Raw genomic sequence first — 57,671 nt, forward strand, 5'->3', positions numbered from 1 at the left:
GCGCAGCAACCAGATCGAGAATCTTATCCAACGCATCCAGAAAAGGCCGGGTTTCGGTCAGTTGCGAGCCGATATGGCAATCTATGCCGACCACGCTGACATTGGGCATGGCTGCCGCACGGCGATATTCAGTCAAAGCCTGTTGAATGTCTATGCCAAACTTATTTTCCTTTAAGCCGGTGGAAATATAAGGGTGGGTTTTGGCATCGACATCGGGGTTTACCCGAAAAGACACCGGCGCGATAACGCCCAACTGTCCGGCCAATCGGTTAATCCGGTCCAGTTCGCCGCTGACTTCAATATTAAAACAGCGTATGCCGATTTTTAATGCTGCCAGAATTTCATCTTCGCGTTTGCCGACACCGGAAAACACAATTTTTTCAGGGTCGCCGCCCGCTGTAATTACCCGTTCCAATTCGCCAAGAGAGACAATGTCGAAACCCGAACCTAAACGGGCCAGCAGATTGAGTATCGCAATATTGGAATTAGCTTTTACCGCATAACAGATTAAATGCGCCTGTTCGCCAAAAGCCTGGTCAAAAGCGTTCCAATGCCGCTCCAGCGTAGCTCTTGAATAGATATAGCAAGGACTGCCGTATTTATAGACGATGTCGGAAACAGAAATATCTTCAGCGAAAAGTTCGTCGTTTCGGTAATTAAAATAATCCATGGTTATTTATTTTTTTCATGCATGGCTATCCTGCCATGCCCCCTTCGGGTAAATGCAAATCTGCTCCCTGCAGATTAGTCGGGCTTGGGTTTCGGTTTTGGCGCGTGTTCCGGTTCTACATGAATCGGCGCCGCTTGCCCCGGTAAATAAAGTGGGCCGGATTGTCCGCAGCCTGCGAGGAGCGGATTTAGCAGCAAAAACAGTAATAATTTATAAGGTTTCATGGCGCATTATCATAAATCATTGTTGGTAAGCATGAGCAAGCTGAAGCCTCATGGCAAGAATGGCCGATATAATAAGCCCAATTGCAAGAAAAGGCATCAGAAATGCTGACAGTTGTGCTTTTGGGGATATGAACTTAAACGGATTGGTGACCGGATTCCTGTTAATTAATAGTATCGGGTTCTTCTATGGTGAATATGAAGTTGGGAGCCGTAGATCAATCCGACTGCGAACTGGCGAAAACCTGTATTTATGAGCCGATAGCATATTTACCTAAAGCCCGTATATTTTTACAAAATTTGCAGGGCTTAAATGCTATCATTTTGTAAGAGTATAACCGCACACACCACGTCATTATGATTGAATCCAAAGTTCCAAAGTTAATAACCATTGAAAGTACAATAGAATCGAACGCACAAATATTAGATGCTTCACATTGGGGAGAGGATTTTTCATGGGAGCAATTGCAATCCATCAGCTATTATTTTAAGCCTTATGCCGCACCAAAAGGCACGGTGATTTATAAGGAAGGCGAGGTAGGCTCTTCTATGGGAATTATTGTCAAAGGGTCGATTGGCATTTACAAAAATAATAAGCTGATTTCAACCTTGCGAGTCGGACGTACTTTCGGTGAAATGTCAGTTATTGATACACAGCCCCGATCAGCGACTGCCCGTGCAGAAAGGGAGACGGTTTTCTTATCGTTAGACAAATCGAGTATGCTGATCCTGGCTGACAAGCATCCTACCCTGGCGTTTAAAATTATCTGGAATATTTCCCGAGCTCTGAGCCAGCGACTCAGACTTACCAGCGCCCAATTGGCGGAATTTCTGGAATCCAATGTTATCTGACATCCAGGTCGCGCGCAGGCATGGCTGATCTTAACCAATAATACGAATTAAGAGCTAAATCCGGCAATGAAAAATCAGATACTTACCCCGCGTAATGGTCCAAATTAAAAATGTTTTGTTTGTAACGCCTTGAAATTACATGTCTGGATATTTTTAGCTCTTAATTCATATAATAATGTTGATTTAATCCGTTTGGGCGAACTGCTTCATCACTAGCTCAAGCAGACAACGTTTTTTGCCCCCTACCCATCAAGTTAAAGCACGAAGTTTTTACTTCGGCTTTTCTTCGCATTCTTTCCCCCCAACGCATCACTGTTATTTAATTAAGAGATTACAGGGTTGACTAAGATCAACCCAAATATCTTTTAATTAGATATGCGCATCTAATAATGTCGTTTTATTAAATATTAAATCCTCATTAAACTTCCCTCAACGTAAACGGCAGGCTTTCCTTCACCAGTAAGGATTTTTCAGAGGCATTTTTATGGCGCTTAAATTGGAAAAAACACATAAAGAACCGCAAGCGGCTGAAATTGCAAATCAGATTGCCGCTATTTTGCAAGAGATCAGGTTCGGTTCGATTGAAATCATCATTCACGAAGGCAAAGTTGTGCAAATCGAACGTAAAGAAAAATTGCGCTTTGATAATAAAAAATAATTATAAATTTCTACCGTAAAAAAAACGGCTAAAACATTACTACAACAAGAAAACGAACCGACCGGATCACCGGAAGTTGCTGAGACCAACAAAAATTTCAAATCAAGGTGAACATAATGAAGCATAACTTCATGAATACCGTGTCGGCGACCGGCGCTCTGGGCCTGCTGCTGGCGCTGCCCGGCCTGGCAAGCGCCGAGGACTATTACCAGAAAACCAAAGGCTATCGCGTCGAGCCGGACACCGATCCGCCGGCTTATGTACGCAATTTGAGCAAAACCCAATTCGAGCAGTTCCGCGATGTGGAATGGCTGGATGTGGGGCTGGATTTCCGTACCCGTTATGAGTACCGGGAAAACGATTATCGGCGCAGAAACGATCCTACAACCGGTGCTACGCTATCAACTTATCGCAACGATCCTGATAATCTATGGCTGCTGAGAACCCGCGGCTATATCGGCGTCAAAGATATTCTCGACCCCTTGCGCTTTGCGGTGGAGTTTGAAGACGCCCGCAGTTACAACGGCCTGTACGAAAGAACCGATGCCGATATCAACGAATTTGAATTGATCCAGGGCTACGCCGAGTTGTATTTCGATAATGCGCTAGGCCATAACCGTCCGTTAAGCATCCGCGCCGGTCGTCAGGCTTTGGAATTGCTGGATCGGCGTCTGATAGGTAACAACCAGTTCCGCAACACTACCAACAACTTCGAGGGTTTCCGTGTCCAATTCGGCAAAAAGCAAAACAACTGGCATTTGGATACCTTCGCCTTGCAACCAGTTGAACGGAGGAAATATAATTTCGACCGGCCCGATGAGGATACCTGGATTTATGGCGGCGTACTGAATCTGCGGCAGTGGTCGGATTTTATCACCATCCAGCCGTATTTTATCGGTCGCAAGACCAATGGCGACCCTTATAACAGAGTCGCAGCCAACCGTAAGAACGATATGGATATTTATGCGCCGGGCTTGCGGGTTTACGGTTTGTTCGGCAGCAGCGGTTTTGATTTCGATGCCGACATCAACAAACAGTTTGGCCGGTTTGGCTATACCAGAACCGGCGTGGCCCAGCAGCTTAACCTTCGACATGATGCCCTGGCTTACTCGCTGGAATCCGGTTATACCTTTGACCATGACTGGAAGCCACGCGCCAGCCTGTATTACGGCTTCGGTACCGGTGATAAGGATCCCAACAGAAATGCTTCCAGCGGATCAAACGAAAAATTCGATGCGTTTTACGGTTTCAACCAGCCGTGGTCGCGCAACGATTATTTCTCCTGGGATAACGTACATGCGCCCAAGGCCCGTCTGGAGTTCACCCCGTATAACGAAGTCCGCCTCGATGTCGGTTATGGCGCGTTCTGGCTGGAAAGCGAAACCGAGGCCTGGAACAGGGCTAACCTGAGGGATACCACGGGCAGGAGCGGCAGCTTCCTGGGACATGAGCTCGACCTCCGTATGCGCCACAAGATCAATCCTTATGTGGATTGGAGCTTGAGTTATGCGCGCTTTGAGCCAGGCAGCTTTACCAAGTCACAGGCAAGATCGGCCGGTCCTTTCACCAGCGAAGCCAGCAACTTCTTCTACTTCGAAGTGAACCTGAATGCGTTTGGCGATGGTAAGCCTAAGTACAACTAACCCGCAGAGCAAGCTAAAACGCCTACCTTGGGTGATCCGCCCTGCCGGATTTTTCTGTCCTCCCCCCCTTGCTCCGGTATGGGGAGGATACGGCGACGACTCTGGATAATGAACAATAAGGCCGGCGATAGGTTTTGTTGCTGACATATATCTAATTATTAGATAGTCGTATCTAAATATATCGTTTTTATTGGTCGGTCAATTTGATTAACATGATTGCCACACGGGTCGGTATGACGCTTATTTAAATGATGCGGCAACACCAATAAAACATCTTCCATCAAGGAGAAACCATGAAATTCAATCAAGCATTAAAACACCTGTTGTTCGCCCTAACCCTGCTGTCAAGCGGTACGGCTTTGGCGGACAGAACCCTTCTCAACGTGTCCTACGACCCGACCAGAGAGCTGTATCAGGACTTCAACAAAGCCTTCATCAGCTACTGGAAAGAAAAAACCGGCGAAGACGTCAAAGTGCAGCAATCCCACGGCGGCGCAGGCAAGCAGACCCGTGCGGTGATCGACGGCCTGGAGGCCGATGTGCTGACCTTGGCGCTGTCTTACGACATCGATCAAATCGCCCAAAAAGCGCGCATATTGCCAGAAAATTGGCAAAGCCGTTTGCCCAATAACAGCCTGCCTTACACGTCCACCATTGTATTTTTGGTGCGCAAAGACAATCCCAAAGCCATTAAAAATTGGGATGATTTGGCCAAAGAAGGCGTTTCGGTGATTACGCCGAACCCTAAAACCTCAGGCGGCGCGCGTTACAACTATCTGGCCGCCTGGGCGTTTGGCGAAAAGAATTACGGCAGCAAAGAGGCCGCCAAGGATTTTGTGCAAAAAATTTACAAGAATGTACCGGTGCTGGATTCCGGTGCGCGCGGCTCGACCACCACGTTTATCCAGCGCGGTATCGGCGACGTGCTGATCACTTGGGAAAATGAAGCCTTTTTGGCGCTTAAGGAACAAGGCGCGGGTGAGTTTGAAATCATCGTGCCGCCGGTCAGCATCAAGGCCGAAACCCCGGTAACTTTGGTGGACAAGGTTGCCAAGAAGACCGGCAACCTGGATTTGGCCGAAGCCTATCTGCAATACCTGTATTCACCGGTTGGGCAAAAATTGGCGGCGAAGCATTTTTATCGTCCAGCTCAACCTGAACATGCCAATCCTGAAGATTTGAAACGTTTCCCGAAACTGGAGCTGTTTACCGTCGATGAAGGCTTTGGTGGTTGGGCGAAAGCGCAAAAAGACCATTTCGATGACGGCGGCTATTTTGATCAAATCTACGCGCCTTAAAAAAATAGTGTTCCTCGTTCCCACGCTGGAGCGCTCGTCTTTATACACATTTCAATGTAGGCCGGAATAAGCCGATCCGCGCCTTAGCGCAGGGTCGGCGTTTCCGGCACTCCGAGGCTCAGGAGCGCCGGAAACGCTCACTCAGGCTATCGCCGGGCGAGCTTATTCCGGCCTACATCCTGTCTCGAACAGACTTATGTATAACGATGAGCGCACGAGAAAACATCCTATTTCAGTCTACCTAACAAAAGATTACTGACATGGCACAAAGTAACATCATGCCGGGATTTCGCCCGGCCATCAGTTTTACGCTGGTTTATCTGGTCTTGATCGTGCTGATTCCGCTTAGCGCGATGCTGCTGAAAACCTTTCAGCTCAGCCTGGACGAATACTGGGCGATACTGACCAACCCGCGTGTGCAGGCCTCCTTCCGCATCAGTTTTGGCGCGGCGCTGATTGCCGCCGTTGTCGCGGGTGTGTTCGGTTTTATCATCGCTTGGTCGCTGGTGCGCTATTCCTTTCCCGGCAAGCGCGTGTTCGACGCGTTGATTGATTTGCCGTTCGCGCTGCCGACCGCCGTGGCCGGTATCGTGCTGGCCACGATTTACGAACCGCGCGGTTGGATTGGCAAGCTGGTGATGGATAGCACCGGCATACAAATTGCCTACAAGCCGCTGGGCATCACTTTCGCGCTGATCTTCATCGGCCTGCCGTTTGTGGTGCGCACCATTGAGCCGGTGTTGCAGGAATTCGACACCGCCATGGAAGAAGCCGCCGCCAGCCTTGGCGCCACCCGTTTGCAAACATTTATCAAAGTGATACTGCCCAATATTTTGCCCGCGACCATTACCGGCATTGCGCTGGCTTTTGCGCGCGGCGTCGGCGAATACGGCTCGGTCATTTTCATTGCCGGCAACATGCCGTATATCTCGGAAATCGTGCCGCTGTTGATTATCACCAAGCTGGAACAATACGATTACGCCGGAGCTACCGCGATTGGCTTGACCATGCTGATCCTGTCGTTTCTGCTGCTGTTGCTGATTAACGGACTGCAATGGTGGGTGCGCCGCCGTTCGGGACAACTGTGAGGTTTCAATCCACATTCGACCTCATCTGTCGAATGACAAAGCCATCGACAGATGAGGTCGATGGCTTGCCTCCCCGTGAACAAGGAGGTTACCCAGAGGATAATGATGCTAATACATCGTTGTCAAATCTAACGATTCCCCTAAAGGGGATGTTTCAAACCAGTAAGGGAATTTGATGAATGCCATTTCCGCCACCTCTTTTCTTGCCTCAAAAAAACTCACACTGTCCGACCCCGACTGGGTCCGCTATGCCCTGATCATAGCCACCCTGGGCGTTATCGGCCTGTTTTTGGTGTTGCCGTTGCTGACCGTGCTTATTGAAGCCTTTGCCAAAGGCTGGAGCGCCTACAGCGCCAGCCTGACCCATCCCGATGCACTGGCGGCGATGCGGCTGACGCTGTTGGTTGCCGTCGTCACCGTGCCATTGACCACGGTATTTGGCGTGTCTGCCGCCTGGGCGATAGCGCGCTTCGATTTTCGCGGCAAAAGCCTGCTGATTACCCTGATCGACCTGCCGTTTTCGGTGTCGCCGGTGATTGCCGGTCTGATTTATGTGCTGATTTTCGGTGCTCAAGGCTGGCTGGGGCCTTGGGTTTCCGAGCATGACATTAAAATTCTTTTTGCCGTGCCGGGCATCATTCTGGCGACTTTGTTCGTGACCTTCCCGTTTGTGGCGCGCGAGTTGATTCCGCTGATGCAGGAAATCGGCCATGAAGAAGAGGAAGCCGCGCTGTCGCTAGGCGCCAGCGGCTGGCAAACCTTTTTCAAGGTGACCATGCCGAACGTCAAATGGGGGCTGCTGAACGGCGTACTGTTGTGCAACGCCAGAGCGATGGGCGAGTTCGGCGCGGTCTCGGTGGTGTCCGGCCATATTCGCGGACTGACCAACACCCTGCCGCTGCATATCGAAGTCAGTTACAACGAATACGATTTCGTCGGCTCTTTCGCCGGTGCGTCAATACTCGCCGCTTTGGCCGTGGTCACACTGGTATTTAAGACCGTGCTGGAATGGAAGCAAAATCAAGATAAAAGGCTAAAGGCTAAAGGCTAAAGGCTAAAGGCTAAAGGCTAAAGGGGTGAGCGGGACAGAGAAGGTTTTCCTTTTTCGCCTTGCGCCTTTCATCGTTCAACTGAATTTAAAATATTTAGAGAAATCCCATGAGCATCAGCGTAAACAACATCAGCAAACATTTCGGCGCGTTTACCGCACTGGACAATATCAGCCTCGATATTCCCGAAGGCGAATTGGTGGCCTTGCTGGGGCCGTCCGGTTGCGGCAAAACCACGTTGCTGCGTATCATTGCCGGTCTGGAACAGGCCGATCAGGGCGACGTGTTTTTGAAAGGCGACAAGGTCACCGATCAGCCGGTCAAAAACCGCCAAATCGGTTTTGTGTTCCAGCACTATGCCCTGTTCCGGCACATGACCGTTTTTGAGAACGTGGCCTTCGGCTTAAGGGTCAAGCCGCGCCGCGAGCGCCTCGGCGAAGCGATTATCCGCAAGAAGGTGCATGATTTATTGAGCCTGGTGCAACTCGACTGGCTGCATGACCGCTACCCCGACCAACTCTCCGGCGGTCAACGCCAGCGTATCGCGCTGGCTCGCGCGTTGGCCGTGGAACCGTCGGTGTTGCTGCTGGATGAACCGTTCGGCGCGCTGGACGCCAGTGTGCGCAAGGACTTGCGGCAATGGCTGCGTAACCTGCATCACGACCTGAATGTCACCAGCATTTTTGTCACCCATGATCAGGAAGAAGCCATGGAAGTCGCCAGCCAGGTTGTGGTGCTCAATCACGGGCGCATCGAACAACAAGGCTCGCCCAGCGATATTTATGATCATCCGGCCAATGCTTTCGTGTCCCGCTTTATCGGGCAGACCAATGTTTTCGACCTGGATGAGCAAGATAACGATTGGCTGCAAACAGCCGGATTATCAACTGCGCATCAGAAAGGCAAGATTGTGCATGTACGTCCTCATGATATTGTTATTGAAAAATCGTCAGCCAATAGCGATGCCTTTGTAACCTTGAAAGACTGGCAGCATCTGGGTTCTCTGATCCGTGTTGAGCTGGTCAAGAACGGCTCGGCTGCAAGTGTTTATGCGGAAATGCCCAATGACCAGTTCAAACGCTTGCACCTGAATAAAGGCGACAAGGTCGATTTGCGGATACGCCATGCGCATTGGTTTCATTAGCCGAGGTTAGCGGGTTTCATATCGCCTCGTTCCCACGCGTTGCTTCACTGCCCGTAGGAGCGGGCGGCGCCCGCGACATTTGTGCGACGATTGCAGAGTTGCAGCTCCTTCATCGCGGGCATGGCCCGCTCCTGCAACGCTTCGTGTCTTCGTGGTTTTATGCTTTAATTCGATGTAATGGAGAGTCTCGCTCCGCTGATCTTTTAAACAAGGAAACATCCCAATAAATGAATTTAAGCCAAATTGAACTGCTTCGCGTTCTTCAGGAAAATGATTTCAGCCTTTCAAAAGCGGCGGAAAAAATGCACATCGTGCAATCGGCGGTCAGTCGGCAATTGCAGCTTTTTGAGGCCGAGTTGGGTTCCCCGATATACGAACGGCAGGGCAAAAAACTGATAGGCTTGACCTCGTTGGGACGGCGCATCATGGAGGAAGTCGCAACCATTAACCTGGCCAAAAACAATATCCAGACCATCGCCGCCGATTATATCGACAGCAATCAGGGCGTTCTGCATATCGCAACCACGCATACCCAGGCCAAGTATTTTCTGCCGAAACCTATCCTGCGTTTCAGGGAAAAATATCCCGGCGTCAGGATTTACATGATTGAAGCGTCGCCTGAGCAGCTGATTAACAAACTGCACACCCGAAAAGCCGATATCGCGATTTGCACGGAAAAAGTCGGCGAAGATACCGACCTGATCGTCAAACCCTGCTATGAATGGCACCATGCGGTGGTGGTGCCAAAAAGTCATCCGCTGAGCGAGGGTGAAATTTCTCTTAAACGGCTCGCATCTTATCCGATACTCACCTACAGCTTCGGTTTTACCGGGCGCTCAAATATCGAGACCGCGTTTAAAAACACCGATATGGAACTGGATATTATCCTGGCCGCCGCCGATACCGACGTGATCAAGACTTATGTCCGCCTGGGGATGGGCGTCGGCATTATTGCCGGTATGGCCTATGATCCGGCGATGGATCATGATCTGGTGGCGCGGGATTTATCGCATCTTATTCCCAGTTCAAGAACCAAGATCGCCTATTTAAAAAACAATTACCTGCCGTTGTACACGCAGCACTTTATCGACGAGCTGCTGGCTGCGGCTAAGGAGCTTAATCTCCATTGAGGAGTGCGATTTGCGGGATCCCAAGCTCCAGATTGGGATACCTGATTGTCTCATTCCCACGCGTTGCGCTCGTCGTTAGTTATACACATCTCGAGGTAGGCCGGAATAAGCCTGTCCGCGCGTTAAGCGCAGGACTGGTGTTTCCGGCGCTCCGATTGCCGGAAACATCCGCCCTTGCTGACGCCGGGCGGACTTATTCCGGCCTACATCCTGCTGGCTGCGGTTAAGGAGCTTAATCTCCACTAAGGAGCGAATTACGCTGATTCCCAAGCTCCAGATTGGGATCCCTGATTGTCTCATTCCCACGCGTTGCGTGGGAACGCGGTTTGGGACGCGCCGCGGCCTATGTTGATATACTTTGTATTTCGGCGCGTTGGTGGCGACTCGCGGCGCAGCGCGCCTTGACTGCATTCCCACGCAGCGCGCGGGAATGAGTTAAAATCCAACCTGCCATCTGATCAAGGAGAACCCCATGGAACGCCCGCAACCCGTAAGCTTCGGTGAAGCTTTCCGCTTCTGGCTCAAACTCGGCTTTATCAGCTTCGGTGGACCTGCCGGGCAAATCGCCATCATGCATCAGGAATTGGTCGAGCGGCGGCGCTGGATTTCGGAAAGGCGTTTTCTGCATGCGCTGAATTACTGCATGCTATTGCCGGGCCCTGAAGCGCAGCAACTTGCGGTATATCTCGGCTGGCTGATGCACCGCACCTGGGGCGGCGTGGTCGCAGGGCTGTTGTTTATCCTGCCGTCGCTGTTCCTGTTGATGCTGCTAAGCTGGATTTACCTGAGCTTCGGCCAAGTCCCTGCGGTGGCCGGCGTGCTTTACGGCATCAAACCCGCCGTCACCGCTATCGTGCTGTTCGCGGCGTACCGCATCGGCTCGCGGGCTTTAAAAAACGGCCTACTGTGGGTTTTAGCGGCGCTGGCCTTTGTCGCCATTTTCGCACTACATGCGCCGTTCCCGTTGATCGTGTTGATCGCAGCCTGTCTCGGAGCCGTTGGCGGACGCATCGCCCCTGACAAGTTTACGGTTGGCGGCGGTCATGGCGCAGCCAAACAAAGCTACGGCCCCGCCCTGATCGATGATGACACGCCTATTCCTGATCATGTCCGGTTCCATTGGCCGCACCTGCTTAAACTCGTCGCGGCAGGATTGATTTTGTGGGGCGGCGTGATGGGGTTTTTATGTGGACACTACGGCTGGAACGGTGCGCTGACGCAAATGGGCTGGTTTTTCACCAAGGCGGCGTTGCTGACTTTCGGCGGCGCTTATGCGGTATTGCCTTATGTCTATCAGGGCGCGGTGGAGCATTATCACTGGCTGAACGCCACGCAAATGATCGACGGCCTGGCGTTGGGCGAGACCACGCCCGGCCCGCTGATCATGATCGTCACCTTCGTCGGCTTTCTGGGCGGCTGGAGCCAGTTGCCGCTCGGCCCGGATGCGTTGTTAATGGCTGGCGTTGTCGCGGCGGTCGTAGTGACGTATTTTACTTTTCTGCCCAGTTTTTTGTTTATCCTGGCAGGCGGTCCGCTGGTTGAATCCACGCACGGCAATTTAAAATTCACCGCGCCGCTGTCGGCAATTACCGCTGCGGTGGTGGGCGTGATCCTCAACCTCGCGGTATTTTTTGCCTGGCATGTGTTCTGGCCGCAAGGTTTTGAAGGACAGTTCGACGGTATTGCCGTACTGATCGGTGCGAGCGCCTTGCTGGCATTGTTCCGTTACAAGGCAGGCGTTATTCCGGTCATAGTCGCTTGCGGCGCGGCGGGACTATTGCTGTTGTTTGTCAAGCCCTGGCTGATCTTATTGTGAAAGTGCTGCGTTGCCTTAAAAGCGGGTTAGCGGTAGCGTAGCCAACATTAAACCCCCTATGTTTCTCGTGCGCCTTGGCCGCTGCCTACAGTTGATCCGGCCGTGGAGTCATGGCCAAAATCAACACGCTATAGTGTTGGGATGACGGCCATTGTGATGAAATAGCGATTCAATTTGAAACCCTTTAAATACCGCAGCCAATGGCTGGTGTGACGGGGTCATCCAGTAAAGCGCGAGTGTGCAGATCGCCATCAAAACGGAAGAGGCTACGCTGTTGCCGCTAAATAACTTCAAAGCGGTGCCAAAAGATTTTTTCATTTTTGTGTTCGACAAATCAACGCTATATACCTCATCCAGCAGCAAATGAACAATGAAACCCACGGCAATAAAAATACCGTTCGCCCACGCATGCAAAACATCCTGATGCATAAAGCGATAACTAATGCAGGTCGCCAGTAAGGCAAAAAACAGGGCGGCCAGTATCGAATGAAATACGCCGCGATGAATGGTAAGCCGATTAAACAAGGCAAGCATTACGTAGCGAATAAACAGGTAAGTGCCCGCTATAATGAACAATAGAGGGTAGGGCGGATAGCTGTTTTTAAAGGTATCTATTGCCGTCGCCGTGCCCATTAACGCCAATATGAAAAACAATATTTTTGCCGGTCTTGAGTTGGTTGAATCAATATCCGGCAATAGTCCGCCCAATGTGCCCAGGAATATAAGCCGTGCCATATCGGCAGTATTAATCAGACTGACATTAACGGCTGCTATAGCGGCTCCGGTACTGACCACCAAGGCTATGGATAAGTGGGTGTTAAAGTTAGCCATAGGGGGTGATAATTGGGTAAATTATAATAGTCTAACCCATTACAATTAAGCGGGACTCACTAAAATAAGCCTTGCAGGGCACGCGGTGCAAGAACACCTCAAGCCGGCGCCAATCAATATGGCAGCGGATTTCCCCATCAGCGCATGCCAAAATGTTGGGTAACGAAAAACTGTCGCCTAACCTACCCGATTTTTTTAAGATTATTCTTTAATATGAGGAGGTTTAAGGTATGACGAATAAGCTCATCATCGACGGTTCCCACGGCGAAGGCGGTGGGCAAATTCTGCGCAGCACGCTGACCCTGTCTGCCATTACCGGGCGTCCGGTGCGTATCGAGAAGCTCCGCGCGAACAGGAAAAAGCCGGGGCTGGCGGCGCAGCACCTCACTTCGGTTAGGGCGGCGGCAATGCTCTGCGACGCCGAAATGAAAGGCGCGGAACTCGACTCGCAAACGCTGCAATTCATCCCTCGCAAGCCGGTTCGCGCCGGCGATTACTTCCTGGACGTGGCCGAGGCGCGGGAAGGGGGCAGCGCCGGCGCGGTCATGCTGGTGCTGCAAACCCTGCTGCTACCGCTGGCCCTGGCTGAGGGCACATCTACCGTGGTTTTGCGCGGAGGCACGCACGTTGACATGAGCCCTTCATACGATTATGTGCACGATGTCTGGCTGCCCATGCTGGCCCGCATGGGAGTGAATGCCGAGCTTTCCCTCGTGCGCTCCGGCTGGTACCCGGTGGGACGGGGAGAAGTGAGGCTGCGAATTGCAGGAGCCGCGGAATTGTGTCCCCTGCGCCTGGAGCATCGAGGACCGTTGCAGACGATTACGGGACGCGCCTTGGCCGCCAAACTGCCCGTCCATGTTTGCGAACGCATGGCTATCCATGCGCGCGATCTTCTGGAGCAGGCCGGGATGGCGGCGGAAATCGAGGCGGTTGTTATGAAAGCAGCCTGCCCCGGAGCCGGCTTGTATTTGACGGCGCATTACGAAAACAGCCTGGCCGGTTTCGGCGCCCAAGGGAAACGCGGAAAGCCCGCCGAGCAAGTCGCCGAGGAAGCCGGTTCCGCGCTCTTGCTCCACTATCGTTCGGGCGCGGCCCTGGAACAGCATCTTGCCGATCAGTTGATTTTGCCTGCCGCCTTGTGCCGGGCCGAATCGATCTTCGGCGTCGAGCGCATCAGTCCGCATCTCGTCACCAACGCCTGGGTGGTTGAGCGTTTCGGGCTGGCGCGGATAGACATCATTCCTGCCGCCGACGGAACCGGTTTGGTCAAAATCCTTGCAAGCGGGTAACGCAACCATGACCCCCATTCAAGATCTTCTCCATCGCATTCGCTGGGATCCGGAATTCAGCCACGGCGAATTCGTTATCGGTTATTACGACCGGATCGAGCACGAAATCATTCTTGTGCCATTTCTTGAAATTACATTGCCAAAGGAGGCCCCCGGCGTTTTCGAACTGATCGATCGCGAGGGTCAGACGCATACCATTCCCTTGCATCGGGTCAGGTCGGTTTACAAGAACGGCGAATTGATCTGGCATCGGGAGTGAGCGGGGATGCAAAATTGCCATACCGGGCTATCCCCGCAAATTATCGATCTCTGCGCACTATGATTAACAGAGCGTAAAAGGCCCCTGCATTGAGTGACAGTCGGCATCGTTTGCTTGCTGTCTGATATATTTATCGCCATAGACCATCCGGATAATTTCCCTTTTCGCTTCCAGCCAGTCACGCAGCTCATTCCCCGGCGTAAAAGCGCGTTTTTCGGCTTTGTAATAGGCCGCTTCGGCGATCATCGACGTAAGACTCAGGTCAAGCTCGTAGACAGGAACGGGATTCTCCGGGGTGAATCCGAATTTTACAAGGCCGAAAACGGTTTGCGGCGAGCTGTTTTTAATGCCGATTTCCGCAGGTTCCAGATCTGCCAACGTGCCGAAAAGACGATCCCATATCGAAAAAACCGCACCGTAGTTATTGTCGTGCTCGTTACGCTCGGTCGAATGGTGCGCACGGTGCAAATAGGGTGCGATAATGACTCGCCCCAACTGTTTCTCACCGCGAAATGAAATATTGGTGTGATGAAACATGATGAACAAGGTCAATAGCGTTTCATTAGTGAGTACCATCGTTTGGTTTACGCCCAGGATGATAATGTAGGCCAATTTCAGCACGGTGATGATTAACAGCTCCACAATGTGTATCCGAAAGGCGGTTGAAACATTTAGATACGGATCGTTGTGATGCACTTTGTGAAACATCCACAGGCAATCAAAACTGTGACTGGCTTTGTGCCAGCCATAGAGCATTAAATCAAGCAACACAAACGACAGCAGGGCTTTCCATGCAGGATTGGCGATATAACCCAGCAGCCCCCGATCTGAATAGTGCTCGGCCACTATCAACAAGGGTGTTGCCGACAGCAACGAGATAACGATACTGTTGAAAATAAACAGGCTGACATTGGTTTGATAAGACTGACGCGCTTGTTTCATGGATAGTCTGCGCTTGGGATAGTTAAGCTCAAGAGCCGACAGCACGACAAATGCAATAAGCAGGATCAATGCCGCCACTTCTCCCGACATGCTTGAGAGCCATGTTAAATAGGATTCAACAAAGGTGATTAATGAGGTAATTTCACTGGACATTGACTTATCCTCGATAAACTTAAGTGAACTTAATGCAACGATATCTTAAGTAAAAGCGGTGACAATTTGATGAAAAGGCTTGGCGATAATTCCGATGTGCTCGGGTTCTTTACTTAAGAAAACGCTTTGATTAAATACCAGCAAAATCCACGCCACAAACCGCTTTTTAGCTGGGGAAGGCCGTAAGGCGCAGTCAATGCCTCCCTGCAAGCCATGATTGTCAAAGGTTTGAGGTTTATGAAGAAGAAAAGGGATTGCAAATAGCGTTGGAAGAAAGTTTATTGGTTAGCCGCTGGATTGCATCAGTCCGGTGCAATTGTTCTTTTTTACGCACCTTCGCAACACCAAACCACCAAGCGTCGTTATCATTGCAATCGGGATGCCGCGGGTGGGCCGGATTTTTTGCCCACCCGTACAAATACCAAACTTTCCCGGTTCTTATGGCTACCTCACCTATTAAATGCACCATTAAATTTCATCCTCATTGCTTGGGTTTAAGCTGATTTGGATACCAAAAAGTTGTATGACATTGTTCGCAAGTTTCATCGACTCGGCCTCCGACTTCACGCAAAGCCGTTGGATTCTTTGCATCTATCGCGGCCAGCGTTTCTTCGGCTGTCGCCTGAAGTTGCTGCGCATACCTGAAAAAAATCTCCGGCTTCGCATCAATTAATTGCCGAATTTCTTCAGGACTTTTTTTGACGCCGGGGATTTCAAATTTCGAGTCCTTTATCGCTACGAGACGGCCGCCTTCGCTCAACCGTATGGCCGCGTCAAGCAGCGTGGTGGCGTGTTGCCTGGCCGCCGCCCATTCTTGGTCCGTATGCGGCTGTTTTTCTCCTATGCCGGACTTGCTGACTGAGTTCCAAACCCCGTCAGAGGCGGGAGCAATCAACGAAAGCATCAGTTCCTGAATCGTGGCTGACGATTTAAGACTTTCCTTCTGGTCGCGGATGACCGATTTCTGCGAACACGCTGAAAATGCCGATAGCGCTATTACGATGAGGGCGAACTTTAATGTTAAGAGCATCTGAACCTTGGGTTATTGATAAAAACGTCAGTTGTTTCCGGCGCATCGGTTAATTCCGAGCAGGTCGGCAAATGATGAACATTAATTGATCGCAAAGCAATAGAACAGACCTGCTCCGCCGGTTTTAACCGGGTTTTCCCGGCCGCAGCCTTTACTGGCATGCGCTGGATTCCAGGAAGTTGTAAAACGTTGCACGTCAGGCCTTCCAGGTTTTAAAAACCTGGAAGGCCTGTCTATCGCATGTTTCTCGCCTAACAACAGCCCGCAGGCACTTGTGTATAACGATGAGCGCTGCGTGTGGGAACGAAGTAATCATAATTTTGTTTTTTGAAACCTATGGAACACTTGTCGACTTAGGTGCGATACCGAACAGACTCGGCATACCGATCCGGTTACAGTAAGTTGCGTGGCCTTGCCACGTAATTTATCCATAAGGAATCATTAGGAAATATTCAATCCCCCTCAATTATGTTGTTTTAGTGCTCGGACTTAGTGCCTGTACCGGCCCAATGGGGCAGCCGCAGTATTTGCGGTCGGGTGGTTTTTGTCGCTTGTTGGGTGGGGATGCCGATAAAAGCTTTCGAAAAATAGCGCCCCCGGGGTATTGATACAAGGTATTATGCTTTCATTATGAATGCACAAAGCAGGCGTAAATGGCAACGCCGCCGGACAAATCAACATCTACACACCTCATACTATTCAGCTTTCACCTCTTTTAGATCATGCCATGACCATAAAAAAAATACAGGTAACACAAGTCGCCCCTCAAGCGACCCATAGCGGCTTCCCCGTTGTCGGCATCGGCGCTTCGGCTGGGGGACTGGCGGCCTTCGAGGCATTCTTCTCCGGAATGCCTCGAAACACCAATCCCGGCATGGCTTTTGTGCTGGTGCAGCATTTGGCTCCCGATCACAAGAGTATGCTCACAGAAATTATCCAACGCTACACTCCTATGCCGGTTTTCCAAGTTGAGGACGGCATGATCGTGCAGCCCAACTGCATCTACATTATCCCACCCAGCTTCGATATGGCGTTTCAGAACGGCGCTTTACACTTGCTGGACATCTCCAAGACAGATAATCAGCGTCTGCCCATTGACTTCTTTTTCCGTTCGCTGGCGCAGGATCAGCACGAACGGGCCATCGGCATCATACTCTCCGGCGCAGGCAGTGACGGCAGCCAGGGCATTCGGCTCATCAAGAGCGAATGCGGCATGGTCATGGCGCAATCCCCGGAATCCATTGAATTCGACAGCATGCCAAGCAGCGCCATCGCAACAGGATTAGTAGACTATGTGCTCCCGGCGGCAGCAATGCCCGCCAAACTGATCGACTATGTCACCCACGCCTTCGGTAAACTCAGCCAGTTAGGCGCCAGCCTTACGCTCCGGAACCAGACCTCGATGAAGAAGATATTCATTCTGTTGCGTAACCAGACCGGGCACGATTTTTCCCAATACAAGCCCAACACTATCAACCGCCGCATCGAGCGGCGCATGGCCGTCCACCAGATTGAAGCCATTGACGATTACATCAAATATTTACAGCAGACACCGATCGAGGTGGAGGCGCTGTTTCTCGATATGTTGATCGGCGTGACCAATTTCTTCCGCGATCCGGCGGCATTTCAGGCGCTTGCGGAACAGATCAGTGCCAAGCTTTTTGTCAACAAGCTCTTAGGCACCGTAATCCGCGTGTGGGTTCCGGGATGTTCGACCGGAGAGGAGGCCTATTCCATCGCCATTCTCCTGGTGGAAGCCATGGAGGCGCAAAAACTCAGTTACACGGTGCAAATATTCGCCACCGACATTAACAGCCGGGCGATTGTCGCGGCCCGAGCCGGGCTTTATCCTGCGAGCATCTCCGACGACATCTCGCCGGAGCGGCTGGCTCGCTTTTTTACCGCCGAGCGGGACGGCAGCAACTACCGTATCCACAAAGGAATCCGCGATATGATGGTCTTTTCCGAGCATGACTTGATCAAAGACCCCCCTTTTTCAAAACTCGATCTCATTAGTTGCCGCAACCTCATGATTTACCTGGACGCTTATTTGCAAAAGAAAATCATCCCCCTATTCCACTATTCGCTCAATCAAGGGGGCCTGCTGTTCTTGGGCACATCCGAAAGCGTAGGCGAGTATGACGACCTTTTTTCCGTACTGGACCGCAAGTCGAAACTCTATCTGCGTAAAGAAAATATTTACGGCCGCCCTTACGGCACCCAAAAACTGTTTATTCTGCCCATGACGGCGATAAACGCCTCGGTTCGACAAAACATTACCCAGAATGCATTTCCTGTGAAACCTCCTTTGCGCGAACTGACCGAACAAATGCTCTTGCAGCATATCGCCCCTTCTGCCTCACTGGTCAACAGCAAAGGCGACATCTTCTACCTGCACGGACGCACGGGTATGTACCTGGAGCCTGCTGAGGGTGAAGTTGGCATCATCAATATCCTGAAGATGGCCAGGGCAGGATTGCGGTCCCGCTTGACTATTGCCCTGCACAAAGCGGCAACGACCGGGGAGATCGTGCACGATAATGCCCTGCGCGTTAAAACCAACGGCCACTTTACCTTGGTCAACCTGAGTATCCGACCGGTGACCTCAAAATTGGTTGGTACACTTGAGACGCCTCTCTACTTGGTCATCCTGGAGGAGGCGCCGGTTATTAACACTGAACAAATGCAGCTGGCGCTTGCCGACAATGATACAAGCCACAGCTCCGACGAAAATTTGCATCTGATTGCCGAGCTTAGACGGGAACTACAGGCCAAGGAGGACTACCTTCTGTCTACCCATGCAGAGCTGGAGTCGTCCAACGAAGAACTTAAATCCGCCAACGAAGAGATGCAATCGGTCAACGAAGAATTGCAATCCACCAACGAGGAACTTGAAACCTCCAAGGAAGAATTGCAATCGGTCAACGAAGAGCTGTCTACGGTCAACGCTGAATTACAAGCCAAGGTGGATGTTGCGGCACAGCTCTCCAGCGACATGACCAACCTGCTGGACGGCTCCGGCATCGCTACCCTTTTTGTCGACAATAACCTGCGCATCTTGCGCTTCAACCCCCTGGTTACCCAGATCATCAACCTGCTCCAGCACGATACAAACCGCCCCGTAAACCACATCGTCACCAATCTGGTCAACTACGACCGCCTGGGGGCGGATATTAAGTCCGTCCTGAAAACGCTGATCCCCATAGAAAGCCGTGTGCAAGCCAGCGATGACAAGTGGTACACCATGCGCATCCAACCTTACCGCACGCTGGACAACACGATTGAGGGCGCAGTGATCACCTTTGTCGACATCACCGGGACAAAGCGGATTGAAGATGAGCTGGAGAAAGCCAACAGGCTGCTCCGTTTAGCCGTGGTCGTGCGCGATGCCTACGATGCCATTACCGTACAGGACCTGAACGGCCGGATTATCGCCTGGAACCCTGGAGCGGTAAGAATGTACGGCTGGAGCGAAGACGAGGCATTGCTGATGAACGTCAGCGACAGAATCCCCGATGCCCTGCGCAAGAAAGAGTTGGCCAAGATAGTTAACCTTGGCAAAGGTAAAATTATGAAGCCGTATCGTACACAACGGCTCACTGAAAATGAGACTGTCGTGGAAGTATGGATAATGGCCACCGCTTTAGTCAATGAGACAGGGCAGATGTATGCAGTTGCGACAACGGAACGGGTAAACGAAGCACAGACTCATCAACGGCTTCCCAGTTAAGCCGGGACAGTTTCGGGTTAAGCCGTTCGTGGAGAGAGTTTGTCGAACCATGATCGACTTAAGTGAGGAAAACCCTCATCAACCAGTTAGTCCGCGAAACACATCAGTATGCTCTGTTGATTTAACCTGTCACCTTTTGGGTAACCGCCTATAGATTGGTATTTCTTCGAAATTTTTATGCTTTTTGTTGTTTTCGCGGGCAAAACGCCTTTTCCATGATCAACTATTTTATGACCCCAAATGAACAGACGAACTGATAAACATCCCACCCCTGCCGGCCTTTCGTCAGATATGCGCGGTTTATTGCAAGAAAGTTCGGAAACCAGACTACACCGACATGCCGAAGCGCTTCTCCAGGAAAAAACGGCGTATTCACCGGAACGGCTCAAGTCCCTGTCGCCCGAGGAACAAAAAGAACTCTTTCACGAGCTGCGTGTGCATCAGATCGAATTGGAGCTACAGAACGAGGAGCTGCGTCAGGCACAGCAGGAGCTGGAAGTTGAAAAGGCACGCTATTTCGATCTCTATGACTTGGCGCCGGTGAGTTATTTCACCGTCAGCAAAAAAGATTTGATTACGCAAGCCAACCTCATAGCAGCCACCTTATTGGGCTTGCCTCGGCGTACATTGCTTACCAGGCTGTTCTCATACTTCGTCCTCAATGAGGACCTAAGCCTTTACTATGCGTTCTGCAAACAACTCTTTGAATCCAATAAACAGCAGGAGATCGAGTTGCGGATGTTGAATAATGAAGGCGCTCAATTCTGGGCGCATCTGGATGCTATCACCGCGCAGGATGAGGACGGCGCGCCGTCCCTCCGTATTACGCTTAGCAATATCACCGAGCGCATTCGCCTTGAACAGCAAGACAAGGAACATCTGAGCGAACTCGCCCATGTTACCCGTCTTGGCTTGATGGGTGAAATGGCCTCGGGCATCGCCCATGAAGTCAACCAGCCTCTGGCTGCGATTTCCGGCTATACCCAAGCCAGTTTAAACCTTATTAATGCTGAAAGTCCCGATCTGGCAAAGCTCGCCGATATTCTAGCCAAAACTCAGCAACAGGCGTTAAGGATGGGAAAAGTCATTCATCGGATGAGGAAATTTATCAAATCTTACCCGGAACACCGTTCACCCGCCGATGCTAATGCATTAATCCGTAACTGTATTGATCTATGCGTTGCTGAACTTAAACCGAACAATATAGACCTGCAACTTGAGCTGGAAAACAATCTGCCGTCTTTCTGTGTTGATTCCATACAAATCGAACAAGTCCTGATAAATCTGATCAAAAACGGTGTAGATGTTTTACGATCCCTACCTGCTGAACAGCCGCGCCGGTTAACCATCCGCAGCCGGTTAACTCGCAATAACAACATCCAGGTCGAGGTGGAGGACAATGGCTCCGGAATAAACGAAGACCAAAAACAAAAAATATTAACGCCGTTTTACACCACCAAGGCAGAGGGCATGGGCATGGGATTATCCATCAGCCGCTCATTGATCGAAGCCCATGGAGGCACTTTTGATTTCCATAGCGCCTATGGGAAAGGCGCCACTTTTTATTTCACACTGCCAATAGGGAAAAAGGAAATATCAACATAGGATTGTTGCTGATTCAGCAGCGGTTGATTCATTGCTGTCGATATATCGACAGACACAGGGATTTCCCTGCCGTGTTTTTTTTCCGCATTCCCACGCGCTACGCCGCGAGTCAACTCGGCGATGTACTGGACATTATCGGCGGCCCTTACATCCGTAACAAACTGTTGGCTGATAGGCAGCGCTTACGCAACTGCAGCTGATTTTCGAGCACCTGAGGAAGCGTCTTGAATAGAATCCAAATAAAATCAACACCGTAAAGCTTGGTACAAAGCTTGCTAAATAAAATATATATTTGGAATGCCATGAAACTGATATATGATTTTTAAATAATCAAATGCGCATTTGAATTTATGATTTCAATTGCCAAATGTAATCCTGTTTTCAACTTTCCTAGATGACGAACCTTAAAACCACCAAGTCGGAACAAACTCGCAACCGACTATTAACCGCAGCCAGCCGAATCTTTGCCGAGAAAGGTTTTCAGGACGCGACGATAGCTGAAATCTGCGAGCAGGCGAAAGCCAATATTGCCTCGGTTAATTATCATTTCCGGGACAAGGAAACTCTCTATCTGGAATCCTGGCGTTTTGCTTTTAACCAGGAACTTGACTTGTATCCGCCCGACGGCGGGCTGATGGACGACGCATCGGCGGAACAACGGCTGGCCGTGCGGATTAAATCCCTGGTCAGGCGCATGGGCGATGAAAACTCCTATTCGTTTGCGATTATTCATAAGGAAATGGCTCAGCCCACCCGGTTGCTGGCCGATATTCTGGAAAAGGAAATCAATCCGCAACGCCTGCAAATGTTCGCCTTGCTGAAAGAGTGCCTGGGACAGGCGGCCAGCGAGCAACAAATCCAATATTGTCATGCCAGCATCATGGGCCAATGTTTTCAGCTGTTGCGCTTAAAGCACATGCAAGGTGCCCGGCCGTTTCGCAGCCATCCCAGCGATTTGAGCGACATCAAGGTCTTTGCCGAACACGTCGTGCAATTCTCGCTGGCCGGTATTCACGCTATCCGCTCTCAAACCCTTAATTAACACTGTTCGTATGAGTCAAGACAATCGCCACGAATTATCTCCGTTCGCCAACCGCCGCCGGGCTTTTTTATTGCCCGGTTTGCTGATCGTTCTGGCGCTCATCGCCGCAGGCTTTTATTTCCAGTATTCCCACTCTTCCGATGCAAAATCCGATTCCAAGGGCGGCAAACGCGGCCGCGACGATGACGCACCGGCGGCGGTAGCGATAGAAACCGCAGGCAAAGCCGATTTTCCGGTGTATCTGAACGGCTTGGGCACGGTAACCCCATTGCGCACCGTGACCGTAAAGCCGAGGGTTGACGGCGAACTGATACGGGTGGTGTTCAATGAAGGCCAGATGATCAAGGAAGGCGAGTTACTGGCGGAAATCGACCCGCGCCCGTTTCAGGTGCAGTTGCAGCAGGTCGAAGGCCAGCTGATGCGCGATGAAGCTTTGCTGAAAAATGCCCAAATAGATCATGACCGTTACCTGACTTTGTTGGAACAGGATTCGATTTCCGCCCAGCAAACCATGACTCAGGAAGCTCAGGTCAAACAGTATCGCGGCATTGTGGAAATGGATAAAGCCCAGGTCAATAATGCCAAACTCCAGCTTAGCTATGCGCGACTGACCGCGCCGATTTCGGGACGGGTCGGATTGCGCCAGATCGATCAGGGCAATATCGTCAAAGCTAATGATACTAACGGCCTGGTGGTTATTACCCAGCTCCAGCCGATCAGCGTGGTGTTTACCCTGCCTGAAGACAAGGTGCCGTCAGTGGTGCAGCGCCGCAGCGCCAACGAACCGATCCATATCGAGGCCTATGACCGGGCCGGTAAAATCAAGCTGGCCGATGGCAAATTGCTGGCGCTCGATAACCAGATCGATTCCACCACCGGCACGCTGAAACTGAAGGCGCAATTCGAGAATAAAGAGGGCACGCTGTTTGCCAATCAGTTCGTCAACATCAAAATGCACCTGGATACCTTGCCCGGCGTGACGGTGGTTTCCAGTGCCGCGATTCAGCACGATACCCAAGGCCCGTTTGTCTACGTGGTCGGCCAGGAAAAAACCGTACAGGTACGCCGAATTACTTTGGGGCCGACCGAAGGGGACAAGGTTGCGGTGCTCAGTAATCTTGCCGCCAATGAAACAGTCGTGGTGGAGGGCGTCGACAGGCTGCGCGAAGGCAGCCAGGTCGACGTTGCCCAAAAAGACGGACTGGCCGTGGCGGCGGACCCGAATATACAGGCCAAGCCCGAAGGCAGGTCGCGTAAAAAAGATCGGCGTCCTTGATTATGAACTCAGCAAACTATACCTGCTCTCGTTCCCACGGGCTCCGTGGGAATGCAGTCAAGGCGCGCTGCGCCGCGAATCACGGTCAGCGTCTGGCGTTACGGGACGCAGCGCGTCCTGCACTGCATTCCCACGCGGCGCGTGGGAACGAGGAAGTCTGCAATCGCTGTACGAATGTCGCGGGCACGGCCCGCTCCTACGGAGTATCGATGTGCTTAACCTAATGACAGTGATGCAATGCGTGGTAACGAGACAAATATGACCTCATCAAACCATAGCCTGCCGAAGTTCAATCCGTCCCGGCTGTTCATTCTGCGCCCGGTGGCGACTTCGCTGCTGATGGTGGCGATGTTGCTGGTCGGTATCCTGGCTTACCGGTTGTTGCCTGTTTCCGCTTTGCCGCAAGTCGATTATCCGACCATACAGGTGGTCACTTTGTATCCGGGCGCCAGCCCTGAAGTTATGACGTCGGTGATCACCTCGCCGCTGGAACGCCAGTTCGGACAGATGCCCGGACTCACCCAGATGTCGTCGACCAGTTCCGGCGGTGCGTCGGTGATTACCCTGCAATTCAACCTGAACCTGGATTTGGATATTGCCGAACAAAGCGTGCAGGCGGCGATAAATGCCGCCGCCAACTTCCTGCCGAACGACTTGCCGCAAGCGCCGATTTACAGCAAGGTTAATCCGGCCGACACGCCGATCATGACGCTGGCAATCAGCTCCAAGGCCCTACCGTTGTTCAAGGTTCAAGATTTGGTCGATACCCGGCTGGCGCAAAAAATAGCCCAGTTGCCCGGCGTCGGCATGGTCAGCATTAGCGGCGGCCAGCGGCCTGCGGTGCGGATTCAGGCCAATCATAAAGCGCTGGCCGCTTACGGCATCAGTCTCGAAGACGTGCGTAGCGCCATTGCCGCCGCCAACGTCAATCAACCCAAAGGCATGTTCAACGGGCCGATGCGCTCGGCGATTATCGACAGCAACGACCAGTTGCGCTCGGCGTCGGAATATCGCGATTTGGTGGTGGCTTACCGCAACGCTGCGCCGGTGCGGCTGTCCGAAGTCGCCGACGTGGTCGACGGCGCGGAAAATGTCAGGCTGGCGGCCTGGGCGAACAAAGAGGCGGCGGTGATCGTCAACATCCAGCGTCAGCCCGGTGCGAACGTCATCGAAGTGGTCGACCGCATCAAGGAACTGCTGCCGAAATTACAGGCGTCGTTGCCGCTCAGCGTCGAAGTGCTGCCGTTGACCGATCGCACCGTGACCATCCGCGCCTCGGTGCATGATGTGCAGTTCGAGTTGCTGCTGGCGGTGGCGCTGGTGGTGATGGTGATTTTCCTGTTCCTGCGCAACGTCCCCGCTACCATCATTCCGGGCGTTGCGGTGCCGCTGTCCTTGGTCGGCACGTTCGCGGTGATGTATCTGGCCGAGTTCAGCATCAACAATTTAACGCTGATGGCGCTGACCATAGCGACCGGCTTTGTCGTCGACGACGCGATCGTGGTCATCGAGAACATAAGCCGCTATATCGAGCGTGGGGAATCGCCGTTAAAAGCGGCTTTGAAAGGCTCCGAACAAATCGGCTTTACGATCATCTCGCTGACTTTTTCGCTGGTCGCGGTGCTGATTCCGCTGCTGTTTATGGGCGACGTGGTCGGCCGCTTGTTTCGGGAATTTGCGATCACGCTGGCGGTGGCGATCCTGATTTCCGCAGTCGTGTCGCTGACGCTGACGCCGATGATGTGCGCCAAGCTGCTACGCCCCAAACAGGAACATACCGACGTTGAAAAGCCCGCCGACTGGTTCGACAAACTGATTGCCGGGTACGGCCGCAGTCTGGAATGGGTCATGCTGCGGCAAGTCCTGACCATGTCGGTGTTTTTCGCCACCGCTGCATTGACCGTGGCGCTGTATATTTTCATTCCCAAAGGCTTTTTCCCGATCCAGGATACCGGCATCATTCAGGGTTTTTCCGAAGCGCCGCAAAACGTGTCCTTTTCGGCGATGGCCGAACATCAGCAAAAACTGGCCGCCCTGCTGCTTGATGACCCGGCCGTGGACAGCCTGTCGTCGTTCATCGGCGTCGACGGCATCAATACCACGCCCAACGCCGGCCGTTTCCTGATCAACCTGAAGCCGCAAGCCGAACGCAAACTGAGCGCAACCGAAGTCATCGCCCGGCTGAAACCCAAACTGGCCGCGTTGACCGGGGTTACCCTGTATTTGCAGCCGGTACAGGATTTGACCATGGAGAACCGGGTCAGCCGCACCCAGTATCAGTTCACATTGGAGACACCCGACATTGATGAATTGAACCGCTGGACGCATAAGCTGGTTGAAGAGCTAGGCGGCCAGCCGGAACTTGCCGATGTGACCAGCGATGTGCAGGATCAGGGCCAACAAGTCTACGTCAACATCGACCGCAGCACCGCCAGCCGTCTCGGCGTTACTACTGCGGCAGTCGATAATGCGCTGTACAGCGCTTACGGACAACGGCTGGTATCGACAATTTTCACCCAGTCCAACCAGTATCGGGTGGTGCTTGAAGTCGATGCGGCCGCGCAAAGTTCGCCGGAAGCTCTGAACGATTTACGGATTCCTTCAAGCAACGGCACGCAGGTGCCGCTGTCGGCGATAGCTGAAATCTCGGAACGGCCGACGCCGCTGTCGATCAACCATCTCGACCAGTTCCCGGTGGCGACATTATCGTTTAACCTGGCTCCGGGTGCGGCGCTGGGCGATGCGGTAACAGCCATCGACCGCATCAAACAGGAGATCGGCTTGCCGTTGAGCATCCGCACCAGTTATCAGGGCGCGGCGCTCGCCTTCAAAGCTTCGCTGGGCAATACCCTGTGGCTGATCCTGGCCGCGATCATCACTGTTTATATCGTGCTCGGTGTGCTGTACGAAAGCTATATCCACCCGATCACCATCCTGTCCACGTTGCCTTCCGCCGGGGTCGGCGCGCTACTGGCATTAATGCTTTCGGGCGGCGATTTGGGCATTATCGGCATTATCGGCATTATTTTGTTGATCGGTATCGTCAAGAAGAACGCGATCATGATGATCGATTTTGCGTTGGAAGCCGAGCGCAAGCAAGGCATGTCACCGGAAGACGCGATTTTCCAAGCCTGTCTGCTGCGCTTTCGGCCGATCCTGATGACCACGCTGGCCGCATTGCTCGGCGCTTTGCCGCTGATGCTGGGCAGCGGCGTCGGCTCGGAGTTGCGTCATCCGCTGGGCATCACCATGGTCGGCGGCTTGTTGCTCAGCCAGTTATTGACCTTGTACACCACGCCGGTGATTTATTTGTGGATGGATAGCCTGGCGCGGCGCGTGAACGGCTGGCTGAACCTGAATCCGGCTGAAAGCGACGGAAATTTGCGATGAATTTAAGAACCGCAATTTGTCCACGAAAAGCACGAAAGACACGAAAATTTATTGGGCGAGATTTTCGTGTTCAATGCCGGTCGGGGTTTTTAACCAACAGGCATAAATTAATTTACGCAATTACCATGAAGAGCATGAAGGACAAGAAGACTTCAATCCTTCATGCCTTTCATGTTCTTCATGGTTTAAAAATAAAACTTGCTCAAGTTATTTCATGCACATTCCTAAGTGAAATTTTTGCGCTGGTTCCCAAGCTCCTGCTTGGGAACCCAGTTAGCGAAGCTCCAGCTTCGCGAGTCGGGAAGCTGGAGCTTCCAAGACTGCATTCCCAAGCTGGAGCTTGGGAACGAGCGAAAAAAGCACGAAAGACACGAAAAGTCATTGGGCGAAATTTTCGTGCTCAATGCCGGTCGGGGTTTGCAACCCCGACCGAAACGTTTCAAGGACTCAATAGATTACGAAACGTGAATGACGGGGTTGCAAACCCCGTCACGCTCAGTGAGTCTTTCGTGGACAAAAAACTATGAATTTGTCGGCACTGTTTATTTACCGTCCGGTCGCCACCAGTCTGCTGACGCTGGCGATCATCCTGGTCGGCATTCTGGCTTACCTGAACTTGCCGGTAGCGTCGTTGCCGCAGGTGGATTTTCCGACCATCAATGTGCAGGCCCAGTTGCCGGGAGCTAGCGCAGAGACTATGGCGGCCACGGTTGCCACGCCGCTGGAGAGGGCCTTGGGGCGCATCGCCGGTATTACCGAAATGACTTCCAGCAGTTCGCAGGGATCTACCCAGATTACCCTGCAATTCGATTTGGATCGCGATATCAACGGCGCCGCCCGCGATGTCCAGGCGGCGATCAATGCCGCCGCCAGTCTGCTGCCTACCAGCATGCCCAATCTCCCCAGTTACCGCCGGAACAATCCGTCCGACTCGCCTATCCTGATACTGGCGCTGACTTCGGACACTCTCGGCCGAGGGCAGATGTACGATGCCGCCTCGACCATCCTGGCGCAGAAAATAGCGCAGATTCCCGGCATCGGCCAAGTCCAGGTCGGCGGCTCTGCGTTACCGGCGGTGCGGGTCGAACTGAACCCCAATGCACTGACAAAATACGGCATCGGCCTGGAGGATGTCAGAAGCACCATCACCCAAACCAATATCAGCCGCCCGAAAGGCGTGCTGGAAAACGCTGAACAACGCTGGCAGATTCAGGCCAATGACCAAGTCCGCAAAGCCGCCGATTACCTGCCGCTGATCGTCAACTACCGCAACGGCGCGCCGGTCAGAATCTCCGATCTCGGCGAGGTCGTGGATTCGGTTGAAGATCTTCGCAATACCGGACTGAACAACGGTAAGCAGTCGGTGCTGATAATTCTCAGAAAGCAACCGCTGGCTAACGTGATTGAAACCGTCGACCAGGTTCAGGCCCTATTGCCGCAACTGCGCGCTTCCATTCCCAGCGCCATCGATCTGTCGGTGGTTATCGACCGTTCGCAGACCATCCGGGCTTCGATTGTCGAAGTCGAGCGCAGTTTATTGATCGCCATCGTGCTGGTGATTCTGGTGGTGCTGTTGTTCTTGCGGGACTTGCGTTCCACGCTGGTGCCGATTATTGCGGTGCCGGCATCCTTGCTCGGCGCTTGTGCGGCCATGTGTTTTTTCAACTACAGTCTGAACAACCTGACCCTGATGGCGCTGACCATTGCCACCGGCTTTGTGGTCGACGACGCGATCGTGGTGCTGGAAAACACCAGCCGCCATATCGAAAAAGGCGTAGCGCCGTTCAAAGCTGCGTTGTTGGCCGCCAAGGAAGTCGGCTTTACGGTGATGGCGATGAGCGTGTCGCTGGTGGCGGTGTTTCTGCCGATTTTGTTGATGGGCGGCGTGGTCGGCCGCTTGTTCAGGGAGTTTGCGGTGACGCTATCGGCGGCGGTGCTGGTCTCGTTGCTGGTGTCGCTGACTGTCACGCCGATGCTGTGCGCGCGTTGGGTGGGCAGGGAAAGTCCGCAGCATGGCCGTCTCTATCAAGGCATAGGCCGGGCGTTCGACCGGGTGCAGACAGCTTACGAAAGCTCGCTGCGCTGGGCGTTGCGCCATAGCCGCATCATGATGCTGATTTTACTCGGCACCATAGGTCTTAATATTTACCTGTACACCGTGATCGACAAAGGTTTTTTCCCGACCCAGGACGGCGGCAGGCTGCATGGTGAGATTCAAACCGATCAAGGTACTTCTTTTGAGGCCTTGCAGAGAAAATTTTTCCAATTTTCCGAGCTGTTGCGACAGGATCCGGCAGTCACTACGGTGGCCGGGTATGCCGGCAGCCAGCAGAGCGGCAATAGCGCAAGGGTCTTCGTGGTGCTGAAGCCGCACGAGGAACGGGAGCCCATTGAAGAAGTCATGGGCCGTTTGCGCGATAAGGTCAAACGCATTCCCGGCGCCGAGCTGCATCTGTCGCCTGCACAAGAACTGCGTATCGGCGGCCGGCCTTCGTTAGGCTCGTTCGACTACGCCCTGCAATCCGACGATCTGGGCCTGCTCCGGGAGTGGATGCCGAAAGTGGTCGCCGCGCTGTCCAAGCTGCCGGAGCTTAGCGACGTCAGCACCAGCCAGCAAGACAAAGGCCGGCAGATCGGTTTGGTGGTCAACCGGGATATGGCGTCGCGCTACGGCGTCAGCCAAGCCATGATCGATGCCAGTCTTAACGATGCTTTCGGTCAGCGTCAGGTTTCGGTGATTTACAATCCGCTCAACCAGTACCGGGTGGTGATGGAACTGGCTCCAGAATATTGGCAAAGCCCGGAAGCCTTAAAGCAGGTTTATATCAGCGTGCCCGCCAAGCGCCTGCCGTCCGGCGAGCAGCCGGGCTCACTCCAGGTGCCGTTGTCGGCGCTGGCCAGCTTTGCGCCGACCAACACGCCGTTGTCGGTCAATCATCAAGGTCAGTTCGCCGCCGCCACGCTGTCGTTTAATCTTAAGCCCGGCACCTCGTTGTCCACCGCCACCGGACTGATCGAAAAAACCATGCGCGACATCGGCGTGCCGAATGCGGTTCAAGGCAGCTTTCAGGGTTCGGCCAAAGCCTTTAAGGAGTCGTTAAGCAACCAGCCTTTTTTGATTCTGGCCGCTTTGGTCAGCATTTACATTGTGCTCGGCGTACTCTACGAAAGCTACATCCATCCGCTAACCATCCTGTCCACGCTGCCTTCGGCGGGGGTCGGCGCGCTGCTGGCGCTGATGGCTTGCGATACCGAATTCAGCATCATTGCGCTGATCGGCGTGATTTTGCTGATCGGCATCGTCAAGAAAAATGCGATCATGATGATCGACTTTGCGCTGTATGCAGAACGCGAGCTCGGCCTGGATTCCCGCGAGGCGATTTTTCAAGCCTGCCTGCTGCGTTTCCGGCCGATCATGATGACTACGCTGGCCGCTCTGTTCGGTGCGTTGCCGCTGGCGCTGGGCAGCGGTTACGGCGCGGAACTGCGCCAGCCGTTGGGTATTTCCATCGTCGGCGGCCTGATTTTCAGCCAGATGTTGACTCTGTACACGACGCCGGTGGTTTATCTTTACCTGGATCGTTTCCGGCTGTGGTTTGGTCGGCGTTTCCGAAGCAGACAAAATCTTTCAATACAATGAACTCCCAAATTTCTTATTCACCACGAAGACACGAAGGACACGAAGAAAAAACATAACTACACAAGCCGGACGGGGCATGTTGCCCCGTCCGAAACGTTTTTCGTTGGCTAAGTACGCTCACTATACTCAGTCATCACAGAAACATTAGGAGCGGGGTTGCAACCCCCGCCCCGCTTGAGAAACAAAACTTCGTGTCTTCGTGGTGAATTTTAAGTTTTTTTTGTTAGCTACTTATCCTTGAGACTTACATGACAGTTCGCATTAGCCAATCCCTGATTTATTCACTATTAGCCGCACAACTGGCCGGTTGCACGGTCGGTCCCGACTATGTCCGCCCCGAAGCAAAGATTTCCAATGAGTTCAAGGAAAGCAAAGGCTGGAAACAGGCCCAGCCTCGCGACAACGTGCTGTCCGGCAAATGGTGGGAAATTTTTAACGATCCCCGGCTTAATGGACTGGAAGAACAGGTCGCCGCCGCTAACCAGTCGATCATCCAGGCCGAGGCGCAATACCGCCAAGCCCAGCATCTGGTGCAATCGGCGCAATCGGCTTTTTTCCCGATACTCAATCTTACCGGCATGACCAACCGCTTCCGCGCCGCCAGCGGCCAAAACGTGGCGGTGTCGGGAGTCAGGAGCCTGTTCGGCGTCGCCGGGGCAATTGCCTGGGAGCCGGACTTATGGGGCAGCGTTCGCCGCCAAGTTGAAGCCAACACCGGCAGCGCCCAAGCCAGCGCGGCCACCTTGCAGGCCTTGCGGCTGTCCAGCGAAGCGGCATTGGCCGATAATTACTTTCAGCTAAAGGCCTTGGATGCGCAAAAAGCGCTGCTCGATGAAACCGTGGCTGCCTACAGCAGAACCCTGCAAATCATCAAAAACCGTTATGCGGTCGGCATGGTCGCCAAGAGCGATGTGATGCAGGCCGAAACCCAACTGGAATCGGCGCGCGCCCAAGCCATCGATCTCGGCGTACAACGGGCGAAACTGGAACATGCGATTGCAGTATTGATCGGCAAGGCCCCGGCCGAACTGTCCCTGGCTCCTGCGCCGCTGGACGTACAGCCGCCGCCGATTCCGGTCAGCCTGCCTTCGGAGCTGCTGGAGCGGCGTCCGGACATTGCCGCCGCCGAACGAAAAATCGCCGCCGCCAATGCCCAGATCGGCGTAGCCAAAGCGGCTTATTACCCGAGCTTGAATCTGGCCGCCACCAATGGTTTTCAAGCGTCCACTTTGGATAATCTGTTCAAGGCGGCTAGCCGCTATTGGGCGCTGGGTCCGGCCGGTGCGGCATTGACGGTATTCGACGGCGGCGCTAAAAACGCCCAGTACAAACAGGCGATCGACGGTTTCGACGCCAGCGTCGCCGCCTACCGGCAAACGGTGCTGACCGGATTTCAGGAAGTGGAGGACAATCTGGCCGCCTTACGGATACTGGAGGAAGAGAAGCAGGTGCGGGATAAAGCCGTCGCCGCCGCCAACCAGGCGCTGGCGCTGATCATCAATCAATATAAGGCCGGAACCGTCAGTTATTTGGATGTGATAATCGCGCAAACCGTGGCCTTATCCAACCGGCAGACCGCCGTGCAGTTGCATAGCGACCGGATGTCAGCCTCGGTGCAGCTGGTCAAGGCCTTGGGCGGCGGCTGGAATGTGGCAATGCTGCCGAGCGAAGACCAAGCGGGCGGCGAGGTTAAATGGACGGATTATTTGATATTTCCGGTGGATTGATAATCCCCGCGCTGTTCGTCATGGATTGACGCTGAAATACTGAACAGGTGCTGATTTCAAAAAATGTCATTTATTTTTACCATGAAGAGTATGAAGAGTATGAAGAGCATGAAGGACTTGAAGATATTACTGTATTGACTTCATGTGTGATTGAGACGGTTTATAAAACACGGGTCTTTGATACGCACCTAATCACCTTATTCGACAAATTATCCCCTTCATTATCTTCATGTCCTTCATGGTAATAAAAACAAGTTATAAACATTGTGCTGCATCAGCACTCTACTGAACAAAACCTTAAAATAGCATTCCCGGCATTATTGAGCATGGTATTTTTATGGGCTGGCAACGATGGTTTTAGTTGGAATTAATGGGCAGTTTCAAGAACGGCGGTCAGGCAATTTTTAATAATAGGCAGTGAATCGCATCTATGGCATTACGCGCACAGAGTAACCAGTTCGACCTAGATGAGAAGGTGAAGGTAAACTATGGCAAATTCGGCGATTTGTCGACAGAGTCGAAGGTTGTCAGTGGATGATCTGAAGAATAAAGTAGGCATTTAAGATGATAAAGAGAATTGGAGTCAAGAATTTCAAATCCTTAGCGGATTTCGATTTTAAATTGAGTAAATTTAATTGCTTGATTGGCATGAATGGCGCCGGAAAAAGTACTGTGCTCCAAGCAATCGATTTTATCGCCCAACTCATGGAGGGCGATGTTGATAAATGGCTGGAGCGAAGAAAATGGACTGCTCAGGAGTTAAATTGCAAACTCCTATCAAGAAGTAATATTGGACTTGGTATTGAATACCAAACGAAGAACGGCAATCAGATAACCTGGAGATGCTTATTTAACAGGCACGAGCTGTTGTGTTCAACAGAAGAGATTACGGTGGATGGGGTTGAGCAGCTCAGGGTAAAAAGCAAGCAATATCGTATAGGCGAAAATAGTGGTGAAAATCGTTATATTGATATTGCTTTTAACTACCAAGGATCAATTCTTTCCCTACTGAGTGATTCTGTATTAACAGACTCGATACAAGAATTTCGTGACGGGATGCGTAGGATTCTATCTTTGGAATTGTTATCCCCCGAACTATTACGTCAGCGCGCTCGAAGTTCTGATGTGGATATAGGGTCAGGAGGAGAAAAGCTGTCCGCATTCCTACATGGCATCAAAGGCGAAAAGCGTGAGTCATTAATTAAGTTATTGCAAAGTTTTTACCCTAATCTTCAAGATTACAAGGTGTCCAGCCAACAATCAGGCTGGAAAAAACTTACTATAATCGAAAAATTTGAACATCAGAAAATCGAAACAGAGGCGCGGCATATTAATGATGGCTTATTAAGAATATTAGCCATTCTGGCCCAATCATCTTCGAATCATTCGCTTATTCTCCTGGATGAAATTGAAAACGGCATTAACCCGGAAATCGTTGAAAAGCTGGTCGATAGTCTAGTTAACTCAACACAACAAATTCTGGTGACCACGCATAGTCCGATGATTTTGAATTATCTGGAAGATGCAACTGCTCGTGATTCGGTTCAGTTCATCTACAAAAATGATAAGGGCGAAACTCGCGCAAGGCCGTTTTTCAGCATTCCTAGAATTGGCGAAAAACTCGACTACATGGGGCCAGGTGAGGCGTTTGTTGATACAGATTTGTTTGCTTTAACTCAGGAATGTGTGGCCTTGGACGAAAAGGAGTCAGAAGAAAAGGTAAACGCCAAATGATCGTGATTTTGAGCGGTGAAGGTCCCACAGACCTTGGCCAATGTAACAACGCACAGAGTATCTGTTCGGATAAACAATTTCAGGTTGGGCCTATGGCGGTGTTGGTAGACCAGATGCTTCAACCACGGTTGTATTATTCGCCTAGAACCATTCCGGGGGTATTTCAATATGTCAGTGAATTGGCTTTAAAAGACCGCCGAAAATCAACCCAAAGCAGCAAAGTGTCATTGGTCGGTAAGAAGCGTGACCAGGAGACTGGATATTTCTATATAAACGCATGGATGCTTGGGGATATTGCTCTTGAAAGGGAAAGCACAGGCAAGGATAAAGCTATAGCGATTTTATTTCGCGACTGCGACGGTACCCGCTTGACCCAGGCTGGGCTTTGGGCTGCAAAGTGGAAGTCCATGGTTGATGGCTTCAAGAGATCTGGATTTACCAGGGGAGTTCCGATGTTGCCGAAACCAAAATCGGAAGCATGGTTACTTTGTGCAGCCAAAAACCATGCTTACCAAGGATGTGACAAGCTTGAAGACTTACCTGGAAACGACGATTCCCCAAATTCAGCCAAGAATAAGCTTGATGCCGCATTTGGCGGACACAAATCTACTGTTGAGCTGTGCGAGTGGTTAGGAAACAATCCTTTTGATGTAGACAGCGCTTCTGCTATGCCTAGTTTTAAGGCATTTCAGGATGAGCTGGGTCGAGCTCTGAATGAGGTTTTAGCTGGGTAAGGTAGATTAAAAATATTGTCTTGCTGTCGATTTAATGCGGACTGATAGGGACGTGATGACATGAGTGTTGTCTGGGAAGTTGATGGAGAATGTGCATATGATTAAGATATTAGGGCTGGCAATACTTTCACAGTCTTTGGACCTTGGGAGCTAGCGGTAGATCTAACCGTCACAGGGGGTCATAAGGACTTTTAACGATAAAGGAATCATCTGTCATTTTTAGGGGGCTTCAGGTCAAGTTCCTGCTTTAAAAAGAGTATCTCAGCGTTACCAAGGCACGAAGGACACGAAGTTTATGCTTTTTCTTCGAGCTCTTCGCGTCTTCGTGGTGAATAATAGAAAGCTCATAACTTATAACCTGCCGCTACACACAGCCCCCGAATATTCGTCATAATTTATCTGTACAACGGTACGAATACAACTCCAGAAAAATGAATACTTTCACCGTCTCAATCATTTAAGAGACAATGCGTTATGCTGACTACCCCGGATAAGATTAACTATGTCGCCAACTATATTAAAAACTGAATCTAACGCTACGATAACCATTCCTAGAGGCTATCGGGAAATTCCGTTTAACTATACCTCGGCAGACGATTGGCAGGTCGTGTCTTTCCTGCTGGGGTCGGATATCGCCCTGATTCTGGAGGAATTGCGCGACCGCCGCGTCACCGGGCGCTCCGCCCGGTTGCTGATGCGTTTTTTCGGCGAGATCCTGATTTACCGCCGTAATCCTTACCTGTTCCAGGAACTGGTAACCTCGGCCAGCAGGCGCAAGCGTATGTTTGAAAATGCCGAAAAGCATCTTGGCATCATCGAACAGAATATCGGCGACGAAGCCAGGGTGCATAAGGTATTGGTCGCTTCCCGCCAACTGCTGGACGACTTTCGTAAGGATGTCGAAAAAGTGCCGGGCTTGCGTCGCCGGATGAAAAGAGAGCTGGGCGCTGTTACCGGCGTCAATAACGTATTGTTTGACCCGTTTACTCTGGTCTCTCATGCCACCGATGCGACCGACTGGCGTTTGTATCTGCCGGTAGCGGTGGTGATGCCCGATAAAGAAGAGCAGCTGGCGCCGCTGTTGGCCGCCATTGCCAAAATGGGCCTGAAAGCGGTGCCGCGCGGCGGCGGTACCGGGCTGACCGGCGGCGCGATTCCGCTACGTTCGGATTGCGTAGTCATTAACACCGAAAAGCTTGACCGCATTCGCGGCACGCGCGATATGGAATTTAAGCTTTGGGATGGACAGATGGCCGTGGCTCAGGTGCTTGAGCTTGAAGTCGGCGTTATTACCGAAAAAGCCCATCAATACGCCAGTAACCGGGGCCTGGTATTTGCAACTGACCCCACCAGCGCCTGGGCATCTTCTATAGGCGGCAATATTTCCGAAAACGCCGGCGGTAAGTGCGCGGTGCGTTGGGGTACCTGCATCGACAACCTGATTTCCTGGCGGATGGCGATGCCCGGCGGCAAACGTTGGGTGGTGCGAAGAATCGACCATCAGTTACGAAAAATATTGCCGGAAGATCAAGTGACTTTCGAAGTGTCTGACGAAAAGAGCGGCGAGTCGATCAAGGTCATTGTTTTAAAGGGCAGCGAGATCAGGAAGAAAGGCCTGTGGAAAGACATCACCAACAAGGCGTTGGGCGGCGTTCCGGGCCTGCAAAAGGAAGGCACCGATGGCATTATCACCTCGGCGGAATTCATCCTTTATCCGAAATTTGAAGCCACGCGCACGATTTGCCTGGAGTTTTTCGGGCAGGATATGGAAGAAGCCAGTCGCGTGATTGTCGAGCTGTCCAAGGCGTTTCCGTTTCCCGATCAAGGCGAAGATACACTGGTGGCGCTGGAACATTTCGACGACGAGTATGTGCGCGCAATCGACTATCAGGTCAAATCGAGCCGGTTCAAAACGCCGAAAGCGGTACTGCTGATTGATGTTGCCGGACATTCTTTAGATCAGGCGCAACGCGGTATCGACAAGATACGCGCGATTCTGGATCAGTATCCGAACAGCGAGCTTTTTGAAGCGCACGATTCCGCCGAGGCGGAGCGCTACTGGGCCGATCGTAAAAAATTCGGTGCGATTGCCCGGCGCACTAATGCTTTTAAGCTGAATGAAGACGTCGTGATCCCATTGGAAACGCTGGCCGAATTTGCCCGTTTTATCGAAGAGGTCAACGTAGAAGAAGAACGTTATGCGCAGATGAAATTTCTGGATCGGGCGGCCGCTTTATTTCGCGAACCGCCGGTTGAAGACAACGCCGATTCATTTACGACCCGGTCCAGCGTTGCGCTGTATCTTTATACGACCGCCAAAAACGCACTACCTATAGCCGATGATAAAACCTTGCGCAGCTTGGCTATCATCAACGATTTCAGGCAGGAATTCGCCGAGCTGGCGCGCGGGTTTCCTAAAATTATTGCCGCCGTAGACCTTGCCTATCAGGAAGTGCGCGACCGGCGCATCGTGCTGGCGACCCACATGCACGCCGGAGACGGCAACGTGCATGTGAACTTGCCGGTGCTGTCCAACGACAGGGACATGCTGGAACGCTCCGGCGAAGTCATCGATCAAGTCATGTTTAAAGTCGTCGAACTGGGTGGCGTTGTGTCCGGCGAGCACGGCATCGGCGTCACTAAACTCAAGTATCTGGAACCGGAACGGATAGCGGCGCTCAGCGCCTATCGCCGCGAAGTCGACCCGGCCGGACTGATGAATCCCGGCAAGCTCGAAGATTTCGACGTGCTGGAACATATCTTCACGCCATCGTTCAACCTGTTGGGACTGGAAGCGCGCATTCTGCGCCACGGCCAGCTGGAAGAGCTGGCGAACAAAATCGCCCATTGCGTGCGCTGCGGAAAATGCAAGCCCGATTGCGGCGTGTTCCATCCGGCGGGCAGTCTGTTTTATCATCCGCGCAACAAGAACCTGGCGATCGGCGCGATTATCGAAGCCTTGCTGTTTGATGCGCAGCGCGAATATTCGACAAAATTCGAATTGCTGCAATGGCTGGAAGAAGTGTCGGATCATTGCACGACCTGTCACAAATGCGCCAAACCGTGCCCGGTCGATATTGATTCCGCCGACGTGTCAGTGCTGGAACGCCGGATTCTGGCCGACTGGGGCTATAAGCACACGGCAGCTGCGACCAAGATGACGCTGCGCTATTTGCACAGCGACTCGCCGACTTTCAATAAAGTGTTCCGTTTCGGCGTGCTTCGGGCCGGTTTTGTCGGACAGCAGTTGGGCGCGGCATTGTCCAAGCCGCTGCAACCGAAAAAAGGCCAGTCCAAGCATTACCCGTTGCAACTGCTGAGTTCGCCGATGCCGACAGTACCGGCAAAAACCTTGCGGGACCTGTTGCCGGACTGCAAGCCTGACCAGGTTTTGGTGTTTGAACCCGATCAGGAGGCTGAACGCACCGTATTCTATTTTCCGGGTTGCGGTTCCGAGCGCATGGTGTCCGACATCTCAATGGCTGCGATCCATGTCCTGATGGGCTTGAAAACCCGGGTGGTATTACCGCCGCCTTTCCTGTGCTGCGGATTTCCGGCCTACGCCAACGGCCAGGCCGAAATGCATTCGCAGAACAGTTTGCGCGTGACGATTCAGCTTAATCAAATCCGGGACATGTTCACCCACCTGGAATTCGACGGCTGCGTGGTGACTTGCGGGACTTGCCGCGAGGGCTTGAACGAGATGGAAGCGGCCAAGTTGTTCGGCGGCAGGCTGGTCGATATAACCCGTTATGCGCTGGAGCGGGACTTGCAATTGGAAGGCACCGGCAGCGAGAGCTATCTGTATCACGCGCCGTGCCATGACTCGCTGGACGGCAAAGCGCTGGATGTGCTCGATCAACTGGGCGGATTCGGCAGTGTTCAGCCGGTACCCAATTGCTGTTCAGAGGCGGGAACGCTGTCGCTGTCCCGCCCCGATATTTCCGCCTCTATGCTGCACCGCAAACGCGAGTCGTTGGCCGAAGCCATGCCGGAAAAAGGCAGGGCCACCATCCTGACCAACTGCCCATCCTGTATGCAGGGCTTGGGCCGGAACAAGGGTATGGGCGTTGATCCGCAGCATCTTGCCGTGGCGTTGGCTGAGAAATTATCCGGGAAATCCTGGTTGAAGCAGTTTAAGGCGCAGGCGAGTAAGGCTAAGGCGTTTAATTTTTGACAGGACCCCGTTTTCCTGTTTCGCGAAGCTAGAGCTTCGCGTTCTGGGTTCCCAAGCTGGAGCTTGGGAACCAGCGAATTAACAGCAGTTGGACGGTTAACCCATTCAAATCCACCCAAGCCGCTTGCAAGCACCATAGACAAGGTACACGCCAAGGCCGCAAACAAAAAGCCCGAAGATCAGCCGAAGCTGCGGTCCGCCCATTTGGTTCGCGAAGTAAGCGCCAATCCACGAGCCGAAGAACATGGTCGCGGCCAGAATGACAGCCGCTTTAATATCTACGTTTCCGTGCCGGTAATATTCGAACGCCGCGGCGAGGCCGACAGGCGGAAGCAGCAACGCAAGGGTCGTTCCCGTCGCCATGTGCTGGGAGAAACCGGCCCAGTAAATAAGCGCCGGTACGATGATGATGCCTCCGCCGATGCCGAAGAAGCCCGCGGCAATGCCGCCGATAATACCGATAATCACGAATATGAGCCATGACGGCATCCGGGTTCTCCTATTGACTCAGTACGAGCATAAAAATTCCTGATGCCGGCCAACATAATATAGACAACATAACTTGTCCAATAATCAGCTATCTATTCCATAACGGGTTGCCGGATTTAAATAAAATCTTTTTGAGGCACCGGCTTTTTGCCATGCTCGCAATAGCGCTGACGATGACATTGCCGTCGCTCTTTCGTCAGTGACTTAAGATAATGGTTCCCGGCAACAGCATCTCAAATCGCTGTTACCGGGTATACTCATTTTTAGGAATTAGCCAATGCCTGCAGCGGGTCGGTATATTTCAATCCGAACGCTTCCGCCACGGCGGGATAAGTCACGGCCCCGCGATAGGTGTTGAGTCCGTATTGCAATGCCGTACCTTTACGCACCGCGTCCAGGCCTTCGTTTGCCAGACGCAAGGCATACCCGGCCGTCTGGTTGTTCAGCGCAAAGGTACTGGTGCGCGGCACCGCCCCCGGCATGTTGGCGACGCAATAATGCACCACGCCGTCGATTTCATAAGTCGGATGGCTGTGGGTGGTAGGGCGCGTGGTCTCCACGCAGCCGCCCTGATCGACGGCCACGTCAACGATCACCGAGCCTTTGCGCATGGTCGGCAGCATGTTGCGGGTAATCAGCCAGGGCGCTCGTCCGCCGTGGATTAAAATCGCGCCGATGACCAGGTCGGCGGTATCAAGAACCTCTTCGATAGTCGATTCATTACTGATACGGGTTTGCAGTTGCCCCCGGTAAATATCATCCAGATATTTCAGGCGGGCATGGCTGATGTCCAGCACCGTGACTTGCGCGCCCAAGCCGACCGCGACCCGCGCGGCGTTGGTGCCGACAATGCCGCCGCCCAGAATAACGACATTAGCGGGAGCGACGCCCGGCACACCGCCGATTAAGACACCGCGGCCGCCGTGCGATTTTTGTAGATAGGTTGCGCCCGCTTGAGTCGCCATGCGTCCTGCCACCTCACTCATCGGTATCAATAACGGCAAACTGCCGTCTTCGGTTTGTACGGTTTCGTAAGCGATGCCGGTAGTTCCGCTGGCTAACAGGGCCTCGGTCAGCGCTTTATCCGAAGCCAAATGCAGATAGGTAAACAGCAGCAAGTCCTGGCGCAGATAGTGATATTCCGATGCAATCGGCTCCTTTACCTTGACCACCATGTCTGCCGCCCACGCATCTTCTGCATAGGGAACGATTTGGCCGCCGGCAGACTGGTATTCTTGGTCCGAAAGCGAGCTGCCTTCGCCCGCGCCGCTTTGCACCAGCACCTGATGACCCCGGCGCGTTAACGCCTTGACTGAGCCCGGCGTCAGACCGACTCGATTCTCGTTGTCCTTAATTTCTTTGGGTAGTCCGATTAACATGATTTGACTCCTGATGAGTGGAATGTATTGCGCGGTAATAAAAGTCTGTGTTGCGGAGCGAATTTACTCGCAATACACAAGAGCGTAGCATAATTCGAATGACCGATTAGTACGATTTTCCGGTTTAATAAATCAATATAATTAGTTATAAATACTGAGATAAATAGAGGATGCGGCGTTTATTTTAGTAAAAACGATAAGGGGCTCGGCAGAGCCTGACGACCTAACGTTTTTTAAAAAATAATCTGACCGGATAACCGGAAGCCGCTGACCTTAAGGACTGGTCTGTTTTTCAGCCAAAATCTACGTAATGGCCGGTATTGTAGGTCTGGTTGACATAGCGTAGTCTGACCGGCAAAGTTGCAAAATGTCGCGTTAACCTACATCCATTAAGAGCCGGGTTATTTCTATGCAGATATTATTACCTGAACGCAATCAGACGCCACTAAGCGGCGACCAGCATCATCTTCTCCAGCAATTTATTGCCGCTTTATCGCCGGAGCAAGCCGCCTGGGTTGGGGGATATTTGACCGGATTGGTTGCCAACAATTTACCCGCCGTCGCAGGCGCCGACGATATTGCCGATATTACCATTCTGGTCGGTTCGCAAACCGGCAACAGTGAAGCGCTGGCCGAACAAATGCACAGCCTGGCTGCCGGTCGTGGCTTAAAAACGGTCGTCAAAAAAATGGGCGATTATAAATTTCCGCAATTGAAGGCCGAGAAAAACCTGCTGGTCATCGTCAGCACTTACGGGGAAGGCGAACCGCCTGACACTGCCAGGGAATTGGTCGAGCATTTATTCAGCAAGCGCGCTCCGTCACTCAAGCACGTGCAGTTTGCCGTGCTTGGCTTGGGCGATTCCGGTTATGAGTTTTTCTGCAAAACCGGCATTGATTTTGATCGCCGGTTGGAGGAGTTGGGGGCAACGCGGATTCATCCCAGAATTGATTGCGATGTGGATTACGAGTCCAGCGCCGAAGCCTGGATGGATGGGGTGTTAAATGAACTGTCCGCACGACTGGAAACAAAATCCCAAACGGCAGAGCTGTCGCCGCCGTCCCTTGCAAGCACATCCGTCTATTCCCGCAAGCATCCGTTTCCTGCGCTGTTGCTGGAAAATATCGTGCTGAACGGGCGGGGCTCGATCAAGGAAACCCATCATCTGGAATTGTCGCTGGACGGTTCCGGCCTGACCTACGAGCCGGGCGATGTGCTCGGCGTTTATCCGACCAATGCGCCCGATGTGATCGATGCCCTGTTGCAGACGCTGCACTTTGACGGTACGGAACGGATTACGTTTGATGAGAAGGATTGCTTCCTTTATGACGCGCTGTTCAGTCATTATGAAGCCACCACCATTACCCGACCGGTGATACGGAATTACGCCTTATTAGCGAATAATCGGAAACTGGATCAATTGCTGCACGACAAGCAAAAACTGAACGACTATCTGCATGGCCGTGAAATTATTGACCTGGTAAGCGATTTTCCATCGGATAGTCTGTCGCCGCAGGCGTTCGTCGACTGCCTGCGAAAGCTGCCGCCCCGTTTGTACTCAATTGCCTCCAGTCTGAAACAGCATCCCGACGAAGTGCATATAACGGTGGCTGCGGTGCGTTACCAGGCGCACGGTCGGGACCGTAAAGGCGTTGGCTCGACGTTTCTGGCCGACCGTATCGGCGAGGATGCGACTATCCCCGTTTATATCGATCACAACACTAATTTCAAGCTTCCTGCCGACCCTGCCACGCCGATTATTATGATCGGTCCCGGTACCGGCATTGCGCCTTTTCGCGCTTTTGTCGAAGAGCGTGAAGCGGTGGGCGCGACCGGTAAAAATTGGCTGTTTTTCGGCGATCAGCATTTCGAGACCGATTTTCTGTATCAGGCCGAATGGCTGCGTTACCTGAAAAACGGGGTGTTGACTCGCATGAACGTCGCCTTTTCCCGTGATCAGCAACAGAAAATCTATGTGCAGCATCTGATGGACGAACACGGCAAGGAACTGTATGCGTGGTTGCAGGAGGGCGCTCATCTTTACGTCTGCGGCGATGAAAAACGGATGGCCCATGATGTGCATGCGGCGTTGCTGAAAATAGTGGCGGCTGAAATCGGTACGGACAATGCGGAAGGCTATGTCGTAAATCTGCAAAAGACCAAACGCTATCAGCGTGATGTGTATTAAATGAGAGGGTTAAACGATGACCTATGTAACGTATGTCTCGTTCCCACGCGCTGCGTGGGAATGCAGTCAAGGCGCGCTGCACCGCGAGTCACGGGCAACGTGTCGAAATGCGGAGTGTATCGACGTAGGACGCAGCGCGTGAGAACGCGGGAAGCTCCAGCTTCCGTCTCGCGAAGCTGCGACTGCATGGATGCAGGAGGTAGAGCAACGCAGGGAGCAGTTGCCGAGAGCTTCGCCTACTGGGTTCCCAAGCAGGAGCTTGGGAACCAGCGTAACGCTATCAGCGGGATGTGTATTGATTGTGAGGGTTAAACGATGACCGAACTAACTCCGGAAGAATTGGCAAAACGGGTTGAAGTCGAGCGGATCAAGGATGCCAGCAATTATCTGCGCGGCACGCTGGTCAAGAGTCTGCAAGACCCGCTGACCGGCGCACTGGCCGAGGATGACACTCAGCTGTCCAAATATCACGGCATTTATCAACAGGATGACCGCGACTTGCGGGACGAACGCCGCAGGCAAAAACTGGAGCCGCACTACCAGTTTTTGGTGCGCATCCGCGTACCGGGCGGGGTGTGTACTCCGACGCAATGGCTGGAAGTGGACCGCATCGCCAACACCTGGTGCAATAATACTATCCGATTGACCTCGAGGCAGGCTTTCCAGCTGCACGGCATCGTCAAGCGCGACCTGAAAAAAACCATTGCCGAAATTAACGCCGCGTTGCTCGATACCATTGCCGCCTGCGGCGACGTAAACCGCAACGTCATGTGCAATCCCAACCCCTATCAATCGCGGCTGCATGCGGAAGTCTACGAATATGCACGACGCATCAATGAACATCTGACGCCCCGGACCACCGCCTATCATGAAATCTGGCTGGACGAGGAATTGCTGTCCTCGACCCGACAGGACGAAGAGCCGATCTACGGCAAACATTACCTGCCGCGCAAATTCAAAATAGCTATCGCCATTCCGCCCGGTAACGATGTCGATCTGTTTGCCAACGATCTCGGCTTTATCGCCATCGCCGAGGATGATCATCTGCTCGGATTTAACGTCACTGTCGGCGGCGGCTTGAGCATGACCCAAGGCGACACGTCTACCTACCCGCGTCTGGCCGACGTGATCGGCTATTGCCCCAAGAATAAGGCGTTGCAGGTCGCCGAGGAAGTCGTCAAGATTCAGCGCGATTTCGGCGATAGAACCCAGCGCAAACACGCGCGCTTTAAATATACCCTTGAGGATCGGGGCGTCGACTGGCTCAAGTTTGAATTGAACCGGCGCTTGGGCTGGAACCTGGAGCCGCCCCGGCCATTCGTGTTCGAACATTCCGGCGACCGCTACGGCTGGGTGGAGGGCGCTAACGATACCTGGCATTACACGTTGTTTGTCCCGAACGGCCGCATACTCGACACCGAGGATTGCCCGATGATGACCGGGCTGCGTGAAATCGCCAAAGTGCATGACGGCGATTTCAGGCTCACCGCCAACCAGAATTTGCTTATCGGTCAGGTCAGCAGCAAACGCAAGCCGGTCATTGACGCGTTGCTGGAAAAATACAGGCTGGCTAATACTCATGACCAGACCGGGTTGCGCCTGAATTCGATGGCCTGCGTGGCTTTTCCCACCTGCGGCTTGGCTATGGCTGAAAGCGAACGCTACTTGCCGTCGCTGCTCGATAAGCTCGATGTGATCATCAAACAGGCCGGGCTTGAAAATGATCCGATCCTGATTCGCATGACCGGCTGCCCGAACGGCTGCGCGCGTTCAGTACTGGCTGAAATCGGCTTTATCGGCAAAGCGCCGGGCAAGTACAACCTGTATCTGGGCGCGGGTTTTTATGGCCAGCGCCTGAATAAACTGTACCGCGAGAACATCAACGAGGAACAGATTCTTGCCGAACTAAGCCCTATTATTCAACGGTATGCCCAAGAGCGGGAACCGGGCGAACGATTCGGCGATTTTGTGATCAAGGCCGGTTATGTCAAAGCTGTGTTGGCGGGTAAGGATTTTCACTGGTGACGGTTCAAACTTGTCGTCGATATAGGGCAACTTTCTATGCCCGCTATGGGTTTGTAGCGCTCCCCGATGCTCCACTTACTCCGTGCGTGCCTATCGCGGACAGCCCTTAAGCCGCAAGTGACAGAGAAAATGCAAGTTAGCCATTGGCGCTGACTTCGGCATCAAGCGATTCCGGCGAAAATACCGGTGCCGAGGCGCGTTCGTAATAACTGCCCTGCACCAGATCGAAACCGGCATTGCGAGCCAGCAGATCGGACTTTTTTTGATCGATTTGTTGCAGGATGCTTTGCCCGCCTGTTGAAACGACCAGCGCTTTTAAATCGCGCAATTTTTCAAATATGGCATTGTCGCGGACATGGTCAAGATGCCGCGCCGACAAACTGACGTAATTCGGGGACAGCTTGCTAATCAGATCGAACGATTGGCCTTCCTGCGCGACGTAATCGAACTTAAGCGCGATTTGATAACTCCTGTGCCGGTAATTATCCAGACCGGTGACCAGCTCCTGGTAATGTCGGGCATAGTTGCTGTTTACCGCCATAATGATAACGACATTCTTGGTTTCCAGGCCGCACTGTCCGATCACTTCTTCAAAATAGGCGCCATGATCCTTTTTAACGCCCAGTATATGGCGCGGATCGACTTCCACGAACAGCGCGCCCTGCAAATGGGTTATCGGCAGGTAATTGAGCATATGAACGGTGCGGGATAAGCGGTCGAAATTGATGATGGATTCAAAATCGTTAGCTTGGTGAGGATGGTTACTCAGCAAATTTTCAATTTCGTCTGAATACAGGTATTGGACTTCATGAGTGGAAACCTTAAGTTTCGCGCCATGGCCGACAATCTCGGCGGGTTTTTGCGCCAGGCGTATTGGCGAAAAAACACTGCCTATTTTAATTTGACCGAACAGCGCGCTTATTGTTCCTTCTTCCAGAATAAAGGGACGAAAACTGGAGCGATGCTCTTGCCCGAAGCGGTCATTGAAATATTCAACTAGATTTTGTAATGGCATGAATTTATCCTCAGGTCTGATAAAGGTTGTACTCATCGGCGGATGTTCCGCTTCAGGCTGTATTGCAATGGATTCAAATCGTAAAGAATCTGTACCTTTTCCGGTTTAAAAAAAGAGGCGGGTCGAAACCCGCCCCGAAAACGATCCTTGTATAGAGAGGAGGTACACATAAAATGACATCAAACACACGTTGCAAACACTGTCGCACTATTTTTTACGGCCGTTCTTTGTGGTTGGATATAGCTTAGGGGGATTTTTACTTTTAATAAAACGATATTATTCGATAGTTATATCTAATAAATAGATAAAAAGCGCTGTTCATGCAACAAAGCTTTTGAAATCTCTTTTGGGACTTCCTTCATTCGATGGGGGGAAACAGATTATGCGTGATATGACCTGGTTTTTATGTGGGAAACGCCTCGGCAATTCACCTGATGGATTGCTTAAGCCCAGTATTCGCGCCATTTTCATCGCACAAACCTAGGATATATAGCAATTAGCGCGCCATTTGTAGTGGCAAATTGTCGCGCGGCAATCGGTCACATTTTCAAGGCGGCATTTAGCCATTAGAATGCATGCAACTCTTGTATGCGCCCCCTCTCCTAAAGGGATTAGAGTTAGCTATATCCTTCCTCTCTGTGCGGCCGGCAACCCTGGCCGCATCTTTTTATTCCACGGAAACGGAATTACTCAACTGATGCGTTCCGCTCTATTAATGATCAAGATTTGACCGGATAAATCGCTTTCCATAAAGCGGGTCGCGGCACTGCCTTTATCTTTACAACAAGCAAAAACACTACCGCCGGCATTGAAAGCCATTGAACGTTTAGGCAACGATAATCTTGAAATTAATGGCGCTAAGCCGTGTCTTACAAGGCTGCATATAACGGTGGCGCACTTTCAATTGGATGGCCGCTTGCACAGCGTCTCTGGTAGCGTGTCTTCCGGGACGCAAGTTAAAGTCGGCATTCAGCGCCACCGCGAAAAGAAACTGCACCGACTGGAACAGGCGCTGGTAAAAATCGTGAGTCAATCGGAAAAAAACCTCAAGTGGTAACCGCTGATGCCGGTGGCTGGGAAGCGTTTTAAATGATAAAGATCAGTACTTGAATGTGAGTAAATCAAAAATAACAGATCCATTGCTCAATGCTTGCAGCATGAGCGATCAATCTAAAGCTCAGCGATTTGGCATAGCTTCATTATCAAACAAACATAGAACGACAACTCTTAAAAAATAGAACTACTCGCCTGTTATAATGCTCGGTTTTTTAGACGCATTAAACAAGGGCTAGTTTTTATGAATTGGGGATACACTTTTTCCGGTCTTGCAGTAGGTCTGCTGGTGGGTTTGACCGGCGTGGGCGGCGGATCGCTGATGACGCCATTGCTGGTCTTTCTGTTCGGCTTCAAACCTGCCGTCGCGGTGGGGACAGATCTTCTGTTTGCCGCCATCACTAAAACCGGCGGCGTGTGGGTACATCACAACAAACATAGTTCCGTAGACTGGAAAATCGTCGGCTGGCTGGCGCTGGGCAGCATACCTTTTGCGCTGGCTACTTTGTTTGTACTCAAACATTTTATGGAAGTCGGTAAGGAGATCACGGGGGCAATTACTTTTACGCTGGGTGTTGCGCTGCTGCTGACCGCTTTTTCGCTGATAGTGCGCAGCATGTTATTAAACCGGGCGGCGAAAACAAAGCCTATTGATGATGAGCATAGCACGCCCCAAAATGCCGGCCGCTTCAAGCATCTGCAGATACCCGCCACCGTATTGATCGGCGCTGTGCTGGGCATATTGGTGACGTTGTCGTCTGTCGGAGCCGGTGCGCTGGGTACTGTCGCGCTGTTATTTCTTTATCCCAGGATGACCACGCTGAAAATTGTCGGCACTGATTTGGCTCACGCCATTCCGCTCACGGCGGTTGCCGGTCTGGGTCACCTCAGTCTGGGTAACGTGGATCTGGTTTTATTAGGCAGCCTGCTGATAGGCTCCTTGCCCGGCATCTGGATTGGCAGTCATTTGAGTGCAAAGATTCCTGAAAAAATTTTACGGCCGATTTTGGCTTGTATTCTGATGTTAATAGGGCTTAAATTCGTACTGCAATAAACCCCATTGTATGCACCATCACTAATAAAGAGGATGAGAACATGACTGAAAATATCCGTCCACCGCTGCCGCCATTCACTGCCGAAACGGCCGCACAAAAAGTACGGGCGGCCGAAAATGCATGGAACACTCATGACCCGGAAAAAATAGCGCTGGCTTATACCGTTGATAGCCAATGGCGTAACCGGGCTGAATTCCTTGCCGGACGCGAAGAGATTGTGCAATTTCTACAGCGAAAATGGGCGAAGGAATTGGAATACCGTCTTATAAAAGAGTTATGGGCTTTTCATGATGCGCGTATTGCGGTGCGGTTCGCTTACGAATGGCATGATGCCTCGGGTAACTGGTTTCGTTCTTACGGCAATGAGAATTGGGAATTTGACCAAAGCGGTTTGATGAAGCGTCGCATAGCCAGCATCAACGATTTGCCGATAGCCGAAGCTGACAGGGTGTTTCATTGGCCAATGGGACCTAGACCCGACAACCACCCCGGTCTGTCCGAACTTGGATTTTGAGGCTATTTAAAGCATAAAATGAGTTCGGCGCCGGTTGATTTATCTGTGGCAAGGCTTATATTTTAATATAGGGGAGGCAATGCTTTTTTGTGGTTGTCATAACAGAAAAATCAACAGGCAGGTGGGTTATGAATGAAAGCTCGACTGATCAAACCGATACTGAAAGATTGCACTCGTTAAAGCGGCTGGCAACGGCCGTGTACCTGTGTCAGGTGCTGGCCTTTGCTTTTGCCGGGGTGCCGTTGCTAGTGGGTGTGGCGATTAACTTCATGAAGCAGAGTGAAGTTAAGGGGACTTTTTTGGAATCCCATTTTGACTGGCAGATCAAGACCGTTTGGATAGCTCTGGCCGGTCTTGCATTGTCCGGATTGACTTTTGAGTTTGGTGTCGGGTTTTTTATTCTGATTGCAACGGTAATGCTGATGGTCTACAGGATTGTAGTCGGATGGAATGCGCTGGCTTCTGATCGACCGGTTAATGACTAACTGATGTTACGCATTACATAATAAAAAGCGGGTATAGCAAAACATATAGCCGCCATAGGCTCAATAAATTGTTCTCGTCCCCACGTGCTGAGCGGCGAGATACGACTCAGGTCGCATATACGGGACGTAGCGCGTCCTGCACTGCGTTCCCACGGAGCCCCGTGGGAAACGAGAGCGAAGTGTTGTAGGAGCGGGCCATGCCCGCGATAAAAGCACGACAAATCTGCAACTACGTCCAAAGGTCGCGGGCGTGGCCCGCTCCTGCGGAGTGTTGAGAAAACTAAGCTGTCCCTCCAGATGTTCCGGTTTAAACGCCCCGGCCTTCAATTCGACAACCACATAGCAGCGCAACATCAGTGACTAATTAGCTGCGCAATAAACGCGACGAGCCAGGTCATCGGCCTGTCGGCAGGATGCAGCTAATAGTTCTTTAACACGGTGTTTTTTAACCCGAATTTAATCATTTCTTAATGTTTGCTTTGGCATATCTTAATGATTCCTTAGTTATAATTAGCGTTTGTAACTCTACTCGCTCTTATCGCTATGACCAGCCAAGAAAACTTTAGAATTGATCTGTTCAAAATTAAAAAGTCAGCCCTGTCACTCGGTTTGGCGATTGGATTAATGCTGCTCAGCGGCTGTCAGACGTTGTCGTCGCTTTTCCCCGAGGACGAAAAAACGGTAACCATCGAGCTCCCCGAGCCTCAACCGGAAACCGTAGTTACCCACGAATTCGAACTGTCCGACAGTGAAAACATGGTCGGCACCCTTGCCGCCATCGACACCCGCGAAAATGATGCCTTGCCGGATATTGCCCGGCATTTCGGCCTTGGCTATAACGACATCAGCATAGCCAATTCCGCCGTTTCTCCCTGGACGCCCAAGCCGGGCAGTCGCGTTTTATTGCCATTGCAATTTATACTTCCCGATTCGCCTCATAAAGGCATAGCCCTGAATCTGGCGAATATGCGGCTGTTTTATTATCCAAAAAAACAGCCGCATAAAGTTTACACGTATCCGGTCGGCATTGGCCGTCAGGGATGGAATACGCCGATGGGACAAACCAGCATCGTCGCCAAAGACGCCAATCCAAGCTGGACTGTCCCCGAATCCATTCATCGCGAACACGCCGAAAAAGGCGATTCATTGCCCAAGGTCGTCGGTGCGGGGCCCGATAATCCGCTGGGGCTTTACGCGATGCGTCTGGGTATTCCCGGTTATTTGATCCACGGAACCAACAAACCCTACGGCATCGGCATGCAGATCAGTCATGGCTGTGTGCAGCTTTACCCGGAGGACATTGAAGTGCTGTTCAAAAAAACGACGGTCGGAATGCCGGTGCGCATCATTCATCAGCCCTATCTGACCGCGTGGCATCAAGACATGTTATATCTTGAAGCGCATGAACCCTTGTCGAAATGGGCCAAGCAGAAAGCCAGCCTAAGAAAACAGGTAGTGAAGAAATTGCATGAAGTCAGTGCCAAAAAGGGCGTGGAGGTCGATTGGGAAAAAGTCGAACGCATACTCCAGCGTTCAGACGGCATCCCTACGCCGATACTGATGCAAAGCCCTGATGTGGCGGAAATATCGGCAAACGCTTTGCATCTGAAGCATCCGGAGCAGTTCTACGACCAGCCTGTCATTGAGGCGTTAAAAGAGAGCGATTGGTCCATTTTGGTGGCCAGTTTTAATGACGAAACAAAGGCGCAACAACTGGCAACCATGCTTAACCATCAGGGGCCGATCATACCTGCCCGTAAAGTCTCAAAAGACGATGCCTATCAGGTTATCGCCGGGCCTTTCAAGAGTAAAAAGGAAATGAACGCGGCCGTAAAACGCATCAAAATGGATTTTGAAATTAACAGCGAGCCGTTAAAGCCCCGATTAACTTCAATTAATTAAGTGCGATTGATAGTCTTTAAGCCAAGCATCAAGGTTAAATCCAAACGTTGCGTTTCCGATGTTTGTCGATCATAAATAATTGGGCGCGGATTTTCATAGGATGTGTTTTATAGGAAAATCCTATTGATTGATAGCAAGTCGATATTATACAAATACCTTTTATGGCTTGTAAAATAAGGTCTCCATTAACAAGACCATATGAGAAAGCTATGAAAACTGCAAAACTGATTGTCATGTATCCACAGCCGACCAACCTTGATACGTTTGAGCAACGTTATGCGAACGAGCACGTTCCGATGGCTGTAGAAAAGCTGGCGGGAAAAACCCGCTTTGTTGCGTCCCTGATAACGGGCAGCGTAGGCAGCAATGCCCCTGCGCCTTTTCATCGCATTGCGGAAGTTTATTTTCCGTCCATGCAAGCATTGGAAGATTGTTTGAATTCAGCAGGCGGACAAGAGACAGCGGGACACGCGGTTGAAATTTCAACGGGGGGCGCACCGGTGTTTTTAATTGCGGAAGTTGAAAGTTTTGATTTTTAGGCCTTGATAAACAGGAGGAGAACTGTCAAATCTCTCCTCAAGTCCACAGACCTTGGCACGGTAAATTGGGATGCACGAAATAACCCCGGCATGAACTGAATGCTGGGGCTTTTTCCGTATCCATCTTTCTACCGTGCTGCTCGCTACCAACATTTGCCGGGCGATGCAGGTTAAGGCTCATTCAGCTTTTCTGCATTGGCAGGGTGAAATGAAAAGTGGTGCCTTTTCCCGGCTTGCTATTGAAATGTAACGTGCCTTCGTGAGCTTCGATGAGTGAACGGCTGATGGATAACCCCATGCCCATGCCGTCTGCCTTGGTGGTGTAAAAAGGCGTTAATATTTTTTGTTGTTGGTCTTCATCAAGCCCCGGTCCGTTGTCTTTTACCCTGACTCCTACGGCATTATCGGCAATCAAATGGCTATGGATGGTTATGTGGCGTTGCCGTTCGGTGGATATGTTTTGCAAGGCTTCAATACTGTTTCGGATCAGATTTATGATGACCTGTTCAATTTGTATATAGTCGATAGAGAGCAGCGGCAGATTGTTTTCCAGCTCAAATGTCAGCCTTATGTCGTTCTGTTTAAGTTCGGCAATACACAGGCCGACAGCGTCATGAATCAAGATATTAAGATCGGTGGTTGAACGATGTATGGAATGCGATTTGACAAACTCCCTCATGCGATGAATGATCCGTCCCGCTCGTAAAGCCTGTTGCTGCGTTTTGTATAAGATCTCGGTCAGCTTGAGCAGATCGGGATTTTCAGTGTGAATAAGATTTATGCTGACTTGCGTATAACTGGAAATCGCAGCCAGAGGCTGGTTGACTTCATGGGCAATGCCTGACGCCATCTCTCCCATCAGCCCAAGGCGGGTGACGTGGGCGAGTTCGTCCAGATGTGCCTTGTCTTGCTGTTCCCGGTGTTTGCGCGAACTCACATCACGCACAATATGGGTAAAATAGTGCGCATTATCGATTGAAAACTCCGCAACCGACAGATCCAAAGGCACCACGGAACCGTTGTTATAAATGCCTTCAACTTCCTGAATTTGACCGATAGATTTTATTGAATGGGGAAAGTTGTAATCATCTATAGGTTGTTGTTTATGTTGTTTTGGCGATGATTGTATGAGTTTGTTAATGCTGCAACCAACCAGATCTTCCGGTTTATAGCCGAACATGGTTTCTACCGCGGCATTCGCGGACACGATGGTATCGGCCATATCAGTGGTGATAATGCCTTCCACGGACGCATTAAAAATGGAGTTGAGTCTGGCTTCAATTTGTTTGCGCGGGGTAATGTCGTACAGAATCACCAAATGTTCACCCGAAAAATTGTGATGAATCGCAGCGGCAGACGCCAACACGGTTTTAATGCTGTTGTTTTTGCAGTGAATATCCACTTCCATCGGTGGACATTCGGTCTGCTCCTGTTTGGCTTTTTCCAGCGTCTTTTGCCAGGTCGTCGCGGCCCAGTCGCGATAGACCGGATCAAGGTAGGCTTTCGTCCACCAGTCTGCCAGAGTGGAAATATCATCCATGTTGTAACCGAAGGTTTGCACAAACGCCGGGTTCAGGAGGGTAATATTCAACTGCTCATCGTGCAACGCCATCGGCACCGGGGAAACTTCGATAATCGAGCGGAATTTTGCTTCACTGGTTTTCAGCTCATTTTCCATGACTTTACGCTCAGTGATGTCCAGCGCCACCCCATGGAGTCGGACAATAGCATCATTGCCGTCCTGTATTGCTTCCCCGCGCGCCAACATCCATCCGCGTGTCCCGTCAGCCCTGACCATTTCAAGTTCCAGCTCATAGGACCCCCCCGTTTTCTGTGTGTGGAGCAGAGCGCTGCTCAACCGTTCCCAGCTTTCAGGGGTAAACAACCGAAAGTACTCTGTGTAATCGGGCGGAGGCAACTCCGGGTTTAAACCCAATATGCGGTAAAGTTCCTCCGACCAAACCACATGATGAGTCGTCAAGTCCAGCTGCCAGCTGCCCATATGGGCGATTCTCTGCGCTTCTTGCAGTTCTTTCCGGCTTTGTTGTAGAGCCTGATCCGCCTGTTTGCGCTCCGAAATATCGGTATGGGTGCCGATCATGCGCAAGGGCTTGCCGTCTTCACTCCGGCTGACTACCGAGCCTCTAGCCAGAATCCATTTGTAGCTGTTATCTTTGCAGCGCAAGCGATGTTCAACGACGTAAGTTGGCTGCTTTTCGTCCAGGTACGCTTGTACCATTTTTGCAACATATGACTGATCATCGGGATGAATTCGGTTTAGCCAATCTTGGCGAGTAGGCAGGATATCGTCTTCGGCATACCCTAACATTTCTTTCCAGCGGCCTGAATACTTGACTTCGTCGGTCTTAAAGTCCCTGTCCCATACGCCGTCGCCGGAACCCTCAATGGCAAATTTCCAGCGATATTCGCTTTCACGTAGCGCATCTTCGGTTATTCTGCGCTCGCTAATATCGCGAATATAGGCGCTAAAAAAATAGTTCCCTCTTTGATTCAGCGCACCGACAGTCAATTCCATTGGAAATTCCGAAGCATCGGCGCGCAAACCGGTAATCTCCAAACGCTTGCCGATAATGGTTGACGAGCCTGTCGCCAAAAATCGTGATAAGCCTTGCCGATGTCTTTCCCGATAAGCCGGCGGAATGATTAACTCTGCCATTTCACGTCCTAATGCTTGCTCGCTGGGGTAGCCGAAAATATGCCCGGCTTGGGCATTCCAGGCTATTACCTTGCCGTTGTGATCCATACTGATGATTCCATCCAGCGCTGAGTCCAGCAATAGCTGGGTGCGAGCGATATTTTTCTGTAGCCTAACGTTAGAAATAAGTAGCGCTTTCTCTGTTGATTTTCTTTGTTCTATCTCAGCTTGCAGTTGTCTGGCGCTGGGCGCAGACAAGGCGCTGGGAATAGCTCTTAGCATCAGCACGGCGGTAGCAACCGAAATAATTGCCGTACAGGCTTTAAGCAAGCCGTCCAGCCAATATAACGGTATCCAGATCGCGACAGCCGACAGCAAATGCATGGTGCCGCAGGCGACAATAAAACCGGCAAATAGGACAGTCAGCCACGGACAGGGGAAATCCTTACGTCGCCGGATAAAGGAGATGATAATAAAGGGGATCGAATAATAGGCGAGAGTGATCAGTAGATCTGAGATGGCATGCAGCCAAAGCAATAAGGGACTCCACGACAGGCAATAGCCATGAGGAATGAAGTTCTTAATACCAAAAAGGTCAAACCACCGCTCCCATTTGTCGTGTTCGGACATAGAAGTCTAATTAATGCTTATAAAGATCCTCTATGTTATCGTAATTTCAGGTTTTGACGTCAATAAAGTTGAGATTTGTCCTGACTGTGACTGTTATTCACGAAAGCCAAAAGTAACGCCTCCAGGCGACACGAAAGAGATGAAAAGATTTAGAGCCGATGTTCTTCCGATTAACGGATGTTATGCAACAGTTATCGAGAATTTATCTTCGACGTTTTCTAAAATATTCACCTCAGTTTTTTCATGTGGCGAAAAGCAAGCCCGACCAAGCCAGTTTTACGGTTTGTGGTGCATTAAATGATGCGGGTGACCTGGAATAGCATGACGGGCGTGATCGCTCAATTGAGCGTCGAACCATTGATGAATGGCCTCAATTAGCTTGGGATCATCCGTTGAGTAGTCGATCTCGGCGCCATTAGGCAGCTCCTTGTAGATAACTTTGATCTGATCCGGTTTGGCTGTTTTCAATTCCGCTAAACCGGGCATATTTTCGCCATGAATCTTGGCCGGGTTGGAGAAGTCGCCTTGAACAAACTCCTTTGAAATTTTTGACAGGTGCTCGCGTATTAACTTGATTTGCTCAGCATTGGAACTGTCTTTGGCGATGACCTGCTGCAAGCCGCCCTTCCCGGTTTTTGAGAAAACATGCGTAGTCTGCTCCAAATTGAAAGGCATGACATGCGAACCGCGTTGCGCAATTTCATCAAGCCGATCATCGCCGGCTTTTTCCACTGCCTGGGCTGATACCGCTATCAATAAAGCGGCCGAGAGGGATGCAATTAATCGTTTCATCATTTGATTTCCTTTGTAGCGCTGCTCGCCATGTGAGTTTATTACCAGGGGCATTGTTATTTGCTGATGTTACGCAATAGCTAAGCAATGTCCACCGCGAAGAAAAAATAAAATAGCGCCTCGTATCTTCGCGGTGATTTTATGTAATTTGCGTAACGTCAGCTATAAAAACTTAATAGTTTATCGTCATACCCACATTGAACGAGCGCCCCATGCCCGGAACCGCGATTCCCTTGGTGCTGACTTCCCCGATATAAGTACCGCCCAAAGGAAGGGCGTAATTTTTATCAAGAATATTGTCTATGCCGCCATCGATCCGCAAATGTTTCCAGGTATAACTGCTGCGCAGGTTGAGCAGTGCATAGCCCGCTGTTTTTGGCTCCAAACGGACGGCTTGCACGTCGGTTTTAGGCGCTACTATTTGCGTTTCGATCGTATTGGCCCAGCCGCCGCGTTGATGCTCAAGCGCTACCGTCGCATTAAACGGCATCTGTTGGTACAGATTGTCGCCGGTGTCATTGTTCTGGCCTCTGACATAATTTAAAACGGTTTTACCGGTCAGGCTGCCGTATTTTGCGGTATCCAATAACAGCTTGGAGCCGGAAACGTCTACGCCGAACAGATGCGCATCGAAGTTGGCCAGTTGCAGTAAATTAAACGCGCCTCCGTTAGCAGGCGACGGGCTGACACAGGTCACGCCATTAGCCGGCTGGCAGAGTCTCGCATCGATATAGTTTTCGACGTGAGTGTAAAAGGGCGTGACTTTAGCTTCCCAGTCTTCCTGGTTGGCATCATGCCAATTGGCTGTAGCGCTGACGGTGTGAGCGACTTCCGGCTTAAGGTTAATGTCGCCGACATAGCCGTTGCCGTCGCCGACCCAGTTGTTCATATACATCGCCATAGGATGAGTCATTCCCATCATCGTGCGTCCGCGAGACCAGGCAAAGCGCTCGTAAAGGTTGGGCGAGCGGGTCTTTCTGGCGGCCCCCAGTTCATAAGTCTGCATGTCATTCGGGGTGTAACGGGTTAACGCGGTCCAGTCGATATTAATGTCGGTTTGTTTTTTATTTTGGCCATTAACAATCCGCGCTTCCGGTGTGATGACGCCATAATCCATCACGTCACCGGCATTCATTTCCACAGCGCCGACACGGGCGCCCAGTTGAGTCAGCCATTGCTGGTTCCAGCGGCCTTCCCACTCGGCAAAAAGATCGATGCGATCGCGTTTTCCTTGATTGATATTCTGGAATGGCCCCGGTCCTTGCATCATTATCATGGGGTTGGGGCCGATTGGATCCCACCAGTCGTCTAAACGATAACGCTGATACTCACTGCCCACGGTCAGCAAGTGCTTGTCGGTGATGTCGATATTGGCTTTTACCGACAGGCCCTGGTTAACGCCATTGGTATCCATCGGCATGGTACGGGTTGGCGTGGTCATTTTGTCCGCCAGAAAGTTCATCTTGTGCTGGGCATCCTCGTGATAAGCGCGGGTTTCAATATTTCCCCACTGGAACTGGCTCTTGGTGAAGACATTGGCGAACCAGCTGTCGTCGCCGGTCATATCCATACGCACGTTGGGGAAGGCTTGATAAGGGATGTTTTGCTGTCCGACCTTGATCACAGCAAGATGATCGTCGTTGCGCAAGGCCAGCGACAGCGATTGGTTCTCCGATTTATAGGCTGAAGAAGCCACAACATCATTACCGTTTTTTGTATTTCGGGTAGTGAAATTTCCGCCCGCTTTATAATTCCGCGACTCTACCGTTGAGCCGGTGTACTTAAGTTCGGCATGTTCGTTGGCTATCGATGCGGAAA

At 51.7% G+C, this 57,671-nt stretch carries 40 protein-coding genes and 1 pseudogene (2 of these 41 only partly in view); 30 read left to right on the forward strand and 11 right to left on the reverse strand.

Annotation, left to right across the window (positions count from 1 at the left end):
- A protein-coding gene (lysA, locus tag Q8L79_RS04005; RefSeq protein WP_305268192.1) for a diaminopimelate decarboxylase crosses the window boundary here: on the reverse strand, nucleotides 1-670 show its 5' portion. It extends 578 nt beyond the left edge of the window; only the first 670 of its 1,248 coding nucleotides appear in the window; its start codon is at nucleotides 668-670; the stop codon falls past the left edge of the window.
- 131 nt (nucleotides 671-801) lie between these two features.
- Nucleotides 802-894: pseudogene (locus Q8L79_RS04010) on the reverse strand (lipoprotein); the annotation flags it as partial.
- A 354-nt stretch (nucleotides 895-1,248) separates the two neighbouring features.
- Here Q8L79_RS04010 and Q8L79_RS04015 point away from each other — a divergent pair.
- The 9 genes from Q8L79_RS04015 (at nucleotide 1,249) to chrA (ending at nucleotide 11,569) form a co-directional block, all read left to right on the forward strand.
- Nucleotides 1,249-1,743: a Crp/Fnr family transcriptional regulator gene (locus tag Q8L79_RS04015; protein ID WP_305268193.1), complete on the forward strand. Its 495-nt coding sequence runs from the start codon at nucleotides 1,249-1,251 to the stop codon at nucleotides 1,741-1,743.
- A 484-nt stretch (nucleotides 1,744-2,227) separates the two neighbouring features.
- A complete protein-coding gene (locus Q8L79_RS04020; RefSeq protein WP_305268195.1) occupies nucleotides 2,228-2,401 on the forward strand; it encodes a YezD family protein in 174 nt (57 codons plus the stop codon).
- A gap of 116 nt (nucleotides 2,402-2,517) precedes the next feature.
- Nucleotides 2,518-4,044 carry an alginate export family protein gene (locus Q8L79_RS04025; RefSeq protein WP_305268196.1) on the forward strand — a complete coding sequence of 509 codons (1,527 nt, stop codon included), beginning with the start codon at nucleotides 2,518-2,520 and terminating at the stop codon, nucleotides 4,042-4,044.
- A gap of 293 nt (nucleotides 4,045-4,337) precedes the next feature.
- A complete protein-coding gene (locus tag Q8L79_RS04030) occupies nucleotides 4,338-5,342 on the forward strand; it encodes a sulfate ABC transporter substrate-binding protein (RefSeq protein WP_305268197.1) in 1,005 nt (334 codons plus the stop codon).
- A 260-nt stretch (nucleotides 5,343-5,602) separates the two neighbouring features.
- The gene (gene cysT / locus Q8L79_RS04035; RefSeq protein ID WP_305268198.1) at nucleotides 5,603-6,430 is read left to right on the forward strand and encodes a sulfate ABC transporter permease subunit CysT; all 828 of its coding nucleotides are present in this window, start codon (nucleotides 5,603-5,605) and stop codon (nucleotides 6,428-6,430) included.
- A gap of 175 nt (nucleotides 6,431-6,605) precedes the next feature.
- Nucleotides 6,606-7,481 carry a sulfate ABC transporter permease subunit CysW gene (cysW, locus tag Q8L79_RS04040; protein ID WP_305268199.1) on the forward strand — a complete coding sequence of 292 codons (876 nt, stop codon included), beginning with the start codon at nucleotides 6,606-6,608 and terminating at the stop codon, nucleotides 7,479-7,481.
- Nucleotides 7,482-7,588: 107 nt separating this feature from the next.
- On the forward strand, nucleotides 7,589-8,623 hold the full coding sequence (locus Q8L79_RS04045) for a sulfate/molybdate ABC transporter ATP-binding protein (protein ID WP_305268200.1): 1,035 nt from the start codon (nucleotides 7,589-7,591) through the stop codon (nucleotides 8,621-8,623).
- Between the two features lie 227 nt (nucleotides 8,624-8,850).
- Complete coding sequence (locus tag Q8L79_RS04050) at nucleotides 8,851-9,753, forward strand: LysR substrate-binding domain-containing protein (RefSeq protein ID WP_305268201.1); 903 nt, start codon at nucleotides 8,851-8,853, stop codon at nucleotides 9,751-9,753.
- Between the two features lie 472 nt (nucleotides 9,754-10,225).
- A complete protein-coding gene (gene chrA / locus Q8L79_RS04055) occupies nucleotides 10,226-11,569 on the forward strand; it encodes a chromate efflux transporter (protein WP_305268202.1) in 1,344 nt (447 codons plus the stop codon).
- 120 nt (nucleotides 11,570-11,689) lie between these two features.
- Here chrA and Q8L79_RS04060 read toward each other — a convergent pair whose 3' ends face one another.
- Nucleotides 11,690-12,400, reverse strand: a complete 711-nt coding sequence (locus Q8L79_RS04060; protein ID WP_305268203.1) for a metal-dependent hydrolase — start codon at nucleotides 12,398-12,400, stop codon at nucleotides 11,690-11,692.
- A gap of 230 nt (nucleotides 12,401-12,630) precedes the next feature.
- Between Q8L79_RS04060 and rtcA the strand changes: the two genes are divergently transcribed.
- Complete coding sequence (rtcA, locus tag Q8L79_RS04065; protein WP_305268204.1) at nucleotides 12,631-13,692, forward strand: RNA 3'-terminal phosphate cyclase; 1,062 nt, start codon at nucleotides 12,631-12,633, stop codon at nucleotides 13,690-13,692.
- A 7-nt stretch (nucleotides 13,693-13,699) separates the two neighbouring features.
- A complete protein-coding gene (locus tag Q8L79_RS04070; protein ID WP_305268205.1) occupies nucleotides 13,700-13,951 on the forward strand; it encodes a DUF504 domain-containing protein in 252 nt (83 codons plus the stop codon).
- Nucleotides 13,952-14,014: 63 nt separating this feature from the next.
- Here the strand turns inward: Q8L79_RS04070 and Q8L79_RS04075 are convergent, their stop codons facing one another.
- Nucleotides 14,015-15,046 carry a sterol desaturase family protein gene (locus tag Q8L79_RS04075; RefSeq protein ID WP_305268206.1) on the reverse strand — a complete coding sequence of 344 codons (1,032 nt, stop codon included), beginning with the start codon at nucleotides 15,044-15,046 and terminating at the stop codon, nucleotides 14,015-14,017.
- 481 nt (nucleotides 15,047-15,527) lie between these two features.
- Entirely contained in the window at nucleotides 15,528-16,076 is a 549-nt protein-coding gene (locus Q8L79_RS04080) for a hypothetical protein (protein WP_305268207.1), read from the reverse strand.
- 634 nt (nucleotides 16,077-16,710) lie between these two features.
- On the opposite strand from Q8L79_RS04080, the gene Q8L79_RS04085 reads away from it, so the two are divergent.
- The 11 genes from Q8L79_RS04085 to Q8L79_RS04135 all read left to right on the forward strand — a co-directional run bounded on the left by Q8L79_RS04085 (nucleotide 16,711) and on the right by Q8L79_RS04135 (nucleotide 39,131).
- Complete coding sequence (locus tag Q8L79_RS04085; RefSeq protein WP_305268208.1) at nucleotides 16,711-19,806, forward strand: chemotaxis protein CheB; 3,096 nt, start codon at nucleotides 16,711-16,713, stop codon at nucleotides 19,804-19,806.
- 240 nt (nucleotides 19,807-20,046) lie between these two features.
- Nucleotides 20,047-21,411, forward strand: coding sequence for an ATP-binding protein (locus Q8L79_RS04090; protein ID WP_305268210.1), 1,365 nt, complete (start codon nucleotides 20,047-20,049; stop codon nucleotides 21,409-21,411).
- 394 nt (nucleotides 21,412-21,805) lie between these two features.
- Nucleotides 21,806-22,453 (forward strand): TetR/AcrR family transcriptional regulator, encoded by a 648-nt coding sequence (locus Q8L79_RS04095; protein WP_305268212.1) that lies wholly within the window; start codon nucleotides 21,806-21,808, stop codon nucleotides 22,451-22,453.
- Nucleotides 22,454-22,463: 10 nt separating this feature from the next.
- Nucleotides 22,464-23,729: an MdtA/MuxA family multidrug efflux RND transporter periplasmic adaptor subunit gene (locus Q8L79_RS04100; RefSeq protein WP_305268214.1), complete on the forward strand. Its 1,266-nt coding sequence runs from the start codon at nucleotides 22,464-22,466 to the stop codon at nucleotides 23,727-23,729.
- A 258-nt stretch (nucleotides 23,730-23,987) separates the two neighbouring features.
- Nucleotides 23,988-27,119: an MdtB/MuxB family multidrug efflux RND transporter permease subunit gene (locus tag Q8L79_RS04105; protein WP_305268216.1), complete on the forward strand. Its 3,132-nt coding sequence runs from the start codon at nucleotides 23,988-23,990 to the stop codon at nucleotides 27,117-27,119.
- Complete coding sequence (locus tag Q8L79_RS04110) at nucleotides 27,116-27,646, forward strand: hypothetical protein (RefSeq protein WP_305268218.1); 531 nt, start codon at nucleotides 27,116-27,118, stop codon at nucleotides 27,644-27,646. Before Q8L79_RS04105 ends, Q8L79_RS04110 begins: the two co-directional genes overlap by 4 nt.
- Entirely contained in the window at nucleotides 27,643-30,759 is a 3,117-nt protein-coding gene (locus Q8L79_RS04115; protein WP_305268220.1) for a multidrug efflux RND transporter permease subunit, read from the forward strand. The genes Q8L79_RS04110 and Q8L79_RS04115 overlap by 4 nt, the downstream gene beginning before the upstream one ends.
- A gap of 248 nt (nucleotides 30,760-31,007) precedes the next feature.
- A complete protein-coding gene (locus tag Q8L79_RS04120; RefSeq protein ID WP_305268222.1) occupies nucleotides 31,008-32,486 on the forward strand; it encodes an efflux transporter outer membrane subunit in 1,479 nt (492 codons plus the stop codon).
- 564 nt (nucleotides 32,487-33,050) lie between these two features.
- Nucleotides 33,051-34,220 (forward strand): AAA family ATPase, encoded by a 1,170-nt coding sequence (locus Q8L79_RS04125; protein ID WP_305268224.1) that lies wholly within the window; start codon nucleotides 33,051-33,053, stop codon nucleotides 34,218-34,220.
- Entirely contained in the window at nucleotides 34,217-34,954 is a 738-nt protein-coding gene (locus tag Q8L79_RS04130) for a hypothetical protein (RefSeq protein ID WP_305268226.1), read from the forward strand. The genes Q8L79_RS04125 and Q8L79_RS04130 overlap by 4 nt, the downstream gene beginning before the upstream one ends.
- A 502-nt stretch (nucleotides 34,955-35,456) precedes the next feature.
- The gene (locus Q8L79_RS04135) at nucleotides 35,457-39,131 is read left to right on the forward strand and encodes a DUF3683 domain-containing protein (RefSeq protein ID WP_305268227.1); all 3,675 of its coding nucleotides are present in this window, start codon (nucleotides 35,457-35,459) and stop codon (nucleotides 39,129-39,131) included.
- Nucleotides 39,132-39,236: 105 nt separating this feature from the next.
- Here Q8L79_RS04135 and Q8L79_RS04140 read toward each other — a convergent pair whose 3' ends face one another.
- Together Q8L79_RS04140 and ald are read right to left on the reverse strand one after the other, a co-directional pair.
- Nucleotides 39,237-39,620: a sulfite exporter TauE/SafE family protein gene (locus Q8L79_RS04140; protein ID WP_305268229.1), complete on the reverse strand. Its 384-nt coding sequence runs from the start codon at nucleotides 39,618-39,620 to the stop codon at nucleotides 39,237-39,239.
- A gap of 263 nt (nucleotides 39,621-39,883) precedes the next feature.
- Complete coding sequence (ald, locus tag Q8L79_RS04145) at nucleotides 39,884-40,999, reverse strand: alanine dehydrogenase (protein WP_305268231.1); 1,116 nt, start codon at nucleotides 40,997-40,999, stop codon at nucleotides 39,884-39,886.
- Nucleotides 41,000-41,408: 409 nt separating this feature from the next.
- Here ald and Q8L79_RS04150 point away from each other — a divergent pair, with 409 nt between their 5' ends.
- Together Q8L79_RS04150 and cysI are read left to right on the forward strand one after the other, a co-directional pair.
- Nucleotides 41,409-43,187, forward strand: a complete 1,779-nt coding sequence (locus Q8L79_RS04150) for an assimilatory sulfite reductase (NADPH) flavoprotein subunit (protein WP_305268233.1) — start codon at nucleotides 41,409-41,411, stop codon at nucleotides 43,185-43,187.
- Nucleotides 43,188-43,502: 315 nt separating this feature from the next.
- A complete protein-coding gene (gene cysI, locus Q8L79_RS04155; RefSeq protein ID WP_305268234.1) occupies nucleotides 43,503-45,212 on the forward strand; it encodes an assimilatory sulfite reductase (NADPH) hemoprotein subunit in 1,710 nt (569 codons plus the stop codon).
- A 136-nt stretch (nucleotides 45,213-45,348) separates the two neighbouring features.
- On the opposite strand, the gene Q8L79_RS04160 is transcribed toward cysI, so the two are convergent.
- On the reverse strand, nucleotides 45,349-46,227 hold the full coding sequence (locus Q8L79_RS04160; protein WP_305268236.1) for a hypothetical protein: 879 nt from the start codon (nucleotides 46,225-46,227) through the stop codon (nucleotides 45,349-45,351).
- A gap of 808 nt (nucleotides 46,228-47,035) precedes the next feature.
- On the opposite strand from Q8L79_RS04160, the gene Q8L79_RS04165 reads away from it, so the two are divergent.
- The 6 genes from Q8L79_RS04165 (at nucleotide 47,036) to Q8L79_RS04190 (ending at nucleotide 51,775) form a co-directional block, all read left to right on the forward strand.
- On the forward strand, nucleotides 47,036-47,284 hold the full coding sequence (locus Q8L79_RS04165) for a hypothetical protein (protein WP_305268237.1): 249 nt from the start codon (nucleotides 47,036-47,038) through the stop codon (nucleotides 47,282-47,284).
- 240 nt (nucleotides 47,285-47,524) lie between these two features.
- On the forward strand, nucleotides 47,525-48,334 hold the full coding sequence (locus Q8L79_RS04170) for a sulfite exporter TauE/SafE family protein (protein ID WP_305268239.1): 810 nt from the start codon (nucleotides 47,525-47,527) through the stop codon (nucleotides 48,332-48,334).
- A gap of 41 nt (nucleotides 48,335-48,375) precedes the next feature.
- Nucleotides 48,376-48,849 carry a nuclear transport factor 2 family protein gene (locus Q8L79_RS04175; RefSeq protein WP_305268241.1) on the forward strand — a complete coding sequence of 158 codons (474 nt, stop codon included), beginning with the start codon at nucleotides 48,376-48,378 and terminating at the stop codon, nucleotides 48,847-48,849.
- Nucleotides 48,850-48,977: 128 nt separating this feature from the next.
- On the forward strand, nucleotides 48,978-49,334 hold the full coding sequence (locus Q8L79_RS04180; RefSeq protein ID WP_305268243.1) for a hypothetical protein: 357 nt from the start codon (nucleotides 48,978-48,980) through the stop codon (nucleotides 49,332-49,334).
- 543 nt (nucleotides 49,335-49,877) lie between these two features.
- Complete coding sequence (locus Q8L79_RS04185; RefSeq protein ID WP_305268245.1) at nucleotides 49,878-51,236, forward strand: L,D-transpeptidase family protein; 1,359 nt, start codon at nucleotides 49,878-49,880, stop codon at nucleotides 51,234-51,236.
- Between the two features lie 209 nt (nucleotides 51,237-51,445).
- On the forward strand, nucleotides 51,446-51,775 hold the full coding sequence (locus tag Q8L79_RS04190; protein WP_305268247.1) for an EthD family reductase: 330 nt from the start codon (nucleotides 51,446-51,448) through the stop codon (nucleotides 51,773-51,775).
- A gap of 181 nt (nucleotides 51,776-51,956) precedes the next feature.
- On the opposite strand, the gene Q8L79_RS04195 is transcribed toward Q8L79_RS04190, so the two are convergent.
- The 3 genes from Q8L79_RS04195 to Q8L79_RS04205 all read right to left on the reverse strand — a co-directional run.
- A complete protein-coding gene (locus tag Q8L79_RS04195) occupies nucleotides 51,957-55,061 on the reverse strand; it encodes a PAS domain S-box protein (RefSeq protein ID WP_305268249.1) in 3,105 nt (1,034 codons plus the stop codon).
- A gap of 276 nt (nucleotides 55,062-55,337) precedes the next feature.
- Nucleotides 55,338-55,856 carry an aspartate carbamoyltransferase gene (locus Q8L79_RS04200; RefSeq protein WP_305268251.1) on the reverse strand — a complete coding sequence of 173 codons (519 nt, stop codon included), beginning with the start codon at nucleotides 55,854-55,856 and terminating at the stop codon, nucleotides 55,338-55,340.
- 169 nt (nucleotides 55,857-56,025) lie between these two features.
- On the reverse strand, nucleotides 56,026-57,671 hold the 3' portion of the coding sequence (locus tag Q8L79_RS04205; RefSeq protein ID WP_305268252.1) for a TonB-dependent receptor. It continues 832 nt past the right edge of the window; the window shows 1,646 of its 2,478 coding nt (coding positions 833-2,478); its start codon lies off the right edge, out of view; its stop codon occupies nucleotides 56,026-56,028.

It is taken from the genome of Methylobacter sp., from assembly GCF_030680395.1.
Classification (GTDB): Bacteria; Pseudomonadota; Gammaproteobacteria; order Methylococcales; family Methylomonadaceae; genus Methylobacter_A.

Coding starts and splice junctions, on each gene's coding strand:
- Q8L79_RS04050 (WP_305268201.1), top strand. CDS start 8,851: ATGAATTTAAGCCAAATTGAACTGCTTCGCGTTCTTCAGGAAAATGAT.
- Q8L79_RS04160 (WP_305268236.1), bottom strand. CDS start 46,227: ATGCCATTACAAAATCTAGTTGAATATTTCAATGACCGCTTCGGGCAA.
- rtcA (WP_305268204.1), top strand. CDS start 12,631: ATGACGAATAAGCTCATCATCGACGGTTCCCACGGCGAAGGCGGTGGG.
- Q8L79_RS04175 (WP_305268241.1), top strand. CDS start 48,376: ATGACTGAAAATATCCGTCCACCGCTGCCGCCATTCACTGCCGAAACG.
- Q8L79_RS04105 (WP_305268216.1), top strand. CDS start 23,988: ATGACCTCATCAAACCATAGCCTGCCGAAGTTCAATCCGTCCCGGCTG.
- Q8L79_RS04015 (WP_305268193.1), top strand. CDS start 1,249: ATGATTGAATCCAAAGTTCCAAAGTTAATAACCATTGAAAGTACAATA.
- cysI (WP_305268234.1), top strand. CDS start 43,503: ATGACCGAACTAACTCCGGAAGAATTGGCAAAACGGGTTGAAGTCGAG.
- ald (WP_305268231.1), bottom strand. CDS start 40,999: ATGTTAATCGGACTACCCAAAGAAATTAAGGACAACGAGAATCGAGTC.
- Q8L79_RS04110 (WP_305268218.1), top strand. CDS start 27,116: ATGAATTTAAGAACCGCAATTTGTCCACGAAAAGCACGAAAGACACGA.
- cysT (WP_305268198.1), top strand. CDS start 5,603: ATGGCACAAAGTAACATCATGCCGGGATTTCGCCCGGCCATCAGTTTT.
- chrA (WP_305268202.1), top strand. CDS start 10,226: ATGGAACGCCCGCAACCCGTAAGCTTCGGTGAAGCTTTCCGCTTCTGG.
- Q8L79_RS04100 (WP_305268214.1), top strand. CDS start 22,464: ATGAGTCAAGACAATCGCCACGAATTATCTCCGTTCGCCAACCGCCGC.
- Q8L79_RS04170 (WP_305268239.1), top strand. CDS start 47,525: ATGAATTGGGGATACACTTTTTCCGGTCTTGCAGTAGGTCTGCTGGTG.
- Q8L79_RS04120 (WP_305268222.1), top strand. CDS start 31,008: ATGACAGTTCGCATTAGCCAATCCCTGATTTATTCACTATTAGCCGCA.
- Q8L79_RS04085 (WP_305268208.1), top strand. CDS start 16,711: ATGCACAAAGCAGGCGTAAATGGCAACGCCGCCGGACAAATCAACATC.
- Q8L79_RS04150 (WP_305268233.1), top strand. CDS start 41,409: ATGCAGATATTATTACCTGAACGCAATCAGACGCCACTAAGCGGCGAC.
- Q8L79_RS04125 (WP_305268224.1), top strand. CDS start 33,051: ATGATAAAGAGAATTGGAGTCAAGAATTTCAAATCCTTAGCGGATTTC.
- Q8L79_RS04080 (WP_305268207.1), bottom strand. CDS start 16,076: ATGCTCTTAACATTAAAGTTCGCCCTCATCGTAATAGCGCTATCGGCA.
- Q8L79_RS04030 (WP_305268197.1), top strand. CDS start 4,338: ATGAAATTCAATCAAGCATTAAAACACCTGTTGTTCGCCCTAACCCTG.
- Q8L79_RS04180 (WP_305268243.1), top strand. CDS start 48,978: ATGAATGAAAGCTCGACTGATCAAACCGATACTGAAAGATTGCACTCG.
- Q8L79_RS04025 (WP_305268196.1), top strand. CDS start 2,518: ATGAAGCATAACTTCATGAATACCGTGTCGGCGACCGGCGCTCTGGGC.
- Q8L79_RS04090 (WP_305268210.1), top strand. CDS start 20,047: ATGAACAGACGAACTGATAAACATCCCACCCCTGCCGGCCTTTCGTCA.
- Q8L79_RS04095 (WP_305268212.1), top strand. CDS start 21,806: ATGACGAACCTTAAAACCACCAAGTCGGAACAAACTCGCAACCGACTA.
- Q8L79_RS04070 (WP_305268205.1), top strand. CDS start 13,700: ATGACCCCCATTCAAGATCTTCTCCATCGCATTCGCTGGGATCCGGAA.
- cysW (WP_305268199.1), top strand. CDS start 6,606: ATGAATGCCATTTCCGCCACCTCTTTTCTTGCCTCAAAAAAACTCACA.
- Q8L79_RS04200 (WP_305268251.1), bottom strand. CDS start 55,856: ATGATGAAACGATTAATTGCATCCCTCTCGGCCGCTTTATTGATAGCG.
- Q8L79_RS04190 (WP_305268247.1), top strand. CDS start 51,446: ATGAAAACTGCAAAACTGATTGTCATGTATCCACAGCCGACCAACCTT.
- Q8L79_RS04130 (WP_305268226.1), top strand. CDS start 34,217: ATGATCGTGATTTTGAGCGGTGAAGGTCCCACAGACCTTGGCCAATGT.
- Q8L79_RS04020 (WP_305268195.1), top strand. CDS start 2,228: ATGGCGCTTAAATTGGAAAAAACACATAAAGAACCGCAAGCGGCTGAA.
- Q8L79_RS04075 (WP_305268206.1), bottom strand. CDS start 15,046: ATGTCCAGTGAAATTACCTCATTAATCACCTTTGTTGAATCCTATTTA.
- Q8L79_RS04195 (WP_305268249.1), bottom strand. CDS start 55,061: ATGTCCGAACACGACAAATGGGAGCGGTGGTTTGACCTTTTTGGTATT.
- Q8L79_RS04045 (WP_305268200.1), top strand. CDS start 7,589: ATGAGCATCAGCGTAAACAACATCAGCAAACATTTCGGCGCGTTTACC.
- Q8L79_RS04115 (WP_305268220.1), top strand. CDS start 27,643: ATGAATTTGTCGGCACTGTTTATTTACCGTCCGGTCGCCACCAGTCTG.
- Q8L79_RS04185 (WP_305268245.1), top strand. CDS start 49,878: ATGACCAGCCAAGAAAACTTTAGAATTGATCTGTTCAAAATTAAAAAG.
- Q8L79_RS04140 (WP_305268229.1), bottom strand. CDS start 39,620: ATGCCGTCATGGCTCATATTCGTGATTATCGGTATTATCGGCGGCATT.
- Q8L79_RS04060 (WP_305268203.1), bottom strand. CDS start 12,400: ATGGCTAACTTTAACACCCACTTATCCATAGCCTTGGTGGTCAGTACC.
- Q8L79_RS04135 (WP_305268227.1), top strand. CDS start 35,457: ATGTCGCCAACTATATTAAAAACTGAATCTAACGCTACGATAACCATT.